We start from the raw sequence: 56960 nt of genomic DNA on the forward strand, positions 1-56960 counted from the left end.
CCGGGGACCAGGGCATCATGTTTGGCTTCGCGACGAACGAGACGCCGGAGCTGCTGCCGGCCCCCATCGTGTTCGCCCACAAGCTGCTCATTGAACTGGCCAAGCGCCGCAAACGCGGGCATGTGGACTGGCTGCGCCCGGATTGCAAGTCCCAGGTGGCGGTGGCTTATGATGAAGCCGGAAGTCCTGTCCATATTGAAAACGTGGTCATCTCTACCCAGCACACGGAGGAAGTGGACCATGATACGATTTACAATTACTGCGTCAGACTCATTAAGACTGTGCTCCCTGCGGAACTGCTGGATGACAGGACGGAGTATTTCATCAATCCCACGGGTAAATTCGTGGTGGGCGGCCCCCACGGGGATTCCGGCCTGACGGGCCGCAAGATCATTGTGGATACGTACGGCGGCATGGGCCGCCACGGCGGCGGCGCCTTCTCCGGGAAGGACCCATCCAAGGTGGACCGTTCCGCGGCGTACATGTGCCGCTGGGTTGCCAAGCACATTGTGGCCGCCGGGCTGGCGGACAAGTGTGAATTGCAGGTGGCCTACGCCATCGGCTACCCCACCCCCGTTTCCATCCGGGTGGACACCTTCGGCACCGGAAAGGTGGAGGAAAAGGCCATTGAAAGCGCGCTGGAAGGCATTTTCTCCTTCAAGCCCGCGGACATGGTGGAGCAGCTCGACCTGCTGCGGCCCATCTACCGCAAGACGACGCACTACGGGCATTTCACCAATCCGGAGCTTCCCTGGGAGCAACTGGACGAAACGCGCCTTGCCTCCCTGAAACAACTTCTTCATTAATCCCACGACAACGTTTACAGACATGTTTTCAGAAACGGAACAATACAAGGTGCGCGATATCAGCCTGGCGGATTTCGGACGCAAGGAACTGGACATTGCGGAACATGAAATGCCCGGCTTGATGGCCGTGCGTGAAAAGTACGCGGACGCCAGGCCCCTGGAGGGCGTGCGCATCATGGGCTCCCTGCACATGACGGTGCAGACGGCCGTGCTGATTGAAACGCTGGTGGCCCTGGGCGCCTCCGTCCGCTGGGCAAGCTGCAATATTTTCTCCACGCAGGACCACGCCGCCGCCGCCATTGCTAAATCCGGCACGCCCGTGTTCGCCTGGAAGGGGGAAACGCTCCGGGAATACTGGGACTGCACCTGGAAGGCCATGAACTTTCCGGACGGCCTGGGCCCTCAGCTGATTGTGGATGACGGCGGAGACGCCACCCTGCTCATCCACCGCGGGTATGAGATGGAGGAAGGCTCCGGCTGGGTGGACACCCCGTCAGAGTCGGAGGAAGAGGAAGTCATCAAGGACCTCCTGAAAAAGATTGCCGCGGAAACTCCGGGCATTTTCCACCGCTGGCTGCCCGAGCTGAAGGGAGTTTCCGAGGAAACGACCACCGGCGTGCACCGCCTGTACCAGATGCAGGCCGCGGGACGCCTGCTGATTCCGGCCATCAACGTGAACGATTCCGTGACCAAGTCCAAGTTTGACAACCTGTACGGCTGCCGCGAGTCCCTGGTGGACGGCATCAAGCGCGCCACGGACGTCATGATCGCCGGAAAGGTGGCCGTGGTCTGCGGCTACGGGGACGTTGGCAAGGGCTGCGCCCAGTCCCTGCGCGGCATGGGCGCCCAGGTGGTCGTGACGGAAATAGACCCCATCTGCGCGCTCCAGGCCGCCATGGAAGGCTACCGCGTACTGACGGTGGAAGACACGCTGGGCTGGGCGGACATTTACGTGACCACCACGGGGAACTGCGGCATCATCCGCATTGAGCACATGGAAAAGATGAAGGACCAGGCCATTGTGTGCAACATCGGCCACTTCGACAATGAAATCCAGGTGCACAAGCTCCAGACCTATCCCGGCATCAAGCACCTGAACATCAAGCCGCAGGTGGACCGTTACACGTTCCCGTCCGGCAACAGCCTTTACCTGCTGGCGGAAGGCCGCCTGGTCAATCTGGGCTGCGCCACGGGGCACCCCAGCTTCGTGATGTCCAACAGCTTCGCCAACCAGGTTCTGGCGCAGCTGGAACTGTGGAATACCCGTGAAAACCGCCCCGTGGGCGTGGAAGTGCTTCCCAAGGTGCTGGATGAGGAGGTGGCGCGCCTGCACCTCGGCAAGATCGGCTGCAAGCTTACCGTCCTGCGTCCGGAACAGGCGGACTACATCGGCGTTCCGGTGGAAGGGCCGTACAAGCCTGACTTTTACAGGTATTAGGCTGGCGGATTTCTCCGTTTTCCGGCTGTTTCATCGGGAGTGCTCTCCCGGTGGAACAGCTTTTTTATTTGTCCGGAGAAGGGTTTGTTTTCTGGAGCGCGGAGGGGGTATTTCATGGACGGATTTGCAATCCGGCGGCAAGCCATAAATTTGGGAAAGGGCATTTAAGACAAATTCTCCCCGGTATTTCCGAACGCCGTTGGCCTTCAACGAGGAGATTGTTTCTGAAAGATATAACGGGGATTTTTTTTCTTTTCCGCGTTTCAGGGGAATTTTTCAAAAGCCGGGAAGTCCTTGCTGCCTGCAGGTTGTACCTTGCCAATCACGGAAGAAAGCTGATGACGGCCCCTTTAAGAAAGGCTTCCTTCTCCATGGATTCCACGCATGGCTCTATGGAACGGATTGCAAATCCGTACTGTTATCCCTGAAGCCATTTCAATGGCGCGTGTTTTTAGTGTGCAATCCTGGTTTTTCCAATGTCTTACGTTGAAGTTCCAGGATTGTCTCCCCTACCTGAAGTGCTATGGATGCCCCTTCCCAGAAAACGGCTCTCGTTGTGTTGTTCAACCACCAGTATAACCGCAATATTCCGGTCATCAGGGACATTTATTCAGGGCGTTTTTCCGCGTTGCTTCAATTAATGCCTTATTACAAGGGGAATGATCCGGACGTATGCCCGGTATTCGGCAATTCGTTCCAGTTTTACCATTATATTTTACAGGTACGGGAAAGAATCAAGGCGCTGGACGGCGACCATATCCTCATCATCGGAGACGACCTTCTGCTGAATCCGGAGTTTGACGAGTTTTCCACGGCGTCCCTGCTGGGAATCCGGGGGGACGATACGTGCTACCTTGACGGCTTTGTGGACGTTTCCCTGCCCCTGTGCTACCGGGGTACGGTGGAAGCCCACCGTTTTTCCATGGCTCCCGCCGGTCTTGATGCGGAGAGCGTGAATAAAAATGCGCCGTCCTATGAAGAAGCCCGGCAAATCCTGAAATCCAGGAACCTCATGCAGCATGACGATCTGTCCCGCGTGCGCATGTTCATGCCCAAGTGGAATCCCGGGGGCGGCATTCATGCCAACTGGAAAGTGCTGAAGGGCAGAGTCTGGCATCTTCTGAACCATTGGAAGCACAAGATTAAAAAGTACTCGTATTCCTACCCCGTCGTCTTTGGCTATTCGGATATTATTTCTATTCCGAAAGGGAAGTTTGACGACTTTTGCCGGATTCTTGAAGTGTTTTTCGCGTGGAACATGTTTGTGGAGCTGGCCATTCCCACGGCGCTGCAGCTTCTTCCTGAAACGCGGCTGGCCACGCTGGAAGGCACGCAGTACAAGTCCGGCAACGTCTGGTTCCCGCAGGATCCGGACCACTTTGAGGCCATGAACGGCGTTATTGACGGGCTGATGTCTTCTTCCGGGGGAGACATCGGCAAATTGCTTGCCTCCTTTCCGGAGGACTACCTGTACCTCCATCCCGTGAAATTGTCCAAGTTTGGAAAACGGGGTATTTAATCCGTTGATTTTCTTTATTCCATGATGAAATATGCTGTGATCGGGGCCGGAGTTTCCGGATTATCCATGGCCGGAATGCTGTTGAAAAAAGGGCATGAGGCAGTGGTGTACGAGAAGGACAGCCGGCCCGGCGGCCTGATCAAGTGCGCGGAGGTGCAGGGCCATTTGTACCACCTGGTGGGCGGTCATGTGTTCAATTCCCGGCGGCAGGAGGTATTGGACTGGTTCTGGTCCCGGTTTGACAAGGAGCGTGATTTTGTTTCCGCCCGCCGCCGTGCCGTCATCTCCCTGGAGGGAGGGGAGGTGGTTGATTATCCCATTGAGAACCACCTGGACCAGTTCCCGGAGACCGTCCGTTCCTCCATTGTCCATGAACTTCTGGAGCTTTACAGGAATCCCCCTGCGGAACCCCGTTCCCTGGGAGAATTTTTCCGGAACCGTTTCGGGAAGACCTTGAACGACCTTTATTTCACGCCCTACAACAACAAGGTGTGGCGGCAGGACATCAACGGAATCGCCATGGACTGGCTGGAAGACAAGCTGCCCATGCCTACCGTGGCGGAAATTCTGCTGAACAATATCGGACGGATTAATGAAAGCGCCATGGTGCACAGCTCCTTCTTTTATGCAAAGCGCGGCGGTTCCCAGTTTCTGGCTGATACGCTGGCGCATGGCTTGAAGGTCGTTTACCGGGCGGAGGCCGCGGACATCCGTCCGGAGAATGGAAAATGGCGCGTGCAGGGAGAGTTGTTTGACAGGGTGGTTTTTACAGGGAATGCCAGGCGGCTTGCGGACTGCTTCCCCGGCGTGGATGAACTGCGCCCGTTGCTTCCCCGGATTTCGGCATTGCGTTCCCACGGCACCACCTCCGTGCTGTGCCGGATTGACCCCAATGACTATAGCTGGATTTACATGCCTTCCCCGGCCCACCGTTCCCACCGCATCATCTGCACAGGGAATTTTTCCAGGAACAATAATAACGGCGCCGTCACTACCGCCACCATTGAGTTTTCCGAGAAAATGACGGAAGAGGAAATCCGGGCGCAGTTGGAGCTCATCCCCTTCTCCCCCGCCTACTTGGCCCATCACTGGGAGGAATACACCTATCCCGTGCAGGATGCGTCCAGCCGCGCCCTGATCCGGGAGCTGAAGGAGCGCCTGGAACCCAGGGGCATTTACCTGCTGGGGCGTTTTGCGGAGTGGGAATATTACAACATGGATGCGGCCATCGGCGCCGCCATGGACCTGGATAAGCGGCTGGACGCGGAGCTTCAGCCGTAAGGGCGCCCTCCCGTGGACACGGGAATATAAGAAAGGCGTTTATCGGCAAGTATCCGGCCAGAGCTGTGGATTGTTAATCCGCTGTCAATGGAAAATTTTAACGGACAATGAATTCCAAATATTTGACGTGTAATAAAAAAGATTTTTCACCATCCCCGTAGGATGGCCTGAACAGACAACTTTTTCAGGGTTATATTTTTACAGTTTCTTTTTTATTTTCTCCAAACAAGCGGATTAACAACTCGCTAGAAAGGGCGTGCAGAAAGCATGGCCCATGTTCTACCCGGCCATGCGTTTACCCCGGAATCAACGCGCATGGCTATTCGTTATTGTTCTTTCGCGACACGCGGCTACCACTGGCGGCAGTGGATGCGGATGACAAGTTTAAAGCTGGCGGAGCCTTCCGTGGAATTGTCTTTCTGGAATCTTGGCCGTCTGCTGTCCGCAGGCATCAGGCGCGAAGTGCCCTGGTTTGACCCTCATTTGCAGGGGGCTGGCTACTGGTGCTGGAAACCCTTCATCATGCTCAGGGAACTGGACAGCCTTCAGGAAGGGGACTATTTGCTTTACACGGATGCGGGGCGTCCGCCGGGAACACTTTTCCGCCATTCAGTACAGCCTCTTGTCCAATGGCTGGAGGAGAAGAGGCAGGATGTCCTGCCGGGAGTGAATATTTCCTATTACACGGGAGATTTGTCAAGGTGGTGCAAGCAGAGCGTTTTTGACGCATTGAATCTGGATATCAGGGACTTCGAGCATAGCCCCCTGATTCAGCCGACTCCGTGTTTCCTGAAAAAATCGGAAGAAAGCGTCCGGATTCTTCGTGAATGGATGGAACTATGCCGGCAGTTCAGCTTGGTGTCTTCCCCGACTCCGGAGGAAAAAAGCCGCTGCCGTGACAATTTTGCGGCCCATACGCATGACCAGACGCTGTGGTCGCTTGTTGCGGCCATGAACCATCTGGATTGCCTTTATTCCAGGAAGGGAGTCATCCATCTTGACGGGAGGCATCCCTTTTTACGGCACCCCGGATTTGATGACAAGGATCCGGACTTCTTTTTGGGAGAGCTTGGAGCGGAGAGGGTGGAAAGGCCTTTGCTTACCTTTCTCTCCGGCGTTCACCAGGGGATTGCTTTTTGCGAGAAGGCCGTGAATAAATTGTCCAAGATCGCCGGATTGGGCCCCCTCAAAGGTTTTTACGGGTAAGGACGGGGTGGAATAGCCGCTACCGGGGCCGGATACCCAGGGAATAAAAAGGCGCCGGAAGATTCCGGCGCCTGGGAAAAGTTCCGTTGGAACGGCTTCCTACCAGGAAGCGTCAAATTTGGGAATGGGCGTTCCCTTTCCGCCGGGGCAGTTTTCCGGGACCTTGTAGGCCTTGCGGAGTTCGTTATAGCGCTTCTTAAGTTTTTCCACGGTGGACTTGTAGGCGGGATCGTTAATGACGTTTTTCATCTGCATGGGATCCTTTTCCATGTCAAAAAGCATCCATTCGTCACTGGTCCAGATATAGGAGAGCGTATAGCGGTCCGTCCGGATGCCGTCATGGCGCGGGGCGTTGTGTTCGCCGGGATTCTCGTAGAAGCAGTAGTAGATGGCATCTCTCCAGTCATTGGGCTTCTTGCCCGTGGTAGCCGTGGGAAGCAGGGAAACGCCCTGGAAGGTATTCATGTTTTCCGGGGTATCCGCTCCAGCCGCGGAAACGATGGTGGGAGCGTAGTCAATGTTCTGCACCATGGTGTTGTTGCGGATGCCTGCGGGAATTTTGCCGGGCCATCTCATGATGAGGGGCATGCGGAGAGATTCTTCAAAAATCCAGCGCTTGTCGTACATGCCGTGTTCGCCCATGTAGAAGCCCTGGTCGCCGCAGTAGATGACCAGTGTGTCTTTGGAAAGGCCTTCCTTGTCCAGATATTTCATCAGGCGGCCAATACTGTCGTCCACGGAAAGCAGGCAGCCCAGATAGTCTTCCATGTAGGCATGCCATTTCCATTCAGCAAAGGCTTTCGGGTCTTTTAGCTTCCCGGATTTCATGCCGTCCACCAGGGACTTGGTGCGCTTGGCGTAGTAGTTCGTCCAGGTTTTCTTTTCTTCCGGGGTCATGCGGTTCAGTTCGCCCAGGTCCCAGCCGTAGCCGGGGGAGACGATGCTCTTGCGCATGTCTTCCGGCACCTGGTCCTTGAGCACCTTGAGGTCGGAATAAATCGCCATGTGCCTGGCGACGGTCTGCTGGTTTTTCTTCAGGAATTCCGGGCGGTTGGCGTAGTCGTCATGGAAGTTGGCGGGCGGCGTCAGCTTGGACGTGTTCACCTTGCCCAGGTGGCGCAGGGCGGGACACCAGGCGCGGTGGGGGGCCTTGTGGCCTACGACGAGAAGGAAGGGCTTGTCCTTGTCCCGGTTTTCCAGCCACTGGATGGATTTGTCCGTGACCACGTCCGTGGCGTAGCCGGGAAAGCGCTTCGTCTGGCGCTTCCCGTTCGGCTTGAGGCTGATGAAATCCGGATTGTAGTAACTGCCCTGGCCAGGGAAGATTTCCCACGTATCAAAGCCGGTGGGGTCGGATTCCAGGTGCCATTTGCCGAACAGGCCCGTCTGGTAGCCGGCTTTTTGCAGCATTTTGGGGTAGGTGGGCTGGGAGCCGTCCAGCGGCCTCTGGCCGTTGAAGACGAAACCGTTCATGTGGGAGTGCCTTCCGGTCAGGATGCAGGCGCGGGAGGGGCCGCAGAGGGAGTTGGCGCAGTAGCTGCGGTCAAAGACCATGCCTTGCCTGCCCAGCTTGTTGAAGTTGGGTAGCGCGACGGGGGAATCGTTCTTGGAGGTGCCCAGCGTCTGGTAGGCGTGGTCATCCGTAATGATGAAGAGGATGTTCGGCTTTTTATTCCCCGCAGCCTTGGTCTGGGCCATGAGGGGGGCTGCCGCCAGCAGGGCCAGAGTCCCGGCGATGATGGTTTTTAAGGGTCTCATATTGCATGGAGGATATAGGATGAGGGCACCGTGTCAATGTCATAGGATTCCTTTTGCCGGGATTTTCCGTTATGGTATCCTTTCCGCCATGCATTCCTCCCCGTTGGAAGACACCCTGCGTTTGTTCGGAAAGGAGCGGTTCCGCCCCATGCAGCGTGAGCTGATGGAGTGCGCGCTGGCGGGCCGGTCCTGCATCGGCATTTTGCCTACGGGCTCCGGCAAGAGCCTTTGCTACCAGATTCCGGGGGTGCTGGGAGACGGGGTAACGGTGGTGGTTTCCCCGCTGATCGCCCTGATGCGCGACCAGGTGGCCGGGCTGGAAAAGCTGGGCGTGGCCGCGGCCAGGTATGATTCCTCCCTGGTGGAGGAAGAGAAGGGCGCCCTGCTGGACAGCTTGAAGTCCGGGGCCGTCCGCCTGCTGTTCGCCGCGCCGGAGTCTCTGGAATCCCCGTGGATGCGGCAGGCCATGGAGCTTGTTTCCCCCGGCCTGTTTGTTGTGGATGAGGCCCACTGCCTCTCGGAATGGGGGCACAGTTTCCGTCCCGATTACCTGGGACTGCCCGGTTTTTTCAGAAAGTACGGATTCCGCAGCGTCATGGCGCTGACTGCCACGGCTACGGAGCGGGTGTGCCGCGACCTGGCCGCCCTGTTTGACGTGCAGGAGGACTGCATCTTCCGCGCCGCGCCGTACCGGGCGAATATTACCCGCCAGGTGGAAACGCTGAAGGAACAGGATAAAACCGCGCGGCTGGTGGAGTTTTTGAAGGAGGACGGCCACCGTCCCGCCGTGGTGTACACCCGCACCCGGAAGGATGCGGAGAGGCTCTCCTATGAATTGGGACAGGCGCGTTTTTTCGTCAAGTCCTACCATGCGGGCATGCCGCCGGAAACGCGGGGGCTGGTGCAGGATGAGTTTTTGACGGGGGCGGCGGACGTGCTGGTGGCGACGATTGCCTTCGGCATGGGGATTGACAAGCCGGACGTGCGCTCCGTAGTGCATTACCATCCCCCCGCCAGCCTGGAGGCGTATGTACAGGAATCCGGCCGTGCCGGGCGCGACGGGCTGCCTTCCTTCAGCCTGGTGATGCTGTCCGCGCGTGATGGCGTGGCCGTGGTCAACCGCCTGCACGCGGCGGAGCCGGACCGCCACGGCGTGAAGGGGCTGGCGTCCCTGCTGTCCCGGAGGGGGGAGCATATTGTGTCCCTGTATGAGGCCTCCGCCATCCATGACCTGCCGGATGTGGCAGTGGACCGGATGCTGTTTGACCTGAAGCGTTCCGGCTCCGTCCGGGAACAGGGCATGGGGTACAAGTATTACAAGGTGCGCCCCTTGTTCCGGATGGAGGAAATCCTGTGCGGACGTGATGGCGAAGAAGGCGCCCGCCTGCAATGGATGGACGGCCACCGGGAGGGGGAGGTGGAGGCTCTGGCCGCGGAATGGGGGATTTCCTGGGAAGAAGCCGCCGCCTGGCTTGACGAACTGGCCCTTTCCGGGGAATGGAAGGTGGACCTGCGCCAGATAGCCCTTCACCTGCATTCCGAAGGTTTTGATGCGGAGGAGGCCGCAGAGGGATTCGCTCAGTATTTTTCCCGGTCCAGGCTGAACGGGCTGGAACGCTGGAAAACGTGCGTTTCCACGCTGACGTCTTCCGCCTGCCTCAACAGGAGCCTGGACGCCTACTTCGGCTTCCGGGAACCGTCCGGCCCCTGCGGGCACTGTCCGGCATGCTGTGGAGCGGTTCCCGCGGGTATGGAAGAGGAAAGCCCCGGACCACTGCCGGAAGAACTGCGTTCCGACGTCATGGAACTGGCAGCGCAGAGAAAACCCGCACTGGCCCGCCCTTCCCAGTTGACGCGTTTTCTGCTGGGGCTGGCTTCTCCGGCGGCCATGCGCGCGCGGCTGTGGGGGCACCCCCTTTACGGGGCGCTGGCGGATAGAAGCTGGGAGGACGTGTGGATTGAGGCCCGCGCCCTCTTGGGGAATTAGCCGGTCAGTTGCCGCCTTTGGCGGCTTCATAAGCGGCAATGATGCGCTTGCAGGAGTTTTCCGCATGCAACAGGGAACACCAGTAGCGGGAAATTTCCTCCGGGTTGCGTTTCCCTTCATCCCAGGCGCGGATTTCTTCCAGCAACGCCTTGGCAACGCTTTCCGGAGAATCCGTCGGGCTGAGCGTGCCTGAATCATGGGAAACGTACCATTGCAGGCAGTTCAGCAGGGGAGTGAGGCGAGGTCCCACGACGGAGGCCCCGGCGCAGAGCGCTTCCGCGGAGGCGATGTGAGAACCTTCGTATCGGGAGGTGCAAAGGCAAATTTTAGACTTTGCATAAACCTTGATGAGTTCCTGATTGGGTACTACACCATTCAAATGGATGTGGCTCTGATGGTCCGGAGGTAATGATTGGTGCCATTCGTGCAGGGAAGGGGGGATATTCCCGTAAATCTCAACAATCCACGGGGTATGCCTGCTCGCGAATATTTCCAGTGCACGCATTAGAAGTTTTGTGTTTTTTTGAAAAAAATCATCCCAGCGGCCTACGGCAACAATTAGATTGTGCTTGGGCAATGCGGGTTCATAAATATGTTGAGAAGAGATCGGGTTGGGAATGAGAGCAAGTTTCTTACATGTCTGTTTTCCGTAAAGCCATTGGCGGTCAAGAATGGAGAGCAGGGCAGGTGGAGACGGAAAGGAAATGAGATTCGCCATCTTCAAATGTTTTCTCCTTCCTTGATCCAAAGCTCCGGCAGTGTGGTATTTGATAATACGGAGACAGGCAAAAAGGGCTCCCTTTAAACTCCCTCTTTTATTTTTCTCCATATTCCAGATATGGCGTGTGAGCGTTTTCCAATGACACCAGGGATAAAATAACCCGGAAGTGTCCATATACGCCACCAGGTAAATTCCTGCCTCATGCACGGCGCGGGCCACGGGCGTGTATTTTCCCGTTCCCCACGCGTACAGGACCAGCCCGTCAATGCCCAGGGACTTCCACCAGGCGGGGTCTTCCAGGTTGGCGTATTCCGTGCGGATGAGGTCGGGGTCGTCTCCTTCCTGGGCTGGCGTGGGCATGATGGCCCTGCTCTCCACGCCGATTCTCTGAAAGGCCTTGCAGAAAGCGCCTGAATCACGGGAAAAGAAGGTGTGGTCCCCTTTAAAGGGAACGGGCGTGCAGGTGTACCATTTCATGATGTCGTGGTCGTGGAAGGTTGGCGGGAAATGCGGAGTTCTTCAAAAAGGCTTTCCATGGATTGAAGCCACGTGGCGGGGGAGTATGTGGAGGACAAAAGTTTTTGCCCGTGTGCTCCCATGGCCGGCCAGTGTTCCTCCTCCTCCAGCGTCGTGTGCAGCGTCTCCGCCAGGGATTCCGCAGAAGGTTCCCGGGCAATCCAGCCGTTTTGCCCGTGGGTGATGAGCTCCGGCAGGCCGCCGCACGGGGTGACGATAACGGGCGTGCCGTGGAGCCACGCTTCCAGAACCACCATGCCGAAGGTTTCCTCCCACAGGGAGGGGGCTACGGTCAGGCCGCAGGCGGCGCGTATGGCCCCCTGTTCCTCGTGGGGGATGAATCCGGTCAGGCGGATGGATTCAAGCTGGCGGGAAGAGACGTAGCGCTCCAGTTCTTCGCGCAGGGGGCCGTCTCCCATCAGGTAGAGGGTACGGCCGGGAGGGGAAAGGCTCTCCCACGCCCGGACAAGCTGGAAGACGCCTTTTTCCCGGGTGAGGCGTCCGGCGTACAGAACATCCCGTCGGGGCAGTCCGGCGAGGGCGGTTTTTTGCCGGATGAAATGGGGAATGACCCTGATTTTGTCTTCAGGTATTCCGGACTGGATGAGAAGCTCCCTCTGGCGGCGGCTGACGGCGATGTAGGAGGAAAGGCGGTTCCAGGTTCCCATGCGGCGCGTTTTATACAGGGCAGCGGCGGCCAGGGCGGAGCAGGGGGCGCTGCCGCGCCAGCAGGCGTGCAGGACGCCGGGAAGGTAGTTGCCGTTTTTGCAGGAGAAACAGGGCGCACCGTCCCGGTAGAACACTCCGTTAAGGCACCCGGCGCGGTAATTGTGCAGGTAATGGATGACGGGAACGGACTGCTGCATGGCCAGCTCGTAAACGCAGGGGGACATGGCCGGAAACGTATTGTGGATGATCCACGCGTCAAAGCGGTTTTCACGCAGGCATTCGCGGAGCTTTTCCTCCACGTCCCGGTTGTGGAGCATGTAGCGCATTTTAGTCAGCGCGCCGTGGGGGCTCCGGAACAATTCCCCGGTGGAATAAACAAAGGGGGTGACGTCCGCCACGGCGGCCAGCGCCTCCGTGATGGCATGGAAGCAGACTTCCTCGCCGCCCAGTTCCCCGTAACGGCTGAAAATATGTAAAATGCGTGGACGTTGCATGGCCGCGGCAGCACGGGGCTATCCCTGGAGTTCCCTCCTGAGCTTCTGGGGGTCCTTTAACAGCTCCCTCTGGATGGCCTCCTGCTGCTGGCGCAGGCGGTCTTCCTGGGATTTGAGGGCCTTTCTCCGGGAGGCCGTATCAGGATTGACAAAGGGGTTGTTATCCCCCCACCTGGCCCATGGCCCGCGGGGGATGCGGTAGAATTCCACAAAGCGCCAGTGGACGATGGCCGTTCCGCCGGTGATGCCCAGGTAGTCCCGCACGGCGGGGGAGATGTCTATGCCCGCGCCCTTGTTCTGGGTATTGACCGGGGGCTTGTCTCCAAAGACGTAGGGCCAGTCTTCCGTGGTAAAGGGGCCGCAGTCCTCCCATTGGGCAAAGCAGCTGCGCTTGTTGTACACGATCTGCACCCATCTGCCCTTGCAGACGGACTGCCCTTTTTCCGTGTATTCCCGGCGGAACCAGGGAATCACCCGTGAGGCCTCCACCTTGTGCTCCCCCTTGGAGACGTCATTGTACGGCAGAGCCACGTAAAAGGGATTCTGCTGGGGAATAAACGTCTTAGGGCGGAAGTCCGTGGTGCGGCATACGGGGTTGGGATCGTCAAAGCCGCCGAAGTTTTCCCGCCATGCGGAATCCCAGGAACTCTTGTGGTTGGCTACCGGGTTGCGCGCCGTGGAATCCTCCCCCACCCAGAAAACCGTGGCGGTGATATTGAGCCGCCAGGGATAAGTGCCGGGGCTTTGCGGGCCCGTCCGGGGAAGGATGCGGGGCTGGGGAGCGGGGCGTTTGCCGCCTGGTGCCGTGGTGGGGGATTTGACGATGACCCTGGGGAGGGGATCCCGCTGCGTGGGGGTGATGATGACGGGGCCTTTGGGCCGTTCGGAACTGTCCGCCAGGGCGCGGGTGGCGCTCCGGCCCGTCTGGATGTCCGCCCGGGCAGTTCCCGCGGAAGCCAGCGCCAGCAATGCAAGCAGGCATGCGGAAAGGAAGGAGTTCCCAGGGGAACCCTTCCGGAATGCCTGTTGACGTTGCCAGTGGTTTACCATCGGTGCAGTTGAGTGACGAAGCGGTGATCCAGCTTGCCGGGATAATCCGTGTTGAAGTGGAGGCCGCGGCTTTCATTGCGGCGCATGGCGCAATCCACGATCAGGGAGGCCACCGCCACCAGGTTGCGGAGTTCCAGGATATCCGGCGTAATGCGGTACCCCCAGTAGAAATCCTTCACCTCGCGGTGCAGCATCCGCAGGCGCGTAGCTGCGCGGTCCAGCCTTTTGTTGGTCCGGACAATGGAAACATAATCCCACATCAGGCGGCGGATTTCATCCCAATTGTGATAGATGACGGAAAGTTCATCCGGCAGGGCGGTGTCTCCGTGGTGCCACGCGGGAATGTCGTAGGAAGTGGGGGCGTCTTTCCTCAGGGGCTGGAGGGCCAGCATGGAGTTCAGCGCGCGCTTGGCCACTACCACGCATTCCAGGAGGGAATTGGAGGCCAGGCGGTTGGCGCCGTGGAGTCCGGTGCAGCCGGTTTCCCCGGCGGCGTAAAGGCCGTCCAGGCTCGTCTGGCCGTTGACGTCCGTCAGCACGCCGCCGCACTGGAAGTGCGCCGCGGGGACCACGGGAATGGGCTCCCTGGCGGGGTCAATGCCGTAGCGGTTGCAGGTCTCGTAAATCAGGGGAAAACGCTCCTGGACGAAGCCCTCCGGCTTGTGGGAGATGTCCAGGTAAACGCACATGCTGCCCGTCCGCTTCATCTCGGAATCTACGGCGCGCGCGGTGATGTCACGCGGGGCCAGGGATTTGCGGGGATCGTACTTATGCATGAATTCCTGCCCGTCCGCTCCGGTCAGTACGCCGCCTTCGCCCCGCACGGCCTCGGAGATGAGGAAGGAGCGCGCTTCAGCACCCTCCGCGCGGGTGTTGAAGAAGCAGGTGGGGTGGAACTGCACGAATTCCATGTTGGCGATGGTGGCTCCCGCGCGCCAGGCCATGGCTACGCCGTCCCCCGTGGCGGAATCATTATTGGTGGTGTACAGGTATACCCGGCCGCAGCCGCCGGTGGCGAGCAGCACGCGGTCCGACCGGAAAATTTCCACTTCCCCGGAGGCGCGGTCCAGCACGTAGGCCCCCAGCACGCGGTCTTCCGTGACCAGTCCGAGCTTGGTCGTCGTAATCAGGTCAATGGCGAAGTGGTCTTCCAGCAATTCAATGTCTGGGTGCAGCTTGGCCGCCTCCAGCAGCTTGGAGGTGATCTCCAATCCGGTAGCGTCCTTGGCGTGGAGGATGCGCCTCTTGGTGTGGCCTCCCTCCCGGGCCAGTTCGTAATCCTCCCCCTGGTTGCCGGGGTCAAAATTGACGCCCCATTCCAGCAGTTCCCGGATGGCGCCGGGGCCTTCCTCCACAATGGTGCGCACAGCCTGCTCATTGCAGAGGCCCGCGCCGGCGTCCAGCGTGTCCGCAACATGGTCTTCAAAGGAATCATTGCGGTCCCACACGGCGGCTATGCCGCCCTGCGCCTTGGCGGAACTGCAATCCAGAAATTTGCCTTTTGTAATGACTGCAACCTTGCCGTGTTCCGCCGCTCTCAGGGCGAAACTCAACCCGGCAACCCCGGCCCCAATGACTAAAAAGTCGCTCGTCTTCATCATGAATGGTACGGAACTGTAACATGCCGGGGGGTCTCAAGTCACGCCCAATGATGGTGCGCCGGGGCATATTTGTCTGGAAAAGAAGCGTGAAACACGCTAATTCATGGGCATGAGACCTCAAGGGAACGAACAGGAGGCGCGGCGGAACAAGCACGTGCGGAGCGCCCCGGCAAAAATTGCCGTCAAGGCGCTGGGAGAAGACGCTCTGGACGATATTCTGGACAACGCCCCCAACCCCCTGCTGCTGATTCTTGACTGCGTGCAGGACCCCCACAACCTGGGGGCCATTCTGCGCACGGCGGACGGTGCGGGCGTGGATGCCGTGATCGCCCCGCGGGACAAGTCCGCGGGCATTACGGAAACCGTGCTGCGCGTCTCCGTGGGGGCGGCGGAAAAAGTGCCCTTCATCCAGGTAACCAACCTGGCGCGCACCATGAAGCAGCTCCAGAGCCGCGGCATCTGGATTTTCGGCACCTCGGACAAGGGGGACCGGGACCTGTATGAAACGGATTTCACGGGACCGGCCGCGCTGGTGATGGGCGCGGAAGGGGAAGGCATGAGGCGGCTGACGGAAGAGAACTGTGATTTCCTGCTGCGGATTCCCATGCGGGGCAGCGTTCCGTGCCTGAACGTATCCGTGGCTACGGGCGTATGCCTGTATGAGATGGTGCGGCAGCGGCTGCGCTCCTGATGCCCTGTTGTTTTCCTACCCCCGCCGCCCTTATGATTCAGGAACTTGCTCTTGCTCCGGGGGAACGCGCCCGGTTCATTTCAGACATCCACTTCGGCCATGCCAAGGCCCTGGTCCGGGAGCCGGAGGAACTGTCCTTCCTGCTGGAAGGGTGCACCCATCTGGTGGTGTGCGGGGATCTCAGTGAAACCCGTGAAAGCCCGTACCGGGCGGAAGGGCTGGAGAAACGCGCCCGCTTCCTGCAAATGTGCCGTGCTGCCGGAGTCCGGCCTATCCTGCTGGCGGGCAACCATGATCCGGATGAAGAGGCCGGGCTGCTGAAATTGCAGGGGGGGCGTGTCTGCGCCCTGCACGGTCACGTCCTGTTCAAGGAGGTGGCCCCGTGGGGCTGGGAGTATTTGAAGAACAAGCAGGCTTCCCGGGACCTGGTCGCCGCGTTTCCGGAGGCGGATACGGATTTGCGGCAGCGGCTGGAGCTGGCGCGCGCCATGAGCGTGCTGGTGCCTCCCATTTATACGCGTTCCACGGCGTATGGGAATAAGCTGGTGCGTTTCCTGGTCCATTCCGCGTGGCCGCCGGAGCGGCCCGTGCAGATTCTTCTGGCGTGGCTGACGATGATGCGGCGCATGCGGCGATTTACGGACCGCTTTTTCCCGGAGGCGGAAGTCGTCATCTTCGGCCATCTGCACCGCCGTGCGGTTGCCGGAAAACGGGGAAGGCGGCTGTACGTCAACCTGGGCGCCTGTTTCCACCATGCGGAATGCTATGCGGCGGACGTGACGGCGGAAGGCGCCGTATCCATCCGCGGTTATACCCCGGAGGGTTATAACGGCCCGGCGAAGATTCTCCGCTGACAAGGTTCCGCGTGCCGGAAAAAGGGGGTGGGGAACGCGCCCGTGTTTAGGCGATAATGTGTTAGAGCACCGGATGACTAGTCCATACAGTTTGTGGACGCGTTCCCCAGAGAGTTTGGCCGTGCCTGTGCTCCCTTATTGCCGGAGGGACAGTTTTTCCCGGAGCATTTCAGGGCGCAGCCCCGGCAGCAGCAGGGGCGCGAGGAGGAAAAAAACCGGGAGAAGAAGGACTCCGTTCTGGCGGGGACGCCGCCGGAGCATTTTTTCCCATGGTTTCTTTCCGGGTTTGGGCTGGCCATAAGTCAAAGTTAGTGTAATCTAACTTTGCTTGCAAGAAAAAAGTTTGTCGAGTCTAATTTTTTCTTGAAGAAGAGGTTGACTTGGACGAAGGCTGGGTTATTGTTTTTGTTAGTTAAACCTAATAAGCATCAGTCATGATACGCAAAAATTTTCCTACCCTGGAACTGAGCAACAGCCTGGAGGATTACATTGAAGCCGTCCGCAACATTGAGCTGGAAAAAGGGTGCGCCACCGTAGGAGAGATCGCGGAGGCCCTGAACGTGAAAAAGCCCTCCGTTTCCCTCGCCATGAAACAGTTGAAGGAACGGAAGCTGGTGGAATATACGCAGTATTCCCCCATTGTGCTGACCAGGGAGGGCCGTTATTACGCGGACCGGGTCATCTCCTGCCACTCCATGGTGAAGGATTTCCTGATTACGGTGCTGAAGATGGAGGAAAAGCGCGCGGACGAAGTGGCCTGCGGCATTGAACACATCATGACGCTGGAGGAAATTTCCAGGTTCAAACTGCTCACGGAGCATTCCCGGAAGGCCGGGCAGTGAAAAAGCCGGAACGTTTTTAAAGGGATGGTTCATGCGGGGATGAACCATCCCTTCCTTATTACTGGAGGGGCCGGACCGGGAGCGTGCGCCGGCGTACGCAGTGAAGGCATGGTGGAGGAAGGCGGAAAAGGACGGAGTGTTAACCGCTTCCGCGCTGCTGGCGGCGGCTGCGATTTTCCCCACGAGTCACGGCAGGTTCTTGTTGTTGATGTACGCCATGGCCATATCCCTTTGTTGGTTCAGCAGGCCCCGGCGGCCTGCTTTTTTGCAGCGCGGCTAAGATTTCAGACCTGTTGAATTAGTTTCAACTAATTTTTTTATTGGGAGGGAAAATACTTCCGGATATTTTTTAAGGTATTGATGGTAATGTAAATATAAATCATGCTTTCTGGCCGAAGTTTGGGGAAGGAGAGGATGGGAGTGAGAAAAAGAATTGACCTAATAGTTAGTTCTATCTAACTTTGGCGTGTTGCATGAACTTGACCCATACAGGACTTCACCGTTTCTTCCACCAGGTTTCCCGGTACCGGAAACTGGCCGGGCTGCTCGTCCGGCGTCCCAGGTACCGCCTGCTCTGCGGAGACTGTGAGTTCTGTATGGGCGCATGCGGCAAAGCCGTGGATGCGCAGTCCCCCGCGGGCCGGGAGCAGGAACGCTCCTCCGCCATGGAAGGCTGAATATCCGCGATTGACGAGGAAGACTCAAGATACAGCATTACTATGAAGAAACGCTACATGATACCCGCCCTGCTGGCCTGCTCCGGCTTCTGCATGGCCGGTACGGCATCCGTAGCCGCTACCGCCGCCGCTTCGGCTGCGGAAGAGGCTGAAGGCAAAGGTTCCATTCTGGATGACATCGACCTGTTCGGGGACGAGTACGGCGATGAAAGCACGCCCATTCCGAACGACCTGCTGACCAGGGCCCTGACGGATCTGCATCAAGGCGCTTATGAGAAAGCCGGGTTCCAGTTCCTGGTGGAGCAGGCATTCCTGTATACCAGGGGCCACCATGCGGCCGCGAACGACGAGACTGCCGGTTCCAGCCAGAGCTGGTACAAGTTCCACGCCCAAGCCGGGCTGCAATTGTTCCGGTCCAGCCGCAACCAGGGCACCTGGATCAAGAGCGAGCTTTCCGGCTCCGTGGCCCTGAACAGGCATACGCACCGCACCACGCTGGACGACTCCTGGGGCGCGAGCGGCCCCGCCAACTGCGACGTTTTTGAAGACGGCTACTTCTACCTGCCGGAACTTCTCCTTTCCCAGGGATTCATGGACGGCCAGCTCGTCATCATGGGCGGCATGATCAACCAGACGAACTATTTTGACGCCAATACGTATGCCAACACCACCTTTGGGCAGTTCGGCGGCGCTCCCTTCGTCAACAACCAGGTGCTTCCGCTGGGGGACTCCAACTTCGGGTTCGTGGGACAGTACCAGTTCAATGAAAACTGGTTCATCCAGGTGGGCGGCAACATGATGGACAATGAACCCCGCCGCAACCCGTTCCACCACACGACCGGAAAATCCTTCAACCTGCTCGGTGAAATTGGCTGGACGCATGAAAAGGCCTTCGGCATCGGCACGGGCACGTACCGCCTGCAGCCGTTCATGTTCCATGCGGACGGCAAGAACCATGGAGGCGTGGCGTTCAACCTGGAACAGGACCTGGGCAGCAGCCCGTTCGCCCTGTTCGCCCGCGCCGGCTGGAGCAGCGCCGAATGCGGCAACATCTGCGGAGCGGAAGCCCAGGCGTCCGCCGGGGTCATCTTCAAGAAGCCGCTGGAAGTCATGGCCGGCCTGAAAGAGGCGGACGGCAACTTTCTGGGCGTAGGTTTCTCCGTGAGCAAGCCGGATTCCGGCACGCTGGCGGAAACGCGGCCCGGGCATGACCGGGAAATGATTCTGGAATGCACGTACAGCTTTTCCATTACGCCGTACTGCCTGATCCAGCCATCCTACCAGTATGTAAAGAATCCTTCCGGGCGGGATGACGTCAACTCCGCCAATATCCTCTCCGTACAGTGCGTGGTCACGTTCTAGGAGGGAAAAGTCCTGAATCTGCGGAAAAAGCGCAGTAGCAATCAAGTCTTCCTTGTCCGTCTGCATGCAGAGAGCGGAATCCTGCGTGCGGGGGCACTGAAGGGGTCTGCACGACCTGGCGGCAACGTCGCATTCTCGATCAGGTAGGGGGTGCGGCGTTGCTTATTTTTATCTCAAAGGAAGGGACAGGCGTTTGAACCGCCTGTGTTCCTGAACCCCGTTATTCCGGTGTCCGGACTGGGGCGCTGCGGAAGAGGCCTGTACGGAGGGGGCCGGCGTCGTATTCCGCACCGGTTCCCTGCGGGCCGTGTCCGCCTGACAGGAGGCTGCCAGCAGGCAGGCGGCTCCTATCATGATACATGTGTACTTGTTCATCATCTTATGGTGTGCGGCTGGCTGTGGCCGCTGATGGTTAGATTAGCACCCCTGGCTGTCCGTTGAAAGTTCTTTGGTTTGACTAACAACAAGTTAGGTGAATTAAACACCGGGAAGAACGTTAAGTTCAGTATCTTGCGCGCTGCCGGATTTATGACAATGGATGACATTTCCGGCGTCAGGAAACGTTTAAAACCATGTTGACTTGGATGGGAACTGTCTTAAACTGACAGAATGAGTAAGGTTCAATGGGAAATTTCAAATGATGAAGTGACTGACCGTGATACTGCTCTGCGCCGCCTGCAGGAAGGAACGACCGGCCATGTGGTATGCGCCCGAGACGGCGCGTGCCTCCAGTCCTACAAGGAGGCGGACGGCGTCTACCACTGTGAGATCGTGTTCAAGACGGGGGGATGCTGCCCGCCCGTCTTTGCCGCTCCGGAGGGGGTGACGGGCAAGGAACTGGAAACGCTGTACGACCGCTTCGCCGGCGGGGATGACTTCTCCTTTGTGGAAAAGGAATGGGAGCCCCTGATGGCCGTGGAGTACCGCCACCGCCATAATGTGATGTGGTTCATCTTCCTGTTCATTGCGCTGGTGATTGCCGCCATGGCTGCGTACCAGCACGGCTGGATCGGGTAACGGGCCGGCGCGCGCTGCATGCGCCAGAGAAAAGAACCTGCAAACCGCGGACGGCGTGCAGGTTCTGAAGGAGTTGTCCGCGGACGTGGTCAGTCCTGTTTTTCGTTTTCCCCGTGGCAGCCGTGGTCGTGGCCGCCGCAGCAGCCTGCGCCGCTGTTGCCGCACCCGTCGCAATTGCCGCAGCACTTGCCGCGCTTGCTGAAGCTTTTATACAGCGCATAGGCCAGGGCCAGGAAAAGGATGGCGCCAATAATGTATGTTCCCATATGAAGTGAAGTGGATGGTTAAGAGTGGATGTGAGGGCTATTTGGAGGACCGGGAAGGTTTTTTCACCACCAGGTAAATGAAGCCCAGCAGAAGCAGCACGGCCAGCGCCTGCCCGATGCCGAAGGAAGCATCCGCGTAAAGCCATGCCCCGAGTTGGTAGATCAGGAAGGCCAGGCAGTATGCCAGGGCGCACATGTAGCCGATGGCGAAGAACGTCCATCTGGCGCTGTTCATTTCCCTCCTGATGGCGCCCATGGCGGCGAAGCAGGGAGCGCAGAGAAGGTTGAAGATCATGAAGGAGAAGGCGCTCAGGAAGGTGAAGGCTCCGGCCTTGACCAGGCGGTCCCCGGTTTCCCGGATTTCAGCGTCTTCATCCTCTTCTTCCTCCGCTTCAGCGGCGGACTCTCCGGAAGCTTGCGCGAGGGACGCCTGGAGCTCCTGCCCGGCGGGGGACATTTCCTGCGCTTCTGCGGGCGCTGCCGGTTCCTCTGCGGCTTCTTCCTCCCCGGAACCGCCGTCCGCATACAGCACGCCGAAGGTGCCTACCACGTTTTCCTTGGCGATCAGGCCGGTGATGGTGGCCATGGTGGGCTTCCATTCACCCCAGCCCAGCGGCTGGAAGACGGGTGCGGCCACGTTGCCGATGGAGGCCAGCATGCTGTCGTTCTGCTCCACGGAATCCGCCTTCCAGTTATAGCTGGAGAGGAACCAGATCACGGCGCTGGACACGAAGATGACGGTCCCGGCCTTTTGGACGAAGGCCTTGCAGCGGTCCCACGCGTGGATGATGACGTTCTTCCAGGCAGGGATGTGGTAAATGGGCAGTTCCATGACGAAAGGGGAGGGGTCCCCGGAGAACATGGCGGTCTTTTTCAGAATGAGGCCGGAAAGGATGATGGCGCCCACGCCGATGAAGTAGGCCCCCGGAGCCACCCAGGAATTTTCCGGGAAGAAGGCGCCGGCAATCAGGGCGATGATGGGAGTTTTAGCCCCGCACGGAATGAACGTGGTGGTCATGATGGTCATGCGCCTGTCCTTTTCATTCTCAATGGTGCGGGTGGCCATGATGCCCGGAACGCCGCAGCCCATGGAAACGAGCATGGGGATGAAGGACTTCCCGGAAAGGCCGAATTTGCGGAAAATGCGGTCCATGATGAAGGCCACGCGGGCCATGTAGCCGCAGTCTTCCAGAATCCCCAGGCACAGGAACAGCACCGCCATCTGCGGCAGGAAGCCCAGGACGGCCCCCACGCCGGCAATCACGCCGTCCTGGATCAGGCTTTCCAGCCACGGGGCGCAGTTGGCGCTTTCCAGCAGGCCGCCCACCCATTCCGGAACCCACTCCCCGAAGAAGGTGTCATTGGCCCAGTCCGTTCCCCACGCGCCCACCGTCTGGATGGAGATATAGTACACCGCCCACATGACGGCGGCGAAGATGGGGAGGCCCAGCCAGCGGCTGGTGATGACGCGGTCAATTCTGTCGCTTCCCGTCAGGCTTCCGGCGCGGGCCTTCACGACGGAATCCCTGGTGATGCGGGAAATGGAATTATAGCGTTCGTTGGTGATGATGGATTCGCTGTCGTCATCCATCTCCCGTTCCATGGACTCAATAATCCCGTTGATGCGGGATTGCTCATCCGGCGTTAAAGCCAGCTGGTCCGCGACCTTCTGGTCCCTTTCAAAAACTTTGACGGCAAACCATTTTTTCTGCTGGTCCAGGCATTTGCCGGTGATGATCTCTCCAATTTCCCCGATGGCTTTTTCCAGAGGGGCCGGGAAGTGGACGGCGCGCGGCGCCTGCGCATCCTCCGCGGCGGCGGTTTTTACCACGGCATCCACCAGTTCACGGACGCCGGTGCCTTTCAGGGCGCTTATTTCCACTACCTGGCAGCCCAGGTCCCGGGAAAGTTTTTCCGTGTCAATGCGGTCCCCGCGCTTCCGGACGATGTCCATCATGTTCAGGGCGATGATGACCGGAACGCCCAGCTCGCAAAGCTGGGTGGTCAGGTAAAGGTTGCGTTCCAGGTTGCTGCCGTCAACCAGGTTCAGGATGAGGGAGGGATGGTCCGTGACCAGGTAATTCCGGCTGACGACTTCCTCCAGCGTGTAGGGGGAAAGGGAGTAAATGCCCGGAAGGTCTTCAATGATGATGTTCCTGTGGCCTTTCAGGCGGCCTTCCTTTTTTTCCACAGTAACGCCGGGCCAGTTCCCGACGTACTGGCTGGCGCCCGTCAGGGCGTTGAAGAGAGTGGTTTTTCCGCAGTTGGGATTGCCCGCCAGGGCGATGGTGATGTTGCTCATGAATGTTTCCTTGTCTTGATGGATGGGTTGCGCCGTCTTGCTGTCAGGTCAGGAAACGTGCGGTAATAAAGGCGGAATCAGTGGATATGGATGTTCTCGGCTTCCGACTTGCGGATGGATAGTTCGTAGCCGCGGACGGTGACTTCAATGGGGTCTCCCAGGGGCGCGACCTTGCGGATAAAGATCTGCGTTCCCTTGGTGACTCCCATGTCCATGATGCGCCTTCTGACCGGGCCTTCCCCCGCCAGCTTGCCGACGGTGACGGTTTCCCCGATCAGGGCGTCTCTTAATGTACGCTGTCTGGTCATAGATTGGTGATGGTTGAATGGAAAGGTTCAGGCCACGAAGATCTTGCAGGCAAGCGCCTTGCTGAGCGCGATCCGGGCCCCCTTGACATTGACGATGAAGTTTCCGCCATTTTCAGAAATGATGGAAACCGAACTGCCGGAAACGAAGCCCAGGCTTTCCAGAAAGCGCCGGGTTTCATCCTTGCCATGAATTTTGTTGATCTGGCGGATATCGCCGATGTTGAGCATGGAGAGTGGCATGGTGTATATATGAATCAAGTCCGGAAGAAAGTTAGTTTTAACAAACTAACAAGTCAATGATATTGTGCGGCTGTGTTTTTGGTTTTCATGATATTTGTTCATCATGAATAAATTGTGCATTAGTTTAATCTAAGTATGACGCAGAGGGAGGGGCAGGGAAAGGGCGCTTTCCAATCATTCCGTCCGTCACGCCTGGTGCAGGAACGCAAAAAGCCGCGCCATGGGGATCCATGGCGCGGCTGGGAAAAGAGGATTTTTACTCTAACTCAGGAGGCGGGGCAGACTTCGCCCTGGACGGGCTTGCCCTTGTATTCCCCGGTCAGGGTTTTCAGGAAGGCTACCAGGAGGCTCACTTCCTTCTTGTCCAGTTTATCATAGCCAAGCTGGTAGTGGTACATCTTGGTGATGGCTTCCTCCAGCGTCTGGGCGGAGGCGTCATGCATGTACGGCCAGGTAAGCTCCACATTGCGGAGGGTGGGGACGCGGAAACGGTGCTTGTCTGATTCCTTCTTGGAGAAGTTCATCAGGCCGTTGTCGTCATTGGTCTTGGCGCGTCCGGCGAAGAAGTCGCCCTTGAGGTCCGCGTATTCAAAGGACTGGCCGCCCATGGCGGGGCCGGTATGGCAGGTCTGGCAGCCCAGCTTGAGGAAAAGCCTGTAGCCCTTCTTGGCGTTGTCGCTGATGGCGTTTTCATCACCCTTCAGATAACGGTCAAACGGGCTGTTGGGCGTGATGAGGGTCTTTTCATATTCCGCAATGGCGTTCGTGATGGTTTCACCGGTGAAGCCCTGGGGATAGACTTTCTTGAATTCCGCTGCAAAGGCGGTGTCCTGGTTCAGCTTGGCGGCGATCTGGTTCCAGTCGTCCGGGTGTTCGTAGCCCATTTCCACCGGGTTCAGGGGAGGCCCGCCCGCCTGTTCCTGGAGGTTGGCGGCGCGTCCGTCCCAGAACTGCTTGGTGTGGAAGGCTGCGTTAAACACGGTGGGGGCGTTGATGCCGCCCTTCTGGCCGCGGACCCCGGTGGAGGTGGCCAGGTTGTCCGTACCGGCCTTCTCCAGAGAGTGGCAGGTGGCGCAGGAAACGGTATTGTCCGTGGAAAGGCGCACGTCATGGAACAGCTTGTCGCCCAGGGCCACCTTGGCCGGATCCGTGGGGAGGCTGTCCGGAATGGGGGCGATGGCGGTGATGGCGTATTCCTTGCCCACCATGTCGCCGAAGATTTTCAGGCGTTCATCCTTGATCCACTGGAGCATGGCGGCCTTTTCCCGCAGAGTGAGCGTGCTGCCCCAGTGCACCATGGTGTAGGAGGTGGGGGGCATGGAATTGATCTGGAGCACGTGTTCCAGCTTGGAAAGGGTTACGGCGGTGGGCGCTTCATCCATATTATAGCTGCGCTGGCCGTCCCGGATATGGCGCGCCAGCAGGCCGCCGGAAAGGGTATTCACCAGTTGGGAAATGTGGGTGCCGGGCTTGTGGCAGTCCGCACACTTGGAGTTCATGGCCTGTGCCGTGATTTCCGCCGCCTGGGAGGGCGTCAGGGGCTTGACATTCTGGTCCGGCAGGAACAGGGGCGCGACTGCCGCCGTCACGATGACCGTGCCGCACAGGATGGCTCCGGCTGTAAAGAAGGAACGTGTTTTGCTCATGAGATTCTCAATGACGTGGGATTGCCTGTATGGTAGAAGGTGAAGAGTAATAAATCAAGATTTATTCTAAAGTTCGCCGGCCTTTCTCAAGTCTTCATTGATGGCCTCCAGAACATCCGCTTCCGGGGTGAAATTGGCGGCGTGGTAGGAGCTGCGGACCAGCGGGCCGGACGCCACGTGCCTGAAGCCCTTGGCGCGCGCGATTTCCTCATACCGGGCAAAGTCGTCCGGGTGGATGTACTTGACCACCGGCAGGTGCTTGCGGGAGGGGCGCAGGTACTGCCCCAGCGTCAGCACGGAGACACCGTGTTCCAGCAGGTCGTCCATGGACCGGAAAAGCTCGTCTTCCGTTTCTCCCAGGCCCAGCATGATGCCGCTCTTGGTAGACACCTTGCCGTCCACGCAGTCCAGCGCCATCCTGAGAACGCGCAGGGAACGCCGGTACTGGGCGCGGAAACGCACCATGGGCGTGAGTCGCTCCACCGTTTCCAGGTTGTGGCCGAAAATGTGCGGCCGCGCCGCCATCAGCGTCTGGATGGAGGAGGGCTTTTCATTCAGGTCTGAGGCCAGCACCTCAATGATGGTGGAAGGGCTGGCCTTTCTGACGGCCCGGATCACCTGGGCGAAATGGGCGGCGGCCCCGTCCGGAAGATCGTCACGGGTGACCATGGTGATAACGGCGTGGCGCAGCTTCATGTGCACGACGGCTTCCGCCACGTGCCGGGGTTCCTCCGGGTCCAGGGGATCGGGCCTGGCCGTCCGGGTGGCGCAGAATCCGCAGGCGCGCGTGCACCGTTCCCCGGCAATCATGAACGTGGCCGTGCCCTGGTTCCAGCATTCATAGCGGTTGGGGCAGTGGGCTTCTTCACAGACGGTGAAGAGGTTCTTGCCTTCCACAAGCTGCTTGACGTCCCAGAATTCCCGGCCGTTGGGCAGGCGCACCTTGATCCAGGACGGCTTGCGTTCCATCCCTTCCGCAGTCTCATTGTCGTTCCGGCGTTCCATAGCCCCGCTAGCTTGCCGTGACTCCGCCGCTTTGGCAAATGCAAAGTGTTTTATTCAGGGCTGTCTTCACCGTTTTCATCCGGGGCTGCGGGGGAGTCCGCAGACAGCTTCTTCCGTTCTTTGGCCGCCAGCCGCGCCGCCCGGAAAAATTCCTGGAGGTGGTGCAGGCATTCATCCCCCAGCACGCCGGGGCGCACCTCGCACTTGTGATTGAGGGGCGGGTTGGAATCCAGCAGGTTGATCCAGCCGCCCGCGGCTCCGGTTTTGGCGTCCGGGCAGCCGAACACCACGCGGTCCGGGCGGCAGTGGACGATAGCCCCCGCGCACATGGGGCACGGTTCCTTGGTGACGTACAGGGTGCAGCCTTCCAGCCGCCAGTCCCCCAGCGCCTCCTGGGCCGCCGTCAGGGCGATCATCTCCGCATGGGCCGTGGCGTCCTTGAGGGTTTCCACCTGGTTCCAGCCCCGGCCGATCACGCGGCCGTCCTTCACCACAATGGCCCCGATGGGCACCTCCCCCTTCACGAGGGCTTTTCTGGATTCCTTCATGGCTTGGTGCATGAACCACTCGTCCGAACCGGGCATTTCCATCATCACGGCGGTTATCATGGACCGGACGGAGCGCCTCTGGCAAGCTATTTCTGGAGGATATTTATTGTAATTTATACAAGAAGTAAGGCATGCCGCGAAAAGGGATGGGGGTGAATGCTTTTTTGCGTTGATTCCGGAGGGTGCGTGGCATAAGTATGGACCATGAGCTTTTCAGAACCCTGCGCATTGGCCGTGGACTTTGGCGGTACGAGCATCAAGATGGGCGTGACGGCGGGGGACCGCATTCTGGCGACGGCTGACCGCATCCCCACCGCCATGTTCGAGAGTCCCCAGGCGATTATTGACGCCATGATCGCGGCGGCCCTGAACCTGCGCGAGCAATTCCCGTCCGCCTGCGTGATGGGCATGGGGATGCCGGGGTGGTGCGACTACCACCGAGGCGTGCTTTACCAGCTTACCAACGTCCGGGTATGGGACCATGAAATTCCGGTGAAGGAGCTGATGGAGCAGGCGCTGAGCCTGCCCGTGGTGCTGGACAATGACGCCAACTGCATGGCGTATGCGGAATGGAAGCTGGGCGCCGGGCGCGGCATGTCCAGCCTGGTGTGCCTGACCATGGGAACGGGCATTGGCGGCGGCATTGTGGTGAATGACCGCATGCTGCGGGGTAAACGGCTTTCCACCGGGGAGCTGGGACAGACGAGCATTCATTACCAGGGCAAGCCCGGGCCGTTCGGCAACCGGGGAGCCATAGAAGAATACATTGGCAACAACGAGCTGGCGGCGGAAGCGGTCAAGCGGTATGCCGGGGCCGGAATCGTCAAGACCGTGAACGAATGCACGCCCAGGCACCTGGACGAAGCGGCCCGCGCGGGCTGCCCCATCGCCCTCCAGCTATGGGAGGACACGGCGGAAATGCTGGCTTGCCTCATCATGAACCTGATGTACGCGCTGGTGCCGGACGCCTTCATCATTGGCGGCGGCGTGGCCAAGGCCGGGGACCTGCTGATGAAGCCCCTGCTGAAGAACCTCAGGGCGCAATTGTTCCCCATGCTCATGGAGGAGCTGAAAATCCTGCCCGCCAGGTTTGGCGCGGAAGCGGGGCTGCTGGGAGCCGGAGCCATGGCGATGGATGAATTCCTGGGGCAGGGGGTTCTGGAACGTTTTAAGAAAGAAGAAGTAGCAAAAGTTCTTTGTTAGATTGAACTAACATAGGGCTTGCCATAAAGAAGCCGCAGGCGTACAAGCGGAACAGGTCATGAGTACGGAACATTCCCACGAACATTTTCCAGAAGGAGCTTCCTGCTGCGCCGGAGGGTGCTGTTCCGGAAGCTGCTGCGGCTCCGGAGACGCCATCAGGCCGGTTCCCGCCGTGCTGGGCATCGCCCTTTTCATTGCCGCCCTGGTGCTGGGGGGCGATTCCTGGAGCGGCAGGGCTGCCTACGCGGGCGCCTACCTGCTGATAGGCTGGGATGTATTGAAGGCGGCTTTTCTGGGGCTGAGGCACGGCCGTGCCATGGATGAAAATTTCCTGATGAGCATTGCCTCCCTGGGGGCGATGTTCCTGGGGGATTATTCCGAGGCGGTGGGCGTGATGCTTTTTTACCGCGTGGGAGAATACCTTCAGGAGCGCGCGGTGGGCAGTTCCCGCCGGTCCGTGAGCGAACTGATGAATCTGAGGCCCGAGTTTGTCCATGTGAAAGAGGGCGGAGAAATCCGTGACCTTCCACCTGCGGAGGTGCCGCCCGGTTCCCTGATTGAAGTGCGCCCCGGCGAGCGCGTTCCTCTGGACGGCGTGGTGACGGGCGGGAATTCCGTGCTGGATACCTCCGCCATGACCGGTGAATCCCTGCCGGTGGAGACCGGGGCCGGAAGCTCCGTGCTGGCGGGTTGCATCAACGGCCAGGGCGTGCTGGAAGTCCGTACGGAACGGGACTGGCGGCATTCCTCCCTGGCGAGGGTCCAGGAGCTGGTGGAGGCCGCATCCGGCCACAAATCCCCGCTGGAAGGAAGATTGTCACGGTTCTCACGCATTTACACGCCGCTGGTGATTTCCATTGCCGTGCTGGTGTTTCTGCTCTATCCCTTCGTAACGGGGGGAAGCTGGTCTGACGGCCTGTTCCGCGCGCTGGTGCTGCTGGTGATCTCCTGCCCCTGCGCGCTGGTGCTCTCCATTCCCCTGGGCTTCTTTGCCGGGATAGGTAGGGCCGCGCGGGAGGGAATTCTGCTGAAAGGGAGCAATTACCTGGATGCCCTGCGGAAGGTGAAGACAGTGGTATTTGACAAGACGGGAACCTTGACGGAAGGCGTTTTTTCCGTGGATGAAGTGCTCCCCTGTGACGGAGTTTCCCCGGAAACCCTGCTGTACTGGGCGGCGCATGCGGAGAGTTCCGCCTCCCACCCCTTGGGGCGTTCCATTGTGAAAGCGTATGAAGGCCGTTTGTTCCCGGACCGCGTGGCGGAGCTGGTGGAAGTGACCGGGGGCGGTGTTTCCGCCCGGGTGGAAGGAAAGGCCGTGCTGGCGGGGAAGAAGGCTTTTCTTCAGGAGGCCGGAATAAGGACAGGAGATGGAGAAGACCGGGGCGTGACCATTTACGTGGCGCTGGACGGCGTCCTGCTGGGGCGGCTGCGCCTGTCCGACCGGATCAAGCCGGGGGCGGAGCAGGCTGTGCGGGAACTGAGGGAGCTGGGCGTTTCCAACCTGGTGATGCTGACGGGGGATTCCTCCTCCGCCGGGCCGGAGGTGGGGCGCAGGCTGGGGCTGGATGAGGTGTTCAGCGGGCTGATGCCGGAGGACAAGCTGGAGCATGTCCGGCGCTTGAAACCGGAAGAGGGGCTGCTCGCCTTTGTGGGGGACGGGATGAATGACGCTCCCTCCCTGGCTGCCGCGGACATCGGCATAGCCATGGGCGGCGTGGGGTCTGATACGGCCCTCCAGGCGGCTGATATGGTAGTAATGAAGGGCGATCCCGCTGCCGTTCCGCAGGGGATGCTTTTGTCACGGGCGACGGAGCGCATCATCGTGCAAAACATCATCCTGATTCTGGGCGTCAAGCTTCTGGTGATGGTGCTGGGTATCCTGGGACTGGCCGGAATGTGGGCCGCCGTCATGGCGGACGTGGGCGTGTGCCTGCTTGCAGTGGGCAACTCCATGCGCATTTTCCGGGTGAGGCTGGGCGTGTAACGGAAAAATACCTCCGCCCTTTCTCCGCCCCGGAGACCCATTAAGTCCATTAAGTCCATTAAGTCCATCATCCCGCCGTGGGAACCGGGAATAACGGGGAACAGCCCCATCAAAAAGCCCCCGCCCCCCGGCAGGGGAACGGAGGCGTAAAAACGGAAAAAAGGCAGTAATCCCTACCGCAGCCCTGTCAGCAGAAGCTCCGCATTGTTCTGCGTCTTGGAGATATTTTGAAGGAGGGCCTGAAGGCCTTCCCAGCCCGGCTTCATGGCGAGCTGGCGGCGGAGTTGCATGATCTTCACGAACTCCTGTTCATTGTACAGCCTGTCGTCATTGCGCGTGCCGCTCTGGGAGAGGGAGATAGCCGGATAAATGCGCCGTTCGGAAAGTTCCCGGTCCAGGCGGATTTCCAGGTTGCCCGTTCCCTTGAATTCTTCAAAAATCACTTCATCCATTCTGGACTCCGTATCCACCAGGCATGTGGCGATGATGGTCAGGCTGCCGCCTTCCTCCACGTTGCGCGCGGCGGAAAAGAACTTGCGCGGTTTTTCCAGCGCATTGGAACCCAGGCCGCCGGACATGATGCGTCCGCCCGTCTGGTTGGCATTGTAGCCGCGGGCCAGGCGCGTCAGGGAATCCAGCAGGATCACCACGTCCTTGCCCATTTCCACCAGGCGCTTGGCCCGTTCAATGACCAGGTCGGAAACCTGGGCGTGGCGGCGGGAAGGTTCGTCAAAGGTGGAGGCGTAAACCGGGGCGTCCACGGTTTCTTCAAAATCCGTTACTTCTTCCGGGCGTTCGTCCAGCAGCAGCACAATCAGTTCCACGTCCGGGTAGTTGGCCCTGATGGAGCGGGCGATGGTCTTCAGCAAAACGGTTTTCCCGCCGCGCGGCGGGGCTACGATCAGGCCGCGCTGGCCCTTGCCGAAGGGGGTCATGAGGTCCAGCACGCGCATGGCGCCGGAATTGACCTCCTTGTTTTCCAGAAGAAGGCGTTCCTTCGGGAACAGGGGGGTGAGGCGCTCAAAGTCGGCGCCTGCCCGGTAGTCCTCCGCGGGAATGCCCTCCACGCTGATGACGGCGGAGGCGGAAAGGTACTTGTCATGGGGCCGCAGCTTGCGCAGCCTGACCTTGACCTGCTGGCCCACGCGCAGGCGCATGGGCTTGATGAGGTTGCCGCCCAGGTAAATGTCATCCGGAGAAGTGCGGAAGCTTTTGACGGGGTCCCTCAGCATGGCGTAGTTATCCTTGGCCTGTTCCATGACGCCGGAGACGACCACTTCATGACCCTTGGCCAGAAGCTGTTTTCCCAGTTCAAAAATCAACTGGGACTTGGTGAGGGAGGCCGCGTTCCGGATGGGGAGGCCTTCCGCCATTTCCTGAAGGTCGTTCAGGGGGCGTTCACGCAATTCATTGATGTCAATCTGCTCCAGAACGGGAGCGGCGGATTCCTGGGCCTGATCCCGGACCGCCGGAGCGCAGGCCGGCGCCTCTGCATCCTGTTCCGGAGCAGGGGCGGCTTGTTCCGCGGAAACCTCTTCCGGAGCCGGAAGAGCCTTGGGGGGGGCGGACTGTGCGTCCTCTCCGGAGGGAAGGGAGTTGTTGTCGAGTTCTTCAGTCATGAAAAAAATGTTGGTGAAGTCTTTGGGTTTGCCGGCGGAGCAGGGGCGGAGGCCCTTCATTCCAGATGACGAAATCGGCCGCGGCCACTTTTTCCATGATAGGACGCTGAGCCGCCAGAATGGCTTCAATCATATCCCCACGGAATCCGTTCCTGAGAGCCAGGCGGGTCTTCTGCGTTTCCCGGGAAACGGCTACCACGCATACGGCGTCCTGGCGGTAGCATGCCGATGTTTCAAAAAACAGCGGCACGTCAATGACAAACCCGTCTACCGCCGCATTCTGACGCGCCGTCTCCATTTGCGCAAGACATTCTTGGTGCAGCAGGGGATGAATGATTCCCTCCAGCCTCCGGCGGCTTTCCGGGTTCCGGAACACGAGCTCCCGCAGGAAGCCCCTGTCCGCCCGTCCCGAGGCGTCCACGCTGGCGGGGCCGAAGGCGGCGGAAAGGCTTTCTTTCAGCCTGCCGCCGTCCAGTAGCCTGCCTGCCTCCGCGTCACAGTCAAAAAGGCGCAGGCGCGGTCCTCCCGTCTCCATCAGCAGGCGGATGGCGGTGGATTTTCCGGTGGCTATTCCGCCGGTCACGATCAGGGTTTTCATGAAGAGAGGGGAAACGGGGTATGCATGGGACAAAAAGAGCGGGTGAAAGGTTCACCCTTTCACCCGCTCCAATATGGACGTTATGCAGGCCGCCTACATGGGGGGCAGCAGGCCTTCGGACGCAGGCAGGGCGCTTTCCGGAGCCGCGGCGTTTGCCGTGGTGGGAAGGGCGTTGCCGCGTACGGGCTGGCCGGTGGCATCAATGATCTGACCCGTCACGAAGATCATCAGGTTCTTCTTGATATGGTTGTCAGAGTTGCTGCGGAAGAAGCGTCCGATGAGAGGCAGGTCACCGAAGATCGGCACCTTGTCTTCCACCGTCTGCACGTTTTCCGTGATCAAACCACCGATTGCCACGGTGTGGCCGTCGTAGATGAACAGGGACGTTTCAACGGAACGCTTGGAGAAGATGGGCTGCTCAATGCGGTTTTCCGTCAGAGTCAGGGACATCGGCTTGCCGTCGGAACCAACGCCGGTGGACTGGATCGGGCTGCCGTAGTTCACGAAGCCTTCAAATTCCACGATGCTGGGCTTGAAGTTGAGGTCAATGATGTACTTGTTGTCACCAATGGTGGGCACAACTTCCAGGGTCACGCCAACGGGTTTCATTTCAAACACGCCGGGAGTGGCGGGAGTGACGGGGAAGCTGGTGACCTGGGCCGGGTTTTCGGTGCCTACAAGGTCATCCAGAACGTTGTTCCGGTTATTGTAGTTGCCGCCGCCCCAGCTGCTCACGTTGTTGGGAAGTTCCGGGGGTTCGTATTCGGTGGGGTACCAGAACTCGCGGATGATTTCAATCTTGGCGGTTTCACCGGACTTGGCGGTTACGCTGGGAGCGGTGAGAACGTCGGAGCCCTTCTTCTGGGACAGGCCGCGCATCAGCATCTGGAAGGCGCCTTCGTCATAAATGCCCGTGAGGGACATGATGCCGGGAGCCGGGTTCTTCTTGGTGGCTTCAGAACGGTTGGTGCTGTTCAGCAGGTTGTCCACGGAGTTCTTGGAGATGGCATAGTCGCCCGTGCGGTTGCCGCCGGTAGCGAGGCCGTTGATCAGGCCGTTGCCGTCCGTGTTGGAGCTGTTGTTGTTTACGGGCCAGCCGCTCACGCCGCCGGGGGACTGGGTGAAGTCGTCCGGGATGAGGCCGGTGCCGTAGTTCGTGCCGCCGCCCAGGAAGGTGCTGCGGTCGTTACTGACGGAGAATGGAGTGACGATCCAGTCAAAGCCGAGCTCTTCCGTGTTTTCCTGGGTCACTTCCACGAACTTGGTCATGATGCGCACCTGCTGGGATTCACCGCGGGTGTTTTCAATGAGGCCTTCAATGAGGTCCAGGTTGCCGGAGGTGTTGCGGACGACCAGGGAGGAGTTGCCGTTGACAAGGAATGCCGTGGCGCCTTCCGGGAAGCTGATGCCGCTCTTTTGCAGCAGGCTGCGGATGGAGGGCATGGGCTTGAGGCCGGAGGAGCTTTCACCGCCGCCGCCGAAGGGGTCTTCAGTGCCGCCGCCATCGCTGTCTCCAACGGTGTTGCGGAGGGAGGACTGGAAGCCCGGAGGCACGGAGAAGGTGCGCTGGTAGAGGTCCACGTCATTGCCGCCGGCGGGAAGGATGGTGACTGCATAGTCTTCCACCTTCTGGCGCAGGCCTGCGTTACGGCAGATGAAGCGCAGCACTTCCAGCATGGGGACGTTGGTCAGCTTGAGCTGGCCGATCTTGCGGGTGCGGATGCTTTCCTGCGGAGCGGCTGCCGGAGCAACTTCCGTAATTTCCGTGGACTCTTCGCCGAAGCCGGGGTCCTCAGCAGGGGGAGCTGCGGGGGTAACGGCTGCGGGCTGGGCGTCATTGATTACAAAGTTGATGCCGCGTTCGCCGTTCGGGCCTACGGTGCGGTCCAGTTCAATGGACTTCTTGCGCAGGTAGTCGATGGCGTCTTCCACGGTGGTGTCTTCAAAAGAGACGGAGGGGATGATGATGCTCTTGAGCTTCATCAGGTTGGCGGTGGCGCCGTTGACGTCGGTCATCGGGGTGTTGTCCAAGCCGTCGGCTCCGGTCGGAGCTTCCATCGGGATGGGGCGTTCCCACATCTTGTCCACTTCCGCAAGCATGGTGCTGCGGGTTTCGTCATAGGCGGCGGCGTAATAGGCCATCCTGCGGCGGTTGACCGTTTCCTGTCCGCGGCGGGCCGCCACGTTGTACGGGTCAATAACAAGAACCTTGTTGAACTCGGCGATGGCTTTGTCGTAGTCGCCGAGGTCATAGTAACCATAGGCCATGTGAAGGAGGGTGTTCACCTTTTCCACGTTCTTGACGTGCTCGGGGGTGAGCGCCGGATTCGTGCGAATCGGGTCCTTCATGTATTCGAGCGTCTGCTTGGCAAGCTTGACGTCCCGGGGATTGAGCTTGATGGCATCCTGAAGAAGCTTCTCAGCTTCGTCATAGCGGCCCACTTTGATGTATTCCTGAGCAACGGCGATGCTGGCGTCACCAATGTTGTTGGCAATGGCTTCCTTGCGCTGGTCATTGATCGGCGCGGCGGGCAGCATGTTGTAAGCGGCATTGAATTTGTCCAGGGCTTCCTTGTACTTGCCTTCGCGGTACAGGTTGCGGCCTTCGGCAAGAAGCTGCATGGCTTCCTGGGTCTGCGCTTCGCGGCGTGCCATGGCTTGGCGCGCTGCATCGGACTGGTAGTAACTTCCCGGTCCGGCGTAGGACGAGCCATAAGCACTGGAGGTTCCGACGGCGCCGCCATCACCAGCCTGCGCAAACGGGCAGGAGGCAGCAATGGCCATCAGCGCGATCAGAGAACGCTTCGGTTGATAAAGTGGTGCGTGGTCCATAGTTAGGTTCTTCTTTTTACATGTTTTTCGGATTTGTGAAGCTTTTTTTTCAGAAAAGTTTAAATCCGGGTCTATTTTTTCTTGCTCAGTGTTGTTTGTTCTCCAGTTGTTTTGTTGGCAATGGTTACGGTCTGCGTAGCATTATCAACGGTTTTCAGCGTGTAGGTCTGTTTGGTGTCTCCCGGGATCTGGAAGTCGGCTCCTTCTTCCACCTCGAAGCTGGTGTCCCTGCTGGGGCCGGCGGCGATAGTAAGGTTTGCTTTCTTATCAATGATTGGAATGACGTATTTTGTGCCGCGCCTGATGGTGTAGGTCTGGCCGTTTTTGGTCGGCTTCAGGTCCTTGACAACGGCTTCTTCATCCGTCTCCACCATGTCCAGGCTGGGATTCTTGAATTCCTTGTTGGTGACGCTGACAAGCTCAAACCTGGGTTTGTCTTTTGTATTTTTCCGGGTGCCGAACTGGCCGTTAACCTGGACGACGTTTTTCCAGAGCTCCTGCTTGGCGCGGTTTAATCCCTTGAAGGTAAAATCGTTGCCGTCAGCCTGCGTGAAGCCCAGGAAAAAGCCGAACTGCTTGATTTCATCAACAAAGAGCTTGTTGACAAGGGGCGGGTGGCTGTTGGGGTCATTGGGAAGCGTCTTGGCCTCATATTCCTCCTGCACCGTGAATCCGTCGTTGTCCGGGTCGCGGGTGAGGACGTCCGAGTAAACGAATTCATTTTCCAGGCCGTTGTCCAGGAACCATTTGTTCGGAATATTGCCGTGGATGGGAGGGCCGGAGACGATGTCAAAGGGTTCCATCCCCCCTTCCTTGATCCAGAGGCTGGGCGCTACGAAGCCCACGTATTGCTGGGTTTCCTGTGCAATGGGCTTGAGCTCATGGGAGGCGGAAAGCTCCTGATTGACCTCCGCGGCCTTTTTAATGCCGGCGGGCGGTTCAATCGCCTTTTCTGAAACCTGCGTGGTGAACTTGTACTTGTCATTCAGTCCCAGAAGGGTCAGCGTACCGTAGGCGGCTACCCCCAGGCCCAGCACGATGCCGGAAGCCAGCAGGATCTTGTCGTAGTTTTGTTTTTCAGACATGTTGAAAGTATTTGCTGCGGTTGGTTGCCGTAATTAGTCTTCAGACGGTTCCTGCGCCTTGGGCTGGTTGAAGTGGACCAGGTTCAGGGAGACCTGGACAAAGATTTGCTCCTTGCCCATGTAAGGCTTGATGACTTGCTGGATGGCCGGAGCCGCGGATTGGGCCGCCGCTTCATCCGCCGGCCTCAGGTCCGCCGCTCCCGCGGCGGACTGTGCCGCGGCAGGCTTGGGCGCCGCCGGTCCGGCGATGGGGGGTGGCATCATCCGTTCATTGCGGATTCTGATGGAGTTGACCGTGAAAAGGTAGTCCTGGGAGTCCGTGATGGCGTTCATGGCCTTCAGCACGCTTTCCCGGTCGCCCTGGAAGGCAATTTCCAGCGGCATGGGGGACCAGGGCGCCTGGTTGGGTTCCTCCGCTTCCTCTTCCGGGTTGTTCGCCGGGTTTTCAATAGGAAGCTGGGGACGGTACACCTTGATGAATTTGGTCAGTCCGCAATCCGTCAGCTTGTTAGCGAGGCTGTTGACCGCTTTCAGTTCAAAGCCCAGCGTGGAGGCTGCCTGGACGCTGGGGGCCTGGGTGCTGTAAACCTGGAAGCCGAGCCAGGAGGAGGTGTCCGTAATCTGGATATTCTTTTTCTTGCAGGCGGCGATCAGGGCGTCCCTGAACGTTTTCAGTTCATTCTGGAACGCGGTGGGCGTGGTGGGAACCAGCGCGGAGGAAGCCAGGAAAGGCTTGTAGGCCGTTTCCAGGTTGGTGACCGCCTTGGCATAGCGGTTCAATTCCTTTTCCAGCTCATTGTTCGACGTGCGGCTGGGCGTGATTTCAGCCGCGTTGGCGGACTTGATCTCCTTGGAGGCGACGCTGATTTTCTTGTCCAGCTCACTGCGTTTGGAATTGACCATGTATCCCGTCACGGATAACCCCACGAATAAGAGAAGCCCCACGCCCGCTACCATGGCGGCGGGCTTGTTGTCTGTAATCCAATTGCTCATAAAATATGTCTTGTTCGGGTTGGGTAATCTTATTTGTTAAAGTGCACGGGAATGGGAGTTTTCAACGGAAGCACCAGCTTGAAGGGAACAAAGGGCCCGGCCGCCGCGTCTATCTTGGCGTCCTTGGCGCCCAGTTCCATGATCTGGCGGGCTTCCAGCTTGACGTCTCCGTGCTTGAAGGTGAACAGGGAGTCCTTGTTCCCGTCTATTTTTGCCTGGAGGTCCTGGATGATTCTCTGTCCGCCCAGGCTGCGGCGGACAAAGCCGGTCAGGCGCAGGGCGTTAACGCTGTAAACGGTTTGCTCGTCATCATTGGCGGCATTCGCGGCGGCTTCCGTCCTGATGTCATCCACCAGGGACGTGTTCTTGTCAGACGTGAAGGAGTCCTTGATGACGGAGTAGCCCGTGATCTGGGTGGTATCCTCCGGGTTGAAGTGCGCCAGCGGTTCAAAATCCGTGAACCAGTAGGGGTACTCCTTGTGTTCCGACTGTTCCAGCAGATGCTTGATAATATCCGCGTAACCGTAGCGCTGGAGCGTGAGCTGCTGGTAGGCGGCCAGGGTGGAGTCCAGCTTTTTCAGTTCCTGCTCCTTCTGGCGCAGGGCGGATTGTTCCGACTTGATGGAAGTGACGGTGGGCTGGACGTTTGCCAGGGTCTCCTCCGCCTTCTTGACGCCCATGTACCCCGTTACGGCATAGGCCGCGGCGCCGATGACGGCGATGGCAACCCCCGCGATGATGGCGGGCATCTTTTTCTGGTTGGCCCGCTTTTTGGCAATTGCCGTGGGTTCCAGGTCAATGTTGAGGGAGGCCCTCCCGATGGCGTTGACGGCGGTGCCGATCAGGCCGCCCAGAATGAAGGCTTCACGGGAAATGGTGTTGACATCCACGCCGGAGCCCACGCCCACATTGTGCATGGGGTTGAAGAAGGAGATCGGTATGCCCAGCTTGTCTTCCAGGAATTCCTTGGTGTAGGGCAGGGATGCGCCGCCGCCGCACAGGTATGCCTTGACGGGCGCGCTTCCGTTCATCTGGGCGCGGTAATGGTTGGTGGTGCGCTGGATTTCAGACGCGAGCCGGGTCATGGCCGTGCGGATGACGGTAGCCAGGTTGGCCGTGGCGGGGTCCAGCCCCTCCGTCTGCCCGTTGCTCATGGAAACGAGTCCGCTGGTAGTCTTCAGGCGTTCCGCCTCCATGAAGGGGACGTTGAATTCACGGGCGATGGCGGATGTAACGAAAATGCCGCCTGCGGAAATGCTGCGGGTGAAGAAGCGTCCCTGTTCGCTGTAAATGAGGTCCGTGGACTTGGCGCCGATGTCGATGAGCATCACCGGCTCCGTTTCTTCCGGGTAGCTGTCCACATAAGCGTTGTACAGGGAAGTCAGGGCGCAGTCCACCTTGCCGGTGGAAAGACCGTGGGAGACGATTTCATCATTAAGGGTGTCCAGGTCTTCCGCCTTGATGGCTACCAGGACGGCTTCACGTTCCAGGCCCTTGGCCGGGAGAAGGTGGTAGTCCCACACCACTTCATCCAGCGGGAAGGGGACGTGCTGCTGGGCTTCAAAGCGGATGAGCTGTTCCACATCCGTATCATCCAGAGCCGGAAGCTTGACGAAGCGGATGAATACGGATTGACCGGAAACGGAATAGTTGGCGACGCTGCCTTTGACATTGAGCTCCTGGACGAGGTCGGCGATTGCCTCCCCTATTTTCGTCAGGCGCAAGCCTTCCGCTGACGGGTCCAGCACTACGAGGCGCGTAGCATAGCGGTCCAGAATGAGGGCGTCCTTGGAGGTCTTGGAAAAGACGCCCATGGATACTCTCTGGGAACCTACGTTTAATGCGACGATTTGTCGTGAATTAGCCATGGGTGATTTCTGTTAAATAAAAATGAAGGGTGGATAATGTTGAAGGGCGTTACTCGCCGTCCGCCGCCGGGGTTTCCGCGGGGGCGCCGAACGGGGCGGGTTCCGGGCTGGAAGTCGGCTGCGGGCTGTTGGGCCTCATGATTTCCGGATAGCGGTCATACCAGTACACGGAGAAGGGCGTTTCATCCTTGTTCAGCAGGGGGTAATAGGATGTTTCCACGATGCTGGGGGACTGGATGGTCCACCATTTTTCCATCTTGCCGCGTTCGGAGGAATAGGTGGCGACTATTTTGCCGTTGTATTCCACCACCACGCCCTGGTACTTCACCCATTTGCCCCTGCCGCCTTCGGAACCGGTGATGCGCTTGACGGAAGAGGGAGACAGGTAGACGGAGGCATACGTGGCCTCCCCTACGGGAACATTGACGTATTTGACTTCCTTGTAAAGTTTCAGGTACTGGCGGGCGCGGTCCGGATTGACCACGGCAATATAGAATTTGAACGTCAGGGAATCGATGTAGCCGGACTTGGGAGCGGGAGCCGCGTCCACCTTGAAGGGTATCTCAAAATCCGCCCATCTCTTCGGCTTGGGCAGGGGCCGGGGGTCGTCCTGGGTCATGACGTTGGGGGACTGGCGCATGTACAGGGACAGCTTTTCCAGCGTGACCTTCACCTGCATTCTGGGGTTGCTGGTGGTTTGCGCCGATGCCACAGGGATGAAAAGCACCGCAGCCAGCATGGCCGTGATAGTGTTAAGGATGGATTTCATAGCACAATTCGATTCCCTGATTAGTTACACCAAAAACCGAACTGTGGCTAGCAAAAATCTCTTGTTTCTTTCCCCGGAACGGGTGCGGCGCGGTCCGGAGCTTCTCCCGGCACAGTCAAGAAAAAATCATGCGGCATGGCTGCGGGCTTGACCTGGAAGGGGTGTTTTCACATGCTCGGTCCATGGCGATTGATTCGGAGCTGCTGGGAAAGTTTTCAGAGGCCCATGGCATTTCAGGGCACGAGGATGAAGTGCGGAACCTTGTGGCGCGGGAGCTGGCGGGATGCGGGGAATTCTCCTCCGATGGTTCCGGCTGCCTTTTCTGCGCCAATGGCAATTCAGGCCCCCGCGTGATGCTGGCCGCCCACATGGATGAAATTGGCTTCCTGGTGCAGAATATCACCGGAAACGGCTTTCTGCAGCTGGTGGGCATAGGCGGGTGGTGGCCGCATACCCTGTTAAGCCAGCGTGTTCTGGTGAAGACGCGCTCGGGTCGCAGCATTCAGGGGGTGATCGGCTCCAAGCCGCCCCATTTTCTGCCGGAAGGCCAGCGCAACAGCGTCATGAGTATGGAGGCCCTGTTTGTGGACGTGGGCGCTGAAAGCGCGGAACAGGCTCGGAATGAATTCGGCATTCACCTGGGTGATCCCGTGGTGCCGGACGTGAAATTCACATCTCTGGAAAATCCGTTCCGGGTGATGGGCAAGGCCTTTGACAACCGCGCCGGCCTCTCCGTAATGATAGAAGCGTTCAAGACGCTGTGCCGGGAAGGGCACCCCAATACTCTGATTGCCGCCGCTACGGTGCAGGAGGAAGTAGGGACCAGGGGCGCCAGGACGGCCGGAGTCGCCATGCGCCCGGATTGCGTCATTGTGCTGGAAGGACCGCCTGCGGACGATACCCCCGGCTTTACGGCGGCGGACTCCCAGGGAGCCCTGGGCGGCGGCGTTCAGATCAGGCTGTTTGACCCTACGGCCATCACCAACCCGCGGCTGGTCGCCCTGGCTGAGGAAGTGGCGGAGAAGGCAGGCATCCCCTTCCAGTTAACGGTGCGCCGCTCCGGTGGAACGGATGCGGGCGCCCTGCATCTCTCCGGCAAGGGAGTCCCTTGCATTGTGCTGGGAATCCCCACCCGGTACATCCACGCCCATAACGGCGTGCTGGACCTGCGGGATTACCGTGCGGCGGTGGAACTGACGGTGGCGCTGGCGCGTGCCCTGGACCATGAAACCGTGGAAGCCCTCACTCATTACCTGCCCTGAAAGAAACGCTCATGAACCCGACTGCTTACGTACACGACCTGGACCCCGTCATCTGGCAGGTTACGGACTCCATTGCCCTGCGCTGGTATGGCCTGGCTTACCTGATGGGCTTCATCGGAGGATACTTTCTGCTCTCCTGGCTGTCCCGCCGGAAACTGTACCCCATTCCGCAGGACAAGCTGGCGGACTTTGTCACCTATGTGGCGATCTTTGGCGTCCTGATCGGCGGACGGCTGGGGTACGTGCTCTTTTACCAGATACCTAATCATGGCTGGTCCCAGTTCCTCGCGGACCCGCTGATGGCTCTGCGGGTATGGGAAGGAGGCATGGCAAGCCACGGAGGAATGATCGGCGTGGGGCTGTACACGTTCTATTACGCGTGGAAGCACCGCGTTAAATGGGTGGCCCTGCTGGACGGCCTAGCCATTGTGGCTCCCGTGGGGCTGTTCTTTGGCCGCATGGCCAACTTCATCAATGGGGAGCTGTACGGGCGCATTGTATCCCCCGGTTCCACGCAGGGAATGATCTTTCCGGCGGAACTCTCCCAGGACCCGGACTTGTTTGTCCGGGTGGCCTCCCGCATTTATGAAACGCCCGGCTTGGTGGACAAGCTCTCTCTTTCCGGGGTGGCTGTTCCGGAACATATGAACGCCGCCTGGGTGGTTGACCGGGTGAGGGATACGCCCGCCATCAAGGAAATTGTGAGCGAGATGATGCAGGACCATGCGCGCTACCCCTCCCAGCTATATGAGGCATTTGCGGAAGGAGTGCTTCTTTTTGCGGTCCTGTGGTTCATCCGGGTGAAATTCCCGCGGGCGTGGAACGGCGTCTTCTGCGGCGTCTTTGCCATTCTGTATGCTGTCGGCAGAATCGTTTGCGAGGAATACCGGGAACCTGATTCCCCCTTCTCCATGGGCCTGACCCGCGGGCAGTTCCTTTCCGTCTTCCTCGTGCTGGTGGGCGTAGCATTCTTTGTCTATGCCTTTAAAACCAGGCAAACGGTTCAGGAATGCAACTTCTATGATCCGGAGAAGAAGAACAAGGAGGAGTCAGCCGGGAAGACTGCTTAAAACGGGTCCAGGTCAAAGTTGCCTGTCTTGGGAATGTAGCTGGACGGGCCGCCTTTGAAAATGGAGGAAATTCCACTGGCGAAAAGCCGCAGATTCCGCTGGTCAAAGGCGAAGCGCTCAAACTCCTTCACGGAAAACAAGGTGATGGGATCCGTATTATAGGCCTTGAACTCCATGATGCTGGTGCCTGTACGCATATCGGACAGGCGCCCTTCAATGCCCACGTCCCCGCTCATTAAATTACCCAGGATCAGGGAAGTGCCCGGAAGGGGGGAGGCCAGGGAAACGAGGTCGGACAGGACATTGCCGCCCACGTCTGTGGGCTTCAGCTTCACCATGGCGATATAAAGGGTCACGCCTCCCGGGGAGGGGCGGTCAACCAATTGCCACTTGATTTTTCCTCCGGTCTGCTTGGCTCTGTTTTCCAGCACCCTTTGAATGTCTTTCTGAAGCTCTGTTCTGAATTGTTCCGCCAGGGCCGGAGCTTCCTTCGGGAACTTGGTCTTGATGTAGTCGATATTGACGGGCGCTACATACACCTTCAGGCGCGGAGAATTCCAGATGGACTGTTCCCTGGGATTGTACCAGACGCCCTGAAAGCAGCTCTGTTTGGGATCCGCCTTAAGGGGGTGGGTAATCAGGGGGGAGGTGGGCATGGGCCGGGAGCTGGAACAGGAAAAAACCAGTCCCGTTCCCAGTGCCAGCAAGAGCTTAGGAATAGCACCGTACATGCAGGTTAAGACGGGGTCTGCGTGCCCGGTGTTCGAGTCATGACCCGATTGACATCAAGAGTTTTTCCGGCATGGAAAAAATCAGGACCGTACCGGATTTTCCGCCAGCATTTCCGCAATCTGCCGGGCAAAGCGGTCCAGGTTGTATTTGTCACAGGCGAACTCCTCAAAACTGTTGCAGGAGAAAATATTGATGGGATCCCGGTTGCGTCCGTAAAACTCTTTCAGGACGGTCCCGTTGTCCATGGCTGTGATGTTGCCTTCAATTCCTACGGCTCCGGAAGCGAGATGGTTGATGAGGAAGGAAATACCCGGAATGGGAGAAACGATGCCCACGCCCACGGCGGCTACTTTTCCGCCCACGTCCGTGGGCTTCAGATGGACGATCGCCAGGGAAACCTTCACTCCGGGAGTGCGTGGCCGGTCGCTCAGCACCCAGTGGGGATGAGCGCCGGGCTGCGCGTTTCTGCGGTCAATGAGAAGGCGCACCTCCTTTTGCATGGAATCCCGGAATTCACGTGCCAGGTAAGCGGATGCTTCCGGAAACTCCTGCTGCACGGCCTGGATATCCACTGGCGCTACGTAAACATACTGCCGTTTCTGCTTCTTCCAGAGGAATTGTCCGGCGGAGGGGTGGCACCAGACGCCGCTGAGGCTGCCGCGCGCCTCCTTGATATCTGCGGCATGCGTAATAAGCGGGGAAACGGGCCGGTAAGGGCCGGACGAACAGGAAACCCCCAGGAAAAGAATGGCCGCGGCGGAAAAAACTGCACGGAGAAGCATAAAGTCCAGAATGGACAAAAGAATCCCTGCGTGCAAGAACTTAATAAGCGATGCCGGAAGGCCGTTCCGTGTCCGGATGGATGATTGACAAGCTGGAAAAGCGGGGCATGCTGTCCGTATGAGATACGAGCCGCTTCCTTCCTCCTTTTTTGCCGGCAATCGTGCGGAACTGGCCTCCCGCCTGCCCGCCGGCAGTATGCTGGTCCTGCATGCCAATGACGTATTCCCTACGAATGCGGACGGCACCTTTGCCCTGCACCAGAATGCCAACCTCTTTTATCTCACCGGAATTGACCAGGAGGAAACCGTCCTGATCATGACCATCCGGGAAGAGGGCTGGGATGAAATCCTGCTATTGCGGGAAACGAATGAGCAAATAGCCATCTGGGAAGGGGCCCGCCTCACGCAGGACCAGGCCCGGGAGCTGAGCGGCATCCAGGACGTGCGCTGGACCAATGAATATGATGCTCTGCTGGACAACTTGGTGCCGGCAGCCACCATGGTCTTTGTGGAAGCCAACCAGCATCCGCGCTGCACGTGCCCGGTGGAAACGCGCAATGCCCGCATGACCAAGGACCTGAAAGAAAAATTCCCGGACGCGATCCTGAAAAATGTCTATGAACTTTTGTCCGACATGCGGCAGATCAAGAAGCCGGAGGAAATCAAGGCGCTCAAGAAGGCCTGTGAAATCACCAATGAAGGTTTCCGCGCGCTCCTTGGGTTTATCAGGCCGGGCGTGGGGGAATGGCAGATAGAAGGCTTCCTTGCGAACGAATTCATCAGCCGCGGGCCGCGTAAATTCTCCTTCCTCCCCATCATCGCCTCCGGAAAAGACACCTGCGTGCTGCACTACATCCAGAATGACAAGCGGTGCGGGGACGGCGACCTGGTGCTCATGGACATAGGCACGGAATACGGCAATTACAACTCCGACATGACCCGCACCGTTCCCGTGAACGGAAAATTCACCCCCCGCCAGCGCGCCGTGTATGAAAGCGTGCTGAACATGATGACCTACGCCAAAAGCATTCTGCGCCCTGGCATCCTGAAATCGGAATACGAACGGCTGGTGCGCGTCTTCGCCGCCGGGGAGCTCGTCAAGCTGGGGCTCATCACGCCCGCGCAGGTGGCGGAAAAGCCGTCTGATCCCACCATCGTGCGGAAATACTACATGCACGGCTGCTCCCACTTCCTGGGGCTGGATGTGCATGACGTAGGGGAGCCCAACCCCGTCGTGCTCCCGGGCATGGTCTTCACCATTGAGCCGGGCATCTACATTGCGGAGGAGGGCATAGGCATCCGTCTGGAAAACGACATCCTGATCGGAGAAAAGGAAAACATGGACCTGCTGGCGGACGTTCCCCTGCTGCCGGATGACATTGAACGGCTCATGGCCCGGTAAAATGGGCCGGATTCGGTTCTGAACTTGACAATGAGGCCCGGGTGGGTTTTCATTTCCGTCCCATCATGTCGAAGAAACTCAAAATAGCACTTCCCAAAGGCAGTTTGCAGGACTCCACCGTGGAATTGTTCCGCAAGGCCGGCTACAATGTATATGTGTCCAGCCGCGGGTACCGCCCGACTTGCGACGACGACGATCTGGAACTCTTTCTGATCCGTGCGCAGGAAATCGGACGTTACGTCAATGACGGTTTCATCGACTGCGGCATTACCGGACGCGACTGGATTTATGAAAACCGCGCGGACGTGGAAGTGCTGACGGACCTTCAATACTCCAAGGCCACCTCCAAGCCCACCCGCTGGGTCCTGGTGGTACCGGAAGACTCCCCCATCACCTGCGCGGATGACCTGCAGGGCAAGCGCATCGCCACGGAAGGCGTGGGCATCACGGAACGCTGGCTTCAGGAAAAAGGCATCAAGGCCCATGTGGAATTCTCCTGGGGCGCCACGGAAGTGAAAGTGCCGGAACTGGTGGACGCCATTGTGGACATCACGGAAACGGGCAGCTCCATCAAGGCTAACAAGCTCCGCATTGTGGACACCCTGATGACCTCCTACCCCCAGTTCATCGCGAACCGGGAAACCATGCAGGACGAATGGAAGAAGCAGAAGCTGGAAAGCCTGGTCATGATGCTCAGGGGCGCTCTGGAAGCCCGCCGGAAGGTGGGCTTGAAAATGAACCTCCCCGCCGCTTCCCTCAATGGCCTGGTGGAAGCCCTGCCGTCCCTGCGCCGCCCCACCATCTCCCATCTGGCGGAAGAAGGCTGGCTGGCCGTGGAAACCGTCATTGACGAATCCGTCGTGCGGGATATCATTCCCCAGCTCAAGGCCCTCGGCGCGGAAGGCATCATCGAATACCCGCTCAACAAGCTGGTCTACTAACTTTTTTTCTCACCACAGTAAAACAACAAACGAACCACAATCATGGGATCGCTCAAAAAACGCCGTAAAGCAAAAATCAACAAGCATAAGCGCAGCAAGCGCATGCGTCAGAACCGTCACAAGAAGCGTTTGCGTTACAAGTCCTAAGGTTTGTGCGCTTCGCTGCTCAAACTGGCAGTCTATCCGATTTCCGGAAAATCCCGGCGTCCTCCGTACCACGGAAGGACGCCGTTTTTTGTTATATTTATTTTTGTGTTATCTGAAAACATGGCTGATATCCTTTAGGGAAAGTTTCCTCATATGTTGGTGTACAATTCGCGGGTAAAAAATTATTAGATCAAATGATGACTTCAGATAAAAAGCTCTATTGTTGTGCGGGATAAAAGTGAACCATACTGGGTAGGTTTATATTAACAAAAGATGAGCAGAGAGATATCTGCAATGATTGGTTTTGATCAAAAGCGTATAATGAATCAATCAAAGGAAGAAATGCTTTATTAAAAATTTTTGATGAAATATTATAATGGTATTCCATTATTTTTTAAACTATACTTAAATTTTAATTTTATCATAAATATCTTACGAAAAAAATTATAAAAAAGATCAAATTGGTTTTACTGGAAGCAGTTCAAGGCTGTTTTTTCAGGAATTAATTGTTTGCGTTAGCATGATATGAAATTGGAACTAAGGCAGAATTGAAAGAAGTATTTGATTATGTTATCTATCCTGTGTCCTGACATGATGATGGGCCTTTGAATGCTGAAGATGTATACACTACAATTTTTGTACCTTGGTGTAGAAGATAATCCCATCATTTTTGAGCCATCAGAAAACGACACTTCTGGTTCTTAGTTTTTTGGATAATAATTTGACGTGTGAAGGAAGAACAATTTTATCTTGTGCTGATTTCAAGTTAGCTGTCTAGTTGGAACAAGTGAACAAAAACTGTTATGCTCAGGAAAATAGCGAAAATGGGAGCAAAGAGAAGACGATCAATTGGAGGATAAGAAAACATGATATATTTTAGGTCAGAGGGAAAGAATCATTAGAATTTCAATAATAAATATACTTCAAAAATAAATAAAAAACCAGATGGTAATATTGTATATTTTATTGAATTTTCATACTTTATGAATATTTCTAACAATTATGTTGTATTGTTAGAAGTATTGGTGAATACAAAATATTTTTGGAAAATGAATTGACATGGATAGGTTTTTTTAATAGGAAATCGCGGCTGTTTGGCACATATATTATGAACAAGAGAAATTTTGAAGATTTTTTTAGAAACCATGGGTTTGATTTATCAAGAGTACATCATATGGGCGTGCATAATTCCCATACCAATCTCCAAGAACGTTTGGTAGATGTTAAAAGAATTCGTCCCAATCAGAATAATGCCGTAATTTGGAGATCTCAGTCTTATATGTATAGACGTGCTCGGACAGAGTTGGCTAATCCAGGGATAGGGACAGGTTTTCGTCTCCATAAACCTTATTTAGAGGGCAGGATGACGATAGATTTTTCTGAAATAGTAGAATTGAATGAATTAAGTAGACATGCCATAGTGATTCATCTCACTGATGGAAGTACGATACAACTTTACTTAGAGAAAACTTATCATTATCTGTAATAGAACTTGATTTTTGATTGATAAAGAACAGCATTTTTTATAAGTGCTGTTCTTTTTGTTTTTGACTAGAAAGTCCGGAACCGTTTCAGGGGAATGGTGATGGTGAAGACGGTTTCCCGGTGGGGAAGACTGGAGACGGTGATGGCGCCGTCGTGGGCTTCCACGGCGCGTTTCACGATGGAGAGGCCCAGGCCCGTTCCCTTGATTTCAGAGGAGTGGTGGGTTTCCACCCGGTAGAAGCGGTTGAAGAGGAAGGGAAGGCTTTCCGCGGGGATGCCTACGCCCGTGTCCGTGACGGTGATCACGCAGGCTTCCGGCGTTTTGGCGGCTGCCACAGTGACGGAAAGGCCCGGTTCCGTGTTTTGCTTGAGGGCGTTTTCCACCAGGTTAAACAGGACCTGCGTCCAGTAGAAGGGGTCCCCGTAGAGTTCCCAGTCCGGCGGAATGTCCATGTGCAGGGCGGCTTGTTTTTTCTCCCGGATGGAGTCCAGGCGGGAGAAGACATCATCTACGCAAGAGGTGATGTGGAACCACTGTTCCTTCAGGATGGCCTTGTGGCCTGATTCCAGCTTGGAGATCATGAGCATGTCTTCAATGATGTTCATGAGCCGCTGGCTGTTCTGGTGCATGACGCCGATGAATTTGCGCGCCAGTCCGGGGCTTTCCTCCATCAGATCGTCTTCCATCAGGTTTTCCAGATACCCCACGATGATGGTGAGCGGCGTGCGCAGCTCGTGGGACGCGTTCGCCACAAAGTCCCGGCGCATCTGGTTGGTGAGGTAGTTCTGCGTGACGTTGCGCAGCAGGATGCGCTTTTCCCTGATCGGGGTGTCCGTGATGGCGCTGTCCAGGTGCCAGGCCGTGATGCCGTTCTGCACGCCGCCGGGGGAGTTGACGGCGCTCAGCGTGAATTCCTTGACCACGGGGCCGTCCGTGTCAAAGGCTTCCTGAACGTGCCCCAGCAGTTCCTGGTTGCAGACCAGGGCGTCCGTTTTGCGTCCTTCCAGCCTTTCTTCCTGAAAGAGTTCCCTGGCCAGCGTATTGGCCAGCACAATGTGTCCGGCGGGTCCGATGAGCAGGAAAGCCTCCCCCAGGGCTTCCAGAAAGCGCCGTTTATCCGCAATGGCCTGTTCCTGGGCTTCCTCCCCGCGCTTCAGCAGCCGCTGCGCGTCCCGCAGGGCCTTTTTCCTGGCTTTCATGGCGGACCGGCATACCTGGACCAGATGCCAGTTCAGGTACAGGGAGGCCAGAACCAGGATGATGAGGATATAGTCGATGACCGACATGGAACAAGAGCGTTAGGCCTCTTCCGTCCGTGGACGCCTCCCCGGCAGGGTAAAGCGGTAGCCGATGCTGCGGACGGTTTCAATGCAGTCCGCATAGGAGGACAGTTTCTGGCGCAGCCGTTTCATGTGCGTGTCCAGCGTGCGGCTCTGGGCCTGGTGGCTGTAGCCCCATACGCAGCTCAGCAGGTCGTTGCGGTTCAGGGTCTGGCCTTCCCGTTCAACCATGTAGATCATGAGTTTGAATTCCGTGGCCGTCAGTTCCGCTTCCTCCTTGTCGATGTAGAATTTGAGGGCGTTCTTGTCAAAGGTGAAGGGGCCGTATTCCGCAATGACGCTGCCCGGCGTGTGTTCGCACCGTTTCAGCACGCTGGCTACGCGCAGCACAAGTTCCTTGGGGCTGAAGGGCTTGGTCACATAGTCGTCCGCGCCCAGCTCCAGCCCCTGGATGCGGTCTTCCGCCTGGGCCTTGGCGGTCAGGAAGATGACGGGAATGTTCTGCGTGCGGCTGTCCCGGCGCAGTTCCCGCAGCACGCCGTGGCCGTCCATGCCGGGCATCATCTGGTCCAGCAGGATCAGTTCCGGCTTGTCCCTGCGCGCCACTTCCAGCGCGGTCAGGCCGTCATAGGCCGCCAGGGGCGTATGGCCTGCGCGTTCCAGGTTGTAGGCCACGAGGTCTGAGATGGCGTGATCGTCTTCAGCGATAAGAATGGTTGCCATGGCTATTTTTTACGATGAAGGGAGGGGCCGTGTCCCGATATTAGATGTGACGATTCGTTCACATTTCCCCGTCCGGAGGGCGTTCCCGGGCGGAAAAGGCCTTTCCTTATGCAAACGGACTGTAACGGAGGCATTTCCGTTTTGCAAGACTGGCCTAGATTCAACTTCTCTTCCCTGCGTCATGTGATACACTGGCGCCGCAACAATATATTGTCATGCGAAGCGATAGAGTTAAAGCAGGTTTCGAGCGTGCGCCGCACCGCAGTCTGATGCGTGCCACGGGAATGACGGATGAAGATTTAAGCCGTCCCTTCATAGCCATTTGCAATTCCTTTAATGAGGTGATTCCGGGCCATGTCCACCTGAACAAGGTAGCCGCCCTCATCAAGGAGGAAGTGCGCAAGGCCGGGGGAACCCCCGTGGAGTTCAACCTGCCCGGCGTTTGTGACGGCATTGCCATGGGGCACGGCGGCATGAAGTTTTCCCTGCCCAGCCGTGAACTGATCGCGGACAGCGTGGAGACGATGCTGAGCGCCCACGCGTTTGACGCCATGATCTGCATTCCGAATTGTGACAAGATTGTTCCCGGCATGATCATGGGCGCCCTGCGCTGCAATATTCCCACCATTTTCTGCAGCGGCGGCCCGATGGCCGCAGGCATGGCGGAGGACGGCACCGTGCTGGACCTGAACAGCGTGTTTGAGGCCGTGGCCCGTTTCAAGGCAGGCAAGATTAATGCGGCGGAACTCCATTCCCTGGAATGCCGCGCCTGCCCCGGCGCCGGTTCCTGTTCCGGCATGTTTACGGCCAATTCCATGAATTGCCTGAGCGAGGTGATCGGCCTGGCCCTTCCCGGCAACGGTTCCCTGCTGGCTACGTCCGAGGAGCGCAAGGAGTTCTGGAAGCAGACCGCGCGCCGCGCCGTGGAGATGGCGAAGGCGGACGGCCCCCTGCCGCGCGACATCGTGAACCGTGACGCCATTGACAACGCCTTTGCGATCGACATGGCGATGGGCGGCAGTTCCAACACCGTGCTCCATACGCTGGCAATCGCCCGTGAGGCCGGGGTGGAATATGACCTCCAGCGCATCAATGACATTTCCAAACGCACCCCGAATATCTGCAAGGTGGCTCCTTCCTCCCATTTCCACATGCAAGACGTTCTGCGCGCCGGCGGCGTGAGCGCCATCATCCATGAGATCGCCCGCATTCCCGGCGCCCTCCATCTGGATGCCGTCACCGTCAGCGGAAAGACGCTGGGTGAAACCGTGGAAGGGTGCGGCATTACGGATGAAACCGTAATCCATCCGCTGGAAAAGGCTTATTCCCGTGACGGCGGCCTGGCGATTCTGTTCGGCAACCTGGCCCAGGAAGGCGCCGTGGTGAAGAAGGCCGGCGTGCATCCGGATATGATGAGCTTCAGCGGCCCTGCCGTAATTTTCGAGTCCCAGGAGGAAGCCTGTGAAGGCATCCTCGCCGGAAAGGTGAAATCCGGGGACGTGGTCGTCATCCGCAATGAAGGGCCCAAGGGCGGACCCGGCATGCAGGAGATGCTGGCTCCCACCTCTTATATCATGGGGCAGGGCCTTGGCGCGGAAGTGGCGCTGATCACGGACGGCCGTTTTTCTGGCGCCACCCATGGCGCCTGCATTGGCCATATTTCCCCGGAAGCGGCGGAAGGCGGCCTCATCGGCCTGTTGCGGAACGGGGATATCATTGAGTATTCCATCCCGGACCGTACGCTGAACGCTCATTTGAGTGAAGAGGAGATCGCGCGCCGCCGTGCGGACTGGAAGCCCTCTTACAACAAGGTTTCTTCCTCCTGGCTGGGCCGTTACCGCCAGTTGGCCACGAATGCCAGCAACGGCGCCGTGCTCCGGAAAGGGGAATAATCAGGCATTTTAAATAGCCAGCCGCTTTCCCTGGTATGGGAAGGCGGCTTTTTTATGCCTGTCTCCGTTTATTACCTGGCTACCCGTTCGTGCCGGAGGCGGCAGAGGTGAAGGAGCTCCCGGTTTCTATTCTTTGGGCAGAAAGTAGCCGCGCTGTTTTTCAGAGACGGGCATGCCCATGCGTTCCATGACGGCCAGCATATCCTCCCAGACCTTGCGTTTTTCCCGGGGATTGTCTGATCTCAGCAGGTAGCTGGGATGGTAGGTGACGCGCACGGGAATGCCGTTGAGGTCGTGGAATCTGCCGCGCATGGAGCTCACGGAACCCTGAATGCCCAGCAGGCCTACGGCGGCGGTTCCGCCCAGGGCGACGATCATCTTCGGCTGGATGACCTGGATTTCATGCATGATGATGGGCAGGCAGGCTTCAATTTCTTCCGGCGTGGGGGCGCGGTTGTTGGTTCGCTGGTTGGGGAGGGCAGGGCGGAATTTAACGATGTTGGAGATGTAAACCATGTCCCTGGAGAGCCCCATGGCTTTCAATATCTGGTTAAGTTTTTCCCCGGCGCGGCCCACAAAGGGCTCCTGCTGCACTTCTTCATAATATCCCGGCGCTTCACCGATGAGCATGAGCTCCGTATGGGGATTGCCCGTGGCAAAGACCATGGTGTCGCGCAGGGAGTTGAGTTCCCTGGCCGGCTGCCAGTTCTGCGCCAGGTTCCGGAGGTACTGCAGCTTGTCTTCCATCGTCCCCTCCGGGAGCGCTACGGCAGAGGCCGGTTCCCGGCTTTCCGGCAGGAGTTCCGGGGTTACGGAAGGCGCGGGCGCCGCGGCGGGTTCCGGTTGCGCCGCCGGCTCCGGAGGCGCCGGAGCGGCTGCGGGTGCGGCTGGCGTTGCCGCAACGGCCGGGCGTCCTCCCTGTTTAGCGGCCACGTACCATGTCCGCAGAACGTTTCTGGCTTCATCCGTCAGGCTGGCGCGTGTCGTCCCCCGTTGAATCAGGGAGTCGAGATAGTGGCGGAAAAGGCTCTTAGGCGTGGCAGTCATGAGAGGATAAGGCCAGATTAGTCCATGGGAGGCCGTCTGTCACGACGATTTGCAGGGTACGCCTTTCTTCATGGAGAGAGCCTCTTCCGGGAATGACACGGTAAAAGATGGAATCCCCTGTGGAGGAGGAGGCAAATTGAACGCCCTCCGGTTCAGGCATGAAAATGCCGTCCAGCAGCCGTTCTCTCACTTTTTACCTTATTTTTTCCATGTCTTTTTCTGAAGAATTAAATGGTCTGATGGACCGGCCCTCTTCCCTGGTCCGCCGTTTCATGGCATTGCTGGAACCTGCGGACGACGCGCGGCTGGAGGCGATGGCGCAGGAAAGCCGCCGCCTGACGCGCCTGCATTTCGGCCGCACCATCCGCCTGTTCGCCCCCATTTACCTGTCCAACGAATGCATCAATAATTGCAAGTACTGCGGTTTTTCACGGGATAATCCCATCATCCGCACCACTCTCACGGTGGATGAAGTGGTGCAGGAGGCCCGCTATCTGCACGGGCTGGGCCTGCGCAGCATTCTGCTGGTGGCCGGGGAGCATCCCAAGTTCGTTTCTGACGGGTACATGCAGGAGTGCCTGGACGCGCTGCATACCTTTATTCCGTCCCTGGGGCTGGAAATAGGGCCGCTCCCGGATGACCGCTATGCGGAGATCGTCCACCACGGGGCGGAACAACTGGCCGTTTACCAGGAAACTTACAACCGGGAGGTGTATGAAACCCTGCACACGGCGGGCATGAAGAAGAATTTCAACTGGAGGCTGGATTGTCCGGAACGCGCCTACCAGGGCGGCTTCCGCCGCATCCAGATAGGCGCCTTGTTCGGGCTGTCCCCCTGGCGGAGGGAGGCCATGGCGCTGGCCACCCATCTGGATTATTTGCAGAAACATTGCTGGAAGTCCGCTCTTTCCGTGGCTTTCCCGCGCATGCGGCCCTACGCCGGAAATTACGAGTATGAACCGGATCCGGAACTGATGCTGGATGACCGGAACTTTGTCCAGTTGATGGCCGCCCTCCGCATCTGCTTCCCCAGGATCGGCATGTCCGTAAGCACCCGTGAACCTGCTCCCATGAGGAACGCCCTCATGCATCTGGGCATGACCCACATGTCCGCCATTGCCCGCACGGAGCCCGGAGGCTACACGGGGGCGGGAACGGCCAGCGCCCATTTGACGGTGCGGGGCAACCAGGTGGATCTTCCGGAAGACAGGAAAGGCCGCTGCAAGGCTACGGAACAGTTTGAAATTTCCGACCAGCGCACTCCGGAACAGGTGGTAGGCGCCATCCGGAGCGCGGGCCTGGAGCCTGTCTGGAAGGACTGGGACGCCGCGCTGGATGTGGTGTAAAGGGCGCCCGCCCGGCGGCCGCGCCGCGGAATGGCAGCCATACTTCCGTGATGCTGTGATGGAGCATTGACAGCATGCCCCGTCTGCCATATTTCCGGAGGCGATGATTCGTTATTATTGGGGGAGGTTTTGGCCGTTCCTCCTGCTTGCGTTCGGTATTGAGGCGGTGGAAAACCTGTTTACGGTGTTTTTCGAATACCGCAACATGGATTTCGGGGTAATTTCCCTTCTGAAGACGGCATACATTTTCGTGACGGAGTTTTCCATCACCATGTGCTACTGGCTTCTGCCTTATGCCGTTTATTTGTGGATTCTGCCGCGGGGGAAAGCGGGTGGAAAGGCGGACCGTTGGATTACTTGCGCATGGTTTTTCCTGTTTGTGCTCGCCAATCTGTTTGAGGACGTGGCGGAAGCCTTTTTCTGGAATGAGTTTGAAGCCAGCTTCAATTTCATTGCGGTGGACTACCTGATTTATACCAAGGAGGTCATCGGGAATATTTATGAATCCTACCCCATTATTCCGATTCTTATCGGCGTTCTGGCCGCATCCGTTCTGGCCGTCTGGGGAATGAAGCGGTTTCTCATTCCCCGCCGCGGGGAAGCTCCCGCGGGATGGAAGCGGGGCTGCGTGGTGCTGTTCCTGCTGGCGTGCATTACGGGAGGGTACTGGCTGGTGGATATCAAGGACGCGGATGCCGTGAACAACCGCTATAATTCGGAGATGGCCAAGGACGGCCTTTACAGCCTGTTCAGCGCCTTCCTGAAGAATGAACTGGATTACCGCGACTACTACAAGACGCTGCCGGACGCGGATGCGGCGGCGTTTCTGGCCCGCGAGTTCACGGCGGATGACACGTCCGTGCCTGACGCCGCATCCGGCAGCGTGAAGAGGCAGGTGCGCCCCTCCGGGGTGGCCATCCATCCCAACGTCGTGGTTGTGGTCATGGAGAGCATGGGGGCGGAGTTTTTAAACGAGTGCCGGGAGGATGGCGCGAACGTCACGCCGTGCCTGAGCCGTCTGGGCAAGGAGGGCATTTTCTTCCCGAATACCTATGCCACGGGCACCCGCTCCGTGCGCGGGCTGGAAGCCGTCAGCACATCCATGCCTCCGCTGCCCGGCATGTCCATCCTTCGCCAGGAGGGGAACGAGCATTTGCAGACCATCGGGTCCATATTCAGGGACAAGGGGTATGACCTCAAGTGGATTTACGGGGGGTACGGGTATTTTGACAACATGAATTACTTCTTCGGGAACAACGGCTTCCAGGTTCTGGACCGTAATTCCATGGATGATTCCGAGGTGACCCACTCCACCATCTGGGGCGTCTGTGATGAAGACCTGTTCCGCCGCGCCGTGCGTGAGGCGGATGAGTCCTTTAAAAGCGGCTCTCCTTTTTTACAGGTGGTGTTCACCACGTCCAACCACCGCCCTTACACCTATCCGGAAGGGCGCATAGACATTCCTTCCCATACCGGGCGCATGGGTGCCGTCAAGTACGCGGATTATGCCGTGGGGGCCTTTGTGGAGGAGGCCAGGAGCAAACCGTGGTTTGAGAATACGCTTTTCGTGTTCGTGGCGGACCATGGCGCGGGCAGCGCCGGGAAACAGACGCTTAATCCGGAAACGCACCGCATTTTCTCCATTTTCTACGCCCCGGCCCTGCTGAAGCCGGAACGGATTGAGACGCCTGTCAGCCAGATTGACGTGCTCCCCACCCTGCTCGGCCTGCTGAAATGGCCGTATGATGCGGCGTTTTACGGAAAGGACGCCTTGAAGCCCTCCTACCAGTCCCGGTATTTTGTGAGTAATTACCAGTACATCGGCTACTTGAAGGGAAGGGACATGGTAGTGCTTAAACCCCAGCGCGGCGCGGAGTTTTTCCGTGACGGAGAGCCTGTGAAGCCGGATGCCCGGATGAAGGAGCTGGAGAAGGAGGCGGTTTATTATTATCAGCACGCTTCCGGCTGGCGCACCAGTTTGAAGGAATAAGCCCTTTCCCGTGATGCGGATGCCGCCGTCTCCGCGGCAATCCGCCAAGGGAGGGGGAAACGGTTCAGGATTTGGGCTCGTCTCTGTAGTCCTGAAGGGCATCCCAGTGGAACGTGAAATGCTTCTGCATGTGCAGCCCGTTGGCGAGGATGAACATGAGGGAAATGCGGAATTCGTTGTTGGTCAGCCCGTCCAGTTCCTTCTTGTCAATCTTCATGGAAAACTTGCCGCTCTTTTTCCCCAGGCGCTGGGAGAAGGAAACGGCGTCATAGTCCTGATTGACTGCATAGGGCGGGTCCTGGACGTAAACGTTCAACGCCTTGACGGTCTGGGGGCTCTTGTAGCTTCCGGAAATGAGAATCTGGTCTCCCTTGAAGGAAATGGCCGTGTCCTTGATTTCCACCTCCGGCCTGCCTTCGTAGAATTTTTGTGCCGGAGTGACGGAAAATACTTCACAGGCGTCCAGCAGGGCGCAGCTTGCGGGGGTCAGGAACGTGGGGCTGGTGCCGAACGTGTAGTTGCCCGCGCCCATCAGGGCCGTGCCGTACTTTTTGCCGTCCGAGGCGGTCTGGTGGTTGTGGGGCAGGTTGAGGCCGTGGCCCAGCTCGTGGGCCAAGCCGCCGTACCATTTGGTCAGCAATTGTCCTTCCCTGGTTTTCTGGCCCAGATGCTTGATGTCAAAGGCAGGGTAATCCAGGGCAAAGCAGTTGCGGCCCATGCCGTAGAAGGGAACGCCGCCGGGATTGTCAGGGCCGTTCTTTTCATCGTTCCAGGTGGGCATGATGACCAGGGTGTGCTGTCCTTTTTTCTTGTCTGGATTGGCCTTGAAAAACTCGTCAAGCTCCTGTGCTGCCTTCCAGCCGCCCCCGTTTTCATACGGATAATGCGCCGCCGGGTTCTTGGCCTTGTATTCAATGATGTTCACGCGGCCGGGGGATTTCATGTCCAGGCCGAAGGAGCGCGCGCCGTAGCCGTGGCGCTGCATTTCCTTGCCGTAAAACTGCTGGAGGTAAAGCAGCAGTTCGCTGAGGCGGCGTTCGTAGTCCGGAACGGGTTTCGTGTCACTGCCCAGGAAGTAAACGACGTTGAGCTGGCTGGCCGTCTT

Annotated in this window: 50 protein-coding genes (2 of these 50 only partly in view); 23 read left to right on the forward strand and 27 right to left on the reverse strand. The window is 58.3% G+C overall.

The window, feature by feature from the left end; genetic code table 11:
* From metK to CXU21_RS09275, 5 genes are all read left to right on the forward strand, one after another.
* Positions 1-806 carry the 3' portion of a methionine adenosyltransferase gene (gene metK / locus CXU21_RS09250; RefSeq protein ID WP_102725814.1) on the forward strand. 379 nt of this gene lie to the left of the window's left edge, so the window shows 806 of its 1185 coding nt (coding positions 380-1185); the start codon falls outside the window, past its left edge; the stop codon is at positions 804-806.
* Positions 807-828: 22 nt separating this feature from the next.
* Complete coding sequence (ahcY, locus tag CXU21_RS09255) at positions 829-2244, forward strand: adenosylhomocysteinase (RefSeq protein WP_102725815.1); 1416 nt, start codon at positions 829-831, stop codon at positions 2242-2244.
* Between the two features lie 523 nt (positions 2245-2767).
* Positions 2768-3763: a hypothetical protein gene (locus CXU21_RS09265; protein WP_102725817.1), complete on the forward strand. Its 996-nt coding sequence runs from the start codon at positions 2768-2770 to the stop codon at positions 3761-3763.
* Positions 3764-3784: 21 nt separating this feature from the next.
* On the forward strand, positions 3785-5044 hold the full coding sequence (locus CXU21_RS09270) for a protoporphyrinogen/coproporphyrinogen oxidase (RefSeq protein WP_102725818.1): 1260 nt from the start codon (positions 3785-3787) through the stop codon (positions 5042-5044).
* Positions 5045-5359: 315 nt separating this feature from the next.
* Positions 5360-6250, forward strand: a complete 891-nt coding sequence (locus CXU21_RS09275; protein ID WP_180972751.1) for a hypothetical protein — start codon at positions 5360-5362, stop codon at positions 6248-6250.
* 99 nt (positions 6251-6349) lie between these two features.
* Here the strand turns inward: CXU21_RS09275 and CXU21_RS09280 are convergent, their stop codons facing one another.
* Positions 6350-8008 carry a sulfatase family protein gene (locus CXU21_RS09280; RefSeq protein WP_102725820.1) on the reverse strand — a complete coding sequence of 553 codons (1659 nt, stop codon included), beginning with the start codon at positions 8006-8008 and terminating at the stop codon, positions 6350-6352.
* An 88-nt stretch (positions 8009-8096) separates the two neighbouring features.
* Here CXU21_RS09280 and CXU21_RS09285 point away from each other — a divergent pair, with 88 nt between their 5' ends.
* On the forward strand, positions 8097-9995 hold the full coding sequence (locus tag CXU21_RS09285; RefSeq protein WP_180972752.1) for a RecQ family ATP-dependent DNA helicase: 1899 nt from the start codon (positions 8097-8099) through the stop codon (positions 9993-9995).
* Positions 9996-9999: 4 nt separating this feature from the next.
* Here CXU21_RS09285 and CXU21_RS09290 read toward each other — a convergent pair whose 3' ends face one another.
* The 4 genes from CXU21_RS09290 to nadB are packed head-to-tail and all read right to left on the reverse strand — an operon-like array spanning position 10000 to position 15043.
* Positions 10000-11193 carry a glycosyltransferase gene (locus CXU21_RS09290; protein ID WP_102725821.1) on the reverse strand — a complete coding sequence of 398 codons (1194 nt, stop codon included), beginning with the start codon at positions 11191-11193 and terminating at the stop codon, positions 10000-10002.
* Positions 11190-12395 (reverse strand): glycosyltransferase family 4 protein, encoded by a 1206-nt coding sequence (locus CXU21_RS09295; RefSeq protein WP_102725822.1) that lies wholly within the window; start codon positions 12393-12395, stop codon positions 11190-11192. Before CXU21_RS09295 ends, CXU21_RS09290 begins: the two co-directional genes overlap by 4 nt.
* Positions 12396-12413: 18 nt before the next feature.
* Entirely contained in the window at positions 12414-13445 is a 1032-nt protein-coding gene (locus CXU21_RS12425) for a hypothetical protein (protein ID WP_180972753.1), read from the reverse strand.
* Positions 13439-15043: an L-aspartate oxidase gene (nadB, locus tag CXU21_RS09305; protein WP_180972773.1), complete on the reverse strand. Its 1605-nt coding sequence runs from the start codon at positions 15041-15043 to the stop codon at positions 13439-13441. The genes CXU21_RS12425 and nadB overlap by 7 nt, the downstream gene beginning before the upstream one ends.
* Before the next feature lie 106 nt (positions 15044-15149).
* Here nadB and rlmB point away from each other — a divergent pair, with 106 nt between their 5' ends.
* The 5 genes from rlmB to CXU21_RS09330 all read left to right on the forward strand — a co-directional run bounded on the left by rlmB (position 15150) and on the right by CXU21_RS09330 (position 19472).
* A complete protein-coding gene (rlmB, locus tag CXU21_RS09310) occupies positions 15150-15737 on the forward strand; it encodes a 23S rRNA (guanosine(2251)-2'-O)-methyltransferase RlmB (protein WP_102725824.1) in 588 nt (195 codons plus the stop codon).
* Between the two features lie 32 nt (positions 15738-15769).
* Positions 15770-16591 carry a metallophosphoesterase family protein gene (locus CXU21_RS09315; RefSeq protein ID WP_180972754.1) on the forward strand — a complete coding sequence of 274 codons (822 nt, stop codon included), beginning with the start codon at positions 15770-15772 and terminating at the stop codon, positions 16589-16591.
* A gap of 434 nt (positions 16592-17025) precedes the next feature.
* The gene (locus CXU21_RS09320; protein ID WP_102725826.1) at positions 17026-17433 is read left to right on the forward strand and encodes a metal-dependent transcriptional regulator; all 408 of its coding nucleotides are present in this window, start codon (positions 17026-17028) and stop codon (positions 17431-17433) included.
* Positions 17434-17906: 473 nt separating this feature from the next.
* Positions 17907-18110 (forward strand): hypothetical protein, encoded by a 204-nt coding sequence (locus tag CXU21_RS09325; RefSeq protein ID WP_146016787.1) that lies wholly within the window; start codon positions 17907-17909, stop codon positions 18108-18110.
* A gap of 42 nt (positions 18111-18152) precedes the next feature.
* Positions 18153-19472, forward strand: coding sequence for a carbohydrate porin (locus tag CXU21_RS09330; protein WP_102725827.1), 1320 nt, complete (start codon positions 18153-18155; stop codon positions 19470-19472).
* Positions 19473-19640: 168 nt separating this feature from the next.
* Here CXU21_RS09330 and CXU21_RS12430 read toward each other — a convergent pair whose 3' ends face one another.
* Complete coding sequence (locus tag CXU21_RS12430; protein WP_102725828.1) at positions 19641-19826, reverse strand: hypothetical protein; 186 nt, start codon at positions 19824-19826, stop codon at positions 19641-19643.
* 255 nt (positions 19827-20081) lie between these two features.
* Between CXU21_RS12430 and CXU21_RS09340 the strand changes: the two genes are divergently transcribed.
* Positions 20082-20489, forward strand: a complete 408-nt coding sequence (locus CXU21_RS09340) for a hypothetical protein (protein WP_102715253.1) — start codon at positions 20082-20084, stop codon at positions 20487-20489.
* An 89-nt stretch (positions 20490-20578) separates the two neighbouring features.
* Here the strand turns inward: CXU21_RS09340 and CXU21_RS09345 are convergent, their stop codons facing one another.
* From CXU21_RS09345 to tadA, 7 genes are all read right to left on the reverse strand, one after another.
* A complete protein-coding gene (locus tag CXU21_RS09345) occupies positions 20579-20755 on the reverse strand; it encodes a FeoB-associated Cys-rich membrane protein (RefSeq protein ID WP_102725829.1) in 177 nt (58 codons plus the stop codon).
* A gap of 37 nt (positions 20756-20792) precedes the next feature.
* Positions 20793-23057: a ferrous iron transport protein B gene (feoB, locus tag CXU21_RS09350; RefSeq protein WP_102725830.1), complete on the reverse strand. Its 2265-nt coding sequence runs from the start codon at positions 23055-23057 to the stop codon at positions 20793-20795.
* Positions 23058-23134: 77 nt separating this feature from the next.
* The gene (locus tag CXU21_RS09355; protein WP_102715259.1) at positions 23135-23365 is read right to left on the reverse strand and encodes a FeoA family protein; all 231 of its coding nucleotides are present in this window, start codon (positions 23363-23365) and stop codon (positions 23135-23137) included.
* Between the two features lie 27 nt (positions 23366-23392).
* The gene (locus tag CXU21_RS09360; RefSeq protein WP_102716000.1) at positions 23393-23605 is read right to left on the reverse strand and encodes a FeoA family protein; all 213 of its coding nucleotides are present in this window, start codon (positions 23603-23605) and stop codon (positions 23393-23395) included.
* 266 nt (positions 23606-23871) lie between these two features.
* A complete protein-coding gene (locus tag CXU21_RS09365) occupies positions 23872-25251 on the reverse strand; it encodes a cytochrome c peroxidase (protein ID WP_102725831.1) in 1380 nt (459 codons plus the stop codon).
* A gap of 66 nt (positions 25252-25317) precedes the next feature.
* Complete coding sequence (gene lipA / locus CXU21_RS09370) at positions 25318-26256, reverse strand: lipoyl synthase (protein WP_102725832.1); 939 nt, start codon at positions 26254-26256, stop codon at positions 25318-25320.
* A 50-nt stretch (positions 26257-26306) separates the two neighbouring features.
* Positions 26307-26864, reverse strand: coding sequence for a tRNA adenosine(34) deaminase TadA (tadA, locus tag CXU21_RS09375; RefSeq protein ID WP_102725833.1), 558 nt, complete (start codon positions 26862-26864; stop codon positions 26307-26309).
* Between the two features lie 144 nt (positions 26865-27008).
* Here tadA and CXU21_RS09380 point away from each other — a divergent pair, with 144 nt between their 5' ends.
* Together CXU21_RS09380 and CXU21_RS09385 are read left to right on the forward strand one after the other, a co-directional pair.
* Positions 27009-28007, forward strand: a complete 999-nt coding sequence (locus CXU21_RS09380; RefSeq protein ID WP_102725834.1) for an ROK family protein — start codon at positions 27009-27011, stop codon at positions 28005-28007.
* A gap of 58 nt (positions 28008-28065) precedes the next feature.
* Positions 28066-29991 carry a heavy metal translocating P-type ATPase gene (locus CXU21_RS09385; protein WP_102725835.1) on the forward strand — a complete coding sequence of 642 codons (1926 nt, stop codon included), beginning with the start codon at positions 28066-28068 and terminating at the stop codon, positions 29989-29991.
* A gap of 173 nt (positions 29992-30164) precedes the next feature.
* Here the strand turns inward: CXU21_RS09385 and rho are convergent, their stop codons facing one another.
* The 7 genes from rho to CXU21_RS09420 form a co-directional block, all read right to left on the reverse strand.
* A complete protein-coding gene (rho, locus tag CXU21_RS09390; protein ID WP_102725920.1) occupies positions 30165-31610 on the reverse strand; it encodes a transcription termination factor Rho in 1446 nt (481 codons plus the stop codon).
* Positions 31603-32208 carry a dephospho-CoA kinase gene (gene coaE / locus CXU21_RS09395; RefSeq protein WP_146017040.1) on the reverse strand — a complete coding sequence of 202 codons (606 nt, stop codon included), beginning with the start codon at positions 32206-32208 and terminating at the stop codon, positions 31603-31605. The genes rho and coaE overlap by 8 nt, the downstream gene beginning before the upstream one ends.
* A 93-nt stretch (positions 32209-32301) precedes the next feature.
* A complete protein-coding gene (locus CXU21_RS09400; RefSeq protein ID WP_102715274.1) occupies positions 32302-35040 on the reverse strand; it encodes an Amuc_1098 family type IV pilus outer membrane protein in 2739 nt (912 codons plus the stop codon).
* Positions 35041-35111: 71 nt separating this feature from the next.
* Positions 35112-36125, reverse strand: a complete 1014-nt coding sequence (locus tag CXU21_RS09405) for an Amuc_1099 family pilus-like system protein (protein WP_102715276.1) — start codon at positions 36123-36125, stop codon at positions 35112-35114.
* Between the two features lie 33 nt (positions 36126-36158).
* A complete protein-coding gene (locus tag CXU21_RS09410) occupies positions 36159-37118 on the reverse strand; it encodes an Amuc_1100 family pilus-like protein (protein ID WP_102725837.1) in 960 nt (319 codons plus the stop codon).
* Between the two features lie 29 nt (positions 37119-37147).
* Positions 37148-38986, reverse strand: coding sequence for an Amuc_1101 family PilM-like pilus complex protein (locus CXU21_RS09415; protein WP_102715278.1), 1839 nt, complete (start codon positions 38984-38986; stop codon positions 37148-37150).
* Between the two features lie 49 nt (positions 38987-39035).
* Positions 39036-39755 carry an Amuc_1102 family pilus-like protein gene (locus CXU21_RS09420; protein WP_102725838.1) on the reverse strand — a complete coding sequence of 240 codons (720 nt, stop codon included), beginning with the start codon at positions 39753-39755 and terminating at the stop codon, positions 39036-39038.
* 182 nt (positions 39756-39937) lie between these two features.
* Here CXU21_RS09420 and CXU21_RS09425 point away from each other — a divergent pair, with 182 nt between their 5' ends.
* Together CXU21_RS09425 and lgt are read left to right on the forward strand one after the other, a co-directional pair.
* Entirely contained in the window at positions 39938-41017 is a 1080-nt protein-coding gene (locus CXU21_RS09425; protein WP_102725839.1) for a M42 family metallopeptidase, read from the forward strand.
* 11 nt (positions 41018-41028) lie between these two features.
* Positions 41029-42087 (forward strand): prolipoprotein diacylglyceryl transferase, encoded by a 1059-nt coding sequence (lgt, locus tag CXU21_RS09430; protein ID WP_102715284.1) that lies wholly within the window; start codon positions 41029-41031, stop codon positions 42085-42087.
* Here lgt and CXU21_RS09435 read toward each other — a convergent pair.
* Both CXU21_RS09435 and CXU21_RS09440 read right to left on the reverse strand, forming a co-directional pair.
* Entirely contained in the window at positions 42084-42818 is a 735-nt protein-coding gene (locus CXU21_RS09435; RefSeq protein ID WP_146016791.1) for a DUF3313 family protein, read from the reverse strand. The two genes, lgt and CXU21_RS09435, sit on opposite strands and share 4 nt — an antisense overlap.
* Positions 42819-42899: 81 nt before the next feature.
* Entirely contained in the window at positions 42900-43601 is a 702-nt protein-coding gene (locus CXU21_RS09440; protein WP_146017041.1) for a DUF3313 domain-containing protein, read from the reverse strand.
* A gap of 118 nt (positions 43602-43719) precedes the next feature.
* Here CXU21_RS09440 and CXU21_RS09445 point away from each other — a divergent pair, with 118 nt between their 5' ends.
* From CXU21_RS09445 to CXU21_RS12435, 4 genes are all read left to right on the forward strand, one after another.
* On the forward strand, positions 43720-45003 hold the full coding sequence (locus tag CXU21_RS09445; RefSeq protein ID WP_102725841.1) for an aminopeptidase P N-terminal domain-containing protein: 1284 nt from the start codon (positions 43720-43722) through the stop codon (positions 45001-45003).
* A 65-nt stretch (positions 45004-45068) separates the two neighbouring features.
* Positions 45069-45944: an ATP phosphoribosyltransferase gene (gene hisG / locus CXU21_RS09450; RefSeq protein WP_102716003.1), complete on the forward strand. Its 876-nt coding sequence runs from the start codon at positions 45069-45071 to the stop codon at positions 45942-45944.
* 42 nt (positions 45945-45986) lie between these two features.
* A complete protein-coding gene (locus tag CXU21_RS12640) occupies positions 45987-46091 on the forward strand; it encodes a hypothetical protein (protein WP_012420149.1) in 105 nt (34 codons plus the stop codon).
* 1108 nt (positions 46092-47199) lie between these two features.
* Positions 47200-47577 (forward strand): hypothetical protein, encoded by a 378-nt coding sequence (locus tag CXU21_RS12435; RefSeq protein WP_180972755.1) that lies wholly within the window; start codon positions 47200-47202, stop codon positions 47575-47577.
* Between the two features lie 65 nt (positions 47578-47642).
* Here the strand turns inward: CXU21_RS12435 and CXU21_RS09460 are convergent, their stop codons facing one another.
* Positions 47643-48863, reverse strand: coding sequence for a sensor histidine kinase (locus CXU21_RS09460; RefSeq protein ID WP_102725842.1), 1221 nt, complete (start codon positions 48861-48863; stop codon positions 47643-47645).
* Between the two features lie 12 nt (positions 48864-48875).
* Positions 48876-49580: a response regulator transcription factor gene (locus CXU21_RS09465; RefSeq protein ID WP_102715295.1), complete on the reverse strand. Its 705-nt coding sequence runs from the start codon at positions 49578-49580 to the stop codon at positions 48876-48878.
* Positions 49581-49795: 215 nt separating this feature from the next.
* On the opposite strand from CXU21_RS09465, the gene ilvD reads away from it, so the two are divergent.
* Positions 49796-51472 (forward strand): dihydroxy-acid dehydratase, encoded by a 1677-nt coding sequence (ilvD, locus tag CXU21_RS09470; protein ID WP_102715297.1) that lies wholly within the window; start codon positions 49796-49798, stop codon positions 51470-51472.
* Between the two features lie 126 nt (positions 51473-51598).
* Here ilvD and CXU21_RS09475 read toward each other — a convergent pair whose 3' ends face one another.
* Both CXU21_RS09475 and CXU21_RS12210 read right to left on the reverse strand, forming a co-directional pair.
* Positions 51599-52519, reverse strand: coding sequence for a uracil-DNA glycosylase (locus CXU21_RS09475; RefSeq protein WP_102725844.1), 921 nt, complete (start codon positions 52517-52519; stop codon positions 51599-51601).
* Positions 52503-52709, reverse strand: a complete 207-nt coding sequence (locus tag CXU21_RS12210; protein WP_146017042.1) for a hypothetical protein — start codon at positions 52707-52709, stop codon at positions 52503-52505. The genes CXU21_RS09475 and CXU21_RS12210 overlap by 17 nt, the downstream gene beginning before the upstream one ends.
* Before the next feature lie 19 nt (positions 52710-52728).
* Between CXU21_RS12210 and thiH the strand changes: the two genes are divergently transcribed.
* Together thiH and CXU21_RS09485 are read left to right on the forward strand one after the other, a co-directional pair.
* Positions 52729-53865 carry a 2-iminoacetate synthase ThiH gene (thiH, locus tag CXU21_RS09480; protein ID WP_102725921.1) on the forward strand — a complete coding sequence of 379 codons (1137 nt, stop codon included), beginning with the start codon at positions 52729-52731 and terminating at the stop codon, positions 53863-53865.
* 103 nt (positions 53866-53968) lie between these two features.
* Positions 53969-55855 carry an LTA synthase family protein gene (locus CXU21_RS09485; protein WP_102725845.1) on the forward strand — a complete coding sequence of 629 codons (1887 nt, stop codon included), beginning with the start codon at positions 53969-53971 and terminating at the stop codon, positions 55853-55855.
* 64 nt (positions 55856-55919) lie between these two features.
* Here CXU21_RS09485 and CXU21_RS09490 read toward each other — a convergent pair whose 3' ends face one another.
* Positions 55920-56960, reverse strand: the 3' portion of a protein-coding gene (locus CXU21_RS09490; RefSeq protein ID WP_102725846.1) for a hypothetical protein. Its footprint extends 117 nt past the window's final position; the window shows 1041 of its 1158 coding nt (coding positions 118-1158); the start codon falls outside the window, past its right edge; the stop codon is at positions 55920-55922.

Source organism: Akkermansia muciniphila (genome assembly GCF_002884975.1).
Lineage (GTDB): Bacteria > Verrucomicrobiota > Verrucomicrobiia > Verrucomicrobiales > Akkermansiaceae > Akkermansia > Akkermansia muciniphila_C.

What these genes read in the sequence shown, in the direction of transcription:
- CXU21_RS09420 (WP_102725838.1), bottom strand. Translation starts at nt 39,755, where the DNA reads ATGAAATCCATCCTTAACACTATCACGGCCATGCTGGCTGCGGTGCTT.
- ilvD (WP_102715297.1), top strand. Translation starts at nt 49,796, where the DNA reads ATGCGAAGCGATAGAGTTAAAGCAGGTTTCGAGCGTGCGCCGCACCGC.
- rho (WP_102725920.1), bottom strand. Translation starts at nt 31,610, where the DNA reads ATGACTGAAGAACTCGACAACAACTCCCTTCCCTCCGGAGAGGACGCA.
- CXU21_RS09445 (WP_102725841.1), top strand. Translation starts at nt 43,720, where the DNA reads ATGAGATACGAGCCGCTTCCTTCCTCCTTTTTTGCCGGCAATCGTGCG.
- lipA (WP_102725832.1), bottom strand. Translation starts at nt 26,256, where the DNA reads ATGGAACGCCGGAACGACAATGAGACTGCGGAAGGGATGGAACGCAAG.
- CXU21_RS09265 (WP_102725817.1), top strand. Translation starts at nt 2,768, where the DNA reads ATGGATGCCCCTTCCCAGAAAACGGCTCTCGTTGTGTTGTTCAACCAC.
- CXU21_RS09485 (WP_102725845.1), top strand. Translation starts at nt 53,969, where the DNA reads ATGATTCGTTATTATTGGGGGAGGTTTTGGCCGTTCCTCCTGCTTGCG.
- CXU21_RS09460 (WP_102725842.1), bottom strand. Translation starts at nt 48,863, where the DNA reads ATGTCGGTCATCGACTATATCCTCATCATCCTGGTTCTGGCCTCCCTG.
- CXU21_RS09380 (WP_102725834.1), top strand. Translation starts at nt 27,009, where the DNA reads ATGAGCTTTTCAGAACCCTGCGCATTGGCCGTGGACTTTGGCGGTACG.
- CXU21_RS12425 (WP_180972753.1), bottom strand. Translation starts at nt 13,445, where the DNA reads ATGGTAAACCACTGGCAACGTCAACAGGCATTCCGGAAGGGTTCCCCT.
- CXU21_RS09415 (WP_102715278.1), bottom strand. Translation starts at nt 38,986, where the DNA reads ATGGCTAATTCACGACAAATCGTCGCATTAAACGTAGGTTCCCAGAGA.
- CXU21_RS09385 (WP_102725835.1), top strand. Translation starts at nt 28,066, where the DNA reads ATGAGTACGGAACATTCCCACGAACATTTTCCAGAAGGAGCTTCCTGC.
- CXU21_RS09285 (WP_180972752.1), top strand. Translation starts at nt 8,097, where the DNA reads ATGCATTCCTCCCCGTTGGAAGACACCCTGCGTTTGTTCGGAAAGGAG.
- CXU21_RS12640 (WP_012420149.1), top strand. Translation starts at nt 45,987, where the DNA reads ATGGGATCGCTCAAAAAACGCCGTAAAGCAAAAATCAACAAGCATAAG.
- CXU21_RS09365 (WP_102725831.1), bottom strand. Translation starts at nt 25,251, where the DNA reads ATGAGCAAAACACGTTCCTTCTTTACAGCCGGAGCCATCCTGTGCGGC.
- CXU21_RS09475 (WP_102725844.1), bottom strand. Translation starts at nt 52,519, where the DNA reads ATGACTGCCACGCCTAAGAGCCTTTTCCGCCACTATCTCGACTCCCTG.
- thiH (WP_102725921.1), top strand. Translation starts at nt 52,729, where the DNA reads ATGTCTTTTTCTGAAGAATTAAATGGTCTGATGGACCGGCCCTCTTCC.
- CXU21_RS09435 (WP_146016791.1), bottom strand. Translation starts at nt 42,818, where the DNA reads ATGTACGGTGCTATTCCTAAGCTCTTGCTGGCACTGGGAACGGGACTG.
- CXU21_RS09360 (WP_102716000.1), bottom strand. Translation starts at nt 23,605, where the DNA reads ATGCCACTCTCCATGCTCAACATCGGCGATATCCGCCAGATCAACAAA.
- CXU21_RS09410 (WP_102725837.1), bottom strand. Translation starts at nt 37,118, where the DNA reads ATGAGCAATTGGATTACAGACAACAAGCCCGCCGCCATGGTAGCGGGC.
- tadA (WP_102725833.1), bottom strand. Translation starts at nt 26,864, where the DNA reads ATGATAACCGCCGTGATGATGGAAATGCCCGGTTCGGACGAGTGGTTC.
- CXU21_RS09465 (WP_102715295.1), bottom strand. Translation starts at nt 49,580, where the DNA reads ATGGCAACCATTCTTATCGCTGAAGACGATCACGCCATCTCAGACCTC.
- ahcY (WP_102725815.1), top strand. Translation starts at nt 829, where the DNA reads ATGTTTTCAGAAACGGAACAATACAAGGTGCGCGATATCAGCCTGGCG.
- CXU21_RS09295 (WP_102725822.1), bottom strand. Translation starts at nt 12,395, where the DNA reads ATGCAACGTCCACGCATTTTACATATTTTCAGCCGTTACGGGGAACTG.
- CXU21_RS09320 (WP_102725826.1), top strand. Translation starts at nt 17,026, where the DNA reads ATGATACGCAAAAATTTTCCTACCCTGGAACTGAGCAACAGCCTGGAG.
- nadB (WP_180972773.1), bottom strand. Translation starts at nt 15,043, where the DNA reads ATGAAGACGAGCGACTTTTTAGTCATTGGGGCCGGGGTTGCCGGGTTG.
- CXU21_RS09325 (WP_146016787.1), top strand. Translation starts at nt 17,907, where the DNA reads ATGAACTTGACCCATACAGGACTTCACCGTTTCTTCCACCAGGTTTCC.
- hisG (WP_102716003.1), top strand. Translation starts at nt 45,069, where the DNA reads ATGTCGAAGAAACTCAAAATAGCACTTCCCAAAGGCAGTTTGCAGGAC.
- CXU21_RS09330 (WP_102725827.1), top strand. Translation starts at nt 18,153, where the DNA reads ATGAAGAAACGCTACATGATACCCGCCCTGCTGGCCTGCTCCGGCTTC.
- CXU21_RS09270 (WP_102725818.1), top strand. Translation starts at nt 3,785, where the DNA reads ATGATGAAATATGCTGTGATCGGGGCCGGAGTTTCCGGATTATCCATG.
- CXU21_RS09315 (WP_180972754.1), top strand. Translation starts at nt 15,770, where the DNA reads ATGATTCAGGAACTTGCTCTTGCTCCGGGGGAACGCGCCCGGTTCATT.
- CXU21_RS12430 (WP_102725828.1), bottom strand. Translation starts at nt 19,826, where the DNA reads ATGATAGGAGCCGCCTGCCTGCTGGCAGCCTCCTGTCAGGCGGACACG.
- CXU21_RS09405 (WP_102715276.1), bottom strand. Translation starts at nt 36,125, where the DNA reads ATGTCTGAAAAACAAAACTACGACAAGATCCTGCTGGCTTCCGGCATC.
- CXU21_RS09275 (WP_180972751.1), top strand. Translation starts at nt 5,360, where the DNA reads ATGGCTATTCGTTATTGTTCTTTCGCGACACGCGGCTACCACTGGCGG.
- feoB (WP_102725830.1), bottom strand. Translation starts at nt 23,057, where the DNA reads ATGAGCAACATCACCATCGCCCTGGCGGGCAATCCCAACTGCGGAAAA.
- CXU21_RS09340 (WP_102715253.1), top strand. Translation starts at nt 20,082, where the DNA reads ATGAGTAAGGTTCAATGGGAAATTTCAAATGATGAAGTGACTGACCGT.
- lgt (WP_102715284.1), top strand. Translation starts at nt 41,029, where the DNA reads ATGAACCCGACTGCTTACGTACACGACCTGGACCCCGTCATCTGGCAG.
- CXU21_RS09280 (WP_102725820.1), bottom strand. Translation starts at nt 8,008, where the DNA reads ATGAGACCCTTAAAAACCATCATCGCCGGGACTCTGGCCCTGCTGGCG.
- CXU21_RS12435 (WP_180972755.1), top strand. Translation starts at nt 47,200, where the DNA reads ATGAACAAGAGAAATTTTGAAGATTTTTTTAGAAACCATGGGTTTGAT.
- CXU21_RS09425 (WP_102725839.1), top strand. Translation starts at nt 39,938, where the DNA reads ATGGCGATTGATTCGGAGCTGCTGGGAAAGTTTTCAGAGGCCCATGGC.
- CXU21_RS09355 (WP_102715259.1), bottom strand. Translation starts at nt 23,365, where the DNA reads ATGACCAGACAGCGTACATTAAGAGACGCCCTGATCGGGGAAACCGTC.
- rlmB (WP_102725824.1), top strand. Translation starts at nt 15,150, where the DNA reads ATGGGCATGAGACCTCAAGGGAACGAACAGGAGGCGCGGCGGAACAAG.
- CXU21_RS09400 (WP_102715274.1), bottom strand. Translation starts at nt 35,040, where the DNA reads ATGGACCACGCACCACTTTATCAACCGAAGCGTTCTCTGATCGCGCTG.
- CXU21_RS09440 (WP_146017041.1), bottom strand. Translation starts at nt 43,601, where the DNA reads ATGCTTCTCCGTGCAGTTTTTTCCGCCGCGGCCATTCTTTTCCTGGGG.
- CXU21_RS09345 (WP_102725829.1), bottom strand. Translation starts at nt 20,755, where the DNA reads ATGGGAACATACATTATTGGCGCCATCCTTTTCCTGGCCCTGGCCTAT.
- CXU21_RS09290 (WP_102725821.1), bottom strand. Translation starts at nt 11,193, where the DNA reads ATGAAATGGTACACCTGCACGCCCGTTCCCTTTAAAGGGGACCACACC.
- coaE (WP_146017040.1), bottom strand. Translation starts at nt 32,208, where the DNA reads ATGAAAACCCTGATCGTGACCGGCGGAATAGCCACCGGAAAATCCACC.